56 protein-coding genes (1 of these 56 running past the window's edge) are annotated in these 54865 nt (G+C 71.3%); 23 read left to right on the top strand and 33 right to left on the bottom strand.

What is annotated here, in order from left to right:
• Window positions 1–17, top strand: partial view of an alpha/beta hydrolase-fold protein gene (locus tag ACIA5C_RS41055; RefSeq protein ID WP_396065222.1) — the 3' portion only. It extends 1189 nt beyond the left edge of the window; only the last 17 of its 1206 coding nucleotides appear in the window; its start codon lies beyond the left edge, outside the window; the stop codon is at window positions 15–17.
• 200 nt (window positions 18–217) lie between these two features.
• Here ACIA5C_RS41055 and ACIA5C_RS41050 read toward each other — a convergent pair whose 3' ends face one another.
• Together ACIA5C_RS41050 and ACIA5C_RS41045 are read right to left on the bottom strand one after the other, a co-directional pair.
• A complete protein-coding gene (locus tag ACIA5C_RS41050) occupies window positions 218–1129 on the bottom strand; it encodes a hypothetical protein (protein ID WP_396065220.1) in 912 nt (303 codons plus the stop codon).
• A 46-nt stretch (window positions 1130–1175) separates the two neighbouring features.
• Window positions 1176–2135 carry a sulfotransferase family protein gene (locus ACIA5C_RS41045; RefSeq protein ID WP_396065218.1) on the bottom strand — a complete coding sequence of 320 codons (960 nt, stop codon included), beginning with the start codon at window positions 2133–2135 and terminating at the stop codon, window positions 1176–1178.
• Window positions 2136–2224: 89 nt separating this feature from the next.
• Between ACIA5C_RS41045 and ACIA5C_RS41040 the strand changes: the two genes are divergently transcribed.
• A complete protein-coding gene (locus ACIA5C_RS41040) occupies window positions 2225–2536 on the top strand; it encodes an ASCH domain-containing protein (RefSeq protein WP_396065216.1) in 312 nt (103 codons plus the stop codon).
• A gap of 25 nt (window positions 2537–2561) precedes the next feature.
• Here the strand turns inward: ACIA5C_RS41040 and ACIA5C_RS41035 are convergent, their stop codons facing one another.
• From ACIA5C_RS41035 to ACIA5C_RS40995, 9 genes are all read right to left on the bottom strand, one after another.
• Entirely contained in the window at window positions 2562–3989 is a 1428-nt protein-coding gene (locus ACIA5C_RS41035) for a serine hydrolase domain-containing protein (protein ID WP_396065214.1), read from the bottom strand.
• Between the two features lie 70 nt (window positions 3990–4059).
• On the bottom strand, window positions 4060–5256 hold the full coding sequence (locus ACIA5C_RS41030) for a hypothetical protein (protein WP_396065212.1): 1197 nt from the start codon (window positions 5254–5256) through the stop codon (window positions 4060–4062).
• A gap of 538 nt (window positions 5257–5794) precedes the next feature.
• Entirely contained in the window at window positions 5795–6595 is an 801-nt protein-coding gene (locus tag ACIA5C_RS41025) for a hypothetical protein (protein WP_396065210.1), read from the bottom strand.
• Complete coding sequence (locus ACIA5C_RS41020) at window positions 6592–8655, bottom strand: hypothetical protein (RefSeq protein ID WP_396065208.1); 2064 nt, start codon at window positions 8653–8655, stop codon at window positions 6592–6594. Before ACIA5C_RS41020 ends, ACIA5C_RS41025 begins: the two co-directional genes overlap by 4 nt.
• Before the next feature lie 92 nt (window positions 8656–8747).
• The gene (locus ACIA5C_RS41015; protein WP_396065206.1) at window positions 8748–10016 is read right to left on the bottom strand and encodes a glycosyltransferase; all 1269 of its coding nucleotides are present in this window, start codon (window positions 10014–10016) and stop codon (window positions 8748–8750) included.
• Window positions 10013–10981 carry a glycosyltransferase family 2 protein gene (locus ACIA5C_RS41010; RefSeq protein ID WP_396065204.1) on the bottom strand — a complete coding sequence of 323 codons (969 nt, stop codon included), beginning with the start codon at window positions 10979–10981 and terminating at the stop codon, window positions 10013–10015. The genes ACIA5C_RS41015 and ACIA5C_RS41010 overlap by 4 nt, the downstream gene beginning before the upstream one ends.
• Before the next feature lie 26 nt (window positions 10982–11007).
• Complete coding sequence (locus ACIA5C_RS41005; RefSeq protein WP_396065202.1) at window positions 11008–11916, bottom strand: glycosyltransferase family 2 protein; 909 nt, start codon at window positions 11914–11916, stop codon at window positions 11008–11010.
• Between the two features lie 705 nt (window positions 11917–12621).
• On the bottom strand, window positions 12622–13638 hold the full coding sequence (locus tag ACIA5C_RS41000) for a glycoside hydrolase family 26 protein (RefSeq protein WP_396065200.1): 1017 nt from the start codon (window positions 13636–13638) through the stop codon (window positions 12622–12624).
• A 26-nt stretch (window positions 13639–13664) separates the two neighbouring features.
• Complete coding sequence (locus ACIA5C_RS40995) at window positions 13665–14474, bottom strand: polysaccharide deacetylase family protein (RefSeq protein ID WP_396065198.1); 810 nt, start codon at window positions 14472–14474, stop codon at window positions 13665–13667.
• 113 nt (window positions 14475–14587) lie between these two features.
• On the opposite strand from ACIA5C_RS40995, the gene ACIA5C_RS40990 reads away from it, so the two are divergent.
• From ACIA5C_RS40990 to ACIA5C_RS40975, 4 genes are all read left to right on the top strand, one after another.
• Complete coding sequence (locus ACIA5C_RS40990) at window positions 14588–14827, top strand: hypothetical protein (RefSeq protein ID WP_396065196.1); 240 nt, start codon at window positions 14588–14590, stop codon at window positions 14825–14827.
• 65 nt (window positions 14828–14892) lie between these two features.
• Window positions 14893–15561, top strand: a complete 669-nt coding sequence (locus ACIA5C_RS40985; protein WP_396065194.1) for a hypothetical protein — start codon at window positions 14893–14895, stop codon at window positions 15559–15561.
• A 252-nt stretch (window positions 15562–15813) separates the two neighbouring features.
• Window positions 15814–16482 carry a nucleoside/nucleotide kinase family protein gene (locus ACIA5C_RS40980; protein WP_396065192.1) on the top strand — a complete coding sequence of 223 codons (669 nt, stop codon included), beginning with the start codon at window positions 15814–15816 and terminating at the stop codon, window positions 16480–16482.
• Window positions 16483–16498: 16 nt separating this feature from the next.
• Entirely contained in the window at window positions 16499–17674 is a 1176-nt protein-coding gene (locus ACIA5C_RS40975) for a metallophosphoesterase (RefSeq protein ID WP_396065190.1), read from the top strand.
• Here the strand turns inward: ACIA5C_RS40975 and ACIA5C_RS40970 are convergent.
• A complete protein-coding gene (locus ACIA5C_RS40970) occupies window positions 17643–18326 on the bottom strand; it encodes a uridine kinase (RefSeq protein WP_396065188.1) in 684 nt (227 codons plus the stop codon). The two genes, ACIA5C_RS40975 and ACIA5C_RS40970, sit on opposite strands and share 32 nt — an antisense overlap.
• 74 nt (window positions 18327–18400) lie before the next feature.
• Here ACIA5C_RS40970 and ACIA5C_RS40965 point away from each other — a divergent pair, with 74 nt between their 5' ends.
• A complete protein-coding gene (locus ACIA5C_RS40965; RefSeq protein ID WP_396065186.1) occupies window positions 18401–18658 on the top strand; it encodes a hypothetical protein in 258 nt (85 codons plus the stop codon).
• Here the strand turns inward: ACIA5C_RS40965 and ACIA5C_RS40960 are convergent.
• Both ACIA5C_RS40960 and ACIA5C_RS40955 read right to left on the bottom strand, forming a co-directional pair.
• Window positions 18636–19040 carry a MarR family winged helix-turn-helix transcriptional regulator gene (locus tag ACIA5C_RS40960; RefSeq protein ID WP_396065184.1) on the bottom strand — a complete coding sequence of 135 codons (405 nt, stop codon included), beginning with the start codon at window positions 19038–19040 and terminating at the stop codon, window positions 18636–18638. The genes ACIA5C_RS40965 and ACIA5C_RS40960 overlap by 23 nt on opposite strands.
• Complete coding sequence (locus ACIA5C_RS40955) at window positions 19037–19405, bottom strand: hypothetical protein (protein ID WP_396065182.1); 369 nt, start codon at window positions 19403–19405, stop codon at window positions 19037–19039. Before ACIA5C_RS40955 ends, ACIA5C_RS40960 begins: the two co-directional genes overlap by 4 nt.
• 81 nt (window positions 19406–19486) lie before the next feature.
• Between ACIA5C_RS40955 and ACIA5C_RS40950 the strand changes: the two genes are divergently transcribed.
• Window positions 19487–20806: a hypothetical protein gene (locus tag ACIA5C_RS40950; RefSeq protein WP_396065180.1), complete on the top strand. Its 1320-nt coding sequence runs from the start codon at window positions 19487–19489 to the stop codon at window positions 20804–20806.
• The gene (locus tag ACIA5C_RS40945) at window positions 20775–21311 is read left to right on the top strand and encodes a DUF6882 domain-containing protein (protein WP_396065178.1); all 537 of its coding nucleotides are present in this window, start codon (window positions 20775–20777) and stop codon (window positions 21309–21311) included. The genes ACIA5C_RS40950 and ACIA5C_RS40945 overlap by 32 nt, the downstream gene beginning before the upstream one ends.
• Here ACIA5C_RS40945 and ACIA5C_RS40940 read toward each other — a convergent pair.
• Window positions 21308–22435 (bottom strand): FAD-dependent oxidoreductase, encoded by a 1128-nt coding sequence (locus tag ACIA5C_RS40940; RefSeq protein ID WP_396065176.1) that lies wholly within the window; start codon window positions 22433–22435, stop codon window positions 21308–21310. The two genes, ACIA5C_RS40945 and ACIA5C_RS40940, sit on opposite strands and share 4 nt — an antisense overlap.
• A gap of 195 nt (window positions 22436–22630) precedes the next feature.
• Between ACIA5C_RS40940 and ACIA5C_RS40935 the strand changes: the two genes are divergently transcribed.
• Entirely contained in the window at window positions 22631–26116 is a 3486-nt protein-coding gene (locus tag ACIA5C_RS40935; protein ID WP_396065174.1) for an ATP-binding cassette domain-containing protein, read from the top strand.
• Between the two features lie 38 nt (window positions 26117–26154).
• On the opposite strand, the gene ACIA5C_RS40930 is transcribed toward ACIA5C_RS40935, so the two are convergent.
• The gene (locus tag ACIA5C_RS40930; RefSeq protein ID WP_396065172.1) at window positions 26155–26364 is read right to left on the bottom strand and encodes a dodecin; all 210 of its coding nucleotides are present in this window, start codon (window positions 26362–26364) and stop codon (window positions 26155–26157) included.
• 74 nt (window positions 26365–26438) lie between these two features.
• On the opposite strand from ACIA5C_RS40930, the gene ACIA5C_RS40925 reads away from it, so the two are divergent.
• The 3 genes from ACIA5C_RS40925 (at window position 26439) to ACIA5C_RS40915 (ending at window position 30186) form a co-directional block, all read left to right on the top strand.
• Window positions 26439–27869, top strand: coding sequence for an MFS transporter (locus tag ACIA5C_RS40925; RefSeq protein ID WP_396065170.1), 1431 nt, complete (start codon window positions 26439–26441; stop codon window positions 27867–27869).
• A gap of 90 nt (window positions 27870–27959) precedes the next feature.
• Window positions 27960–28622: a TetR/AcrR family transcriptional regulator gene (locus ACIA5C_RS40920; protein ID WP_396065168.1), complete on the top strand. Its 663-nt coding sequence runs from the start codon at window positions 27960–27962 to the stop codon at window positions 28620–28622.
• A 136-nt stretch (window positions 28623–28758) separates the two neighbouring features.
• Window positions 28759–30186, top strand: a complete 1428-nt coding sequence (locus ACIA5C_RS40915) for an FAD-dependent monooxygenase (RefSeq protein ID WP_396065166.1) — start codon at window positions 28759–28761, stop codon at window positions 30184–30186.
• On the opposite strand, the gene ACIA5C_RS40910 is transcribed toward ACIA5C_RS40915, so the two are convergent.
• Complete coding sequence (locus ACIA5C_RS40910) at window positions 30166–30996, bottom strand: sigma-70 family RNA polymerase sigma factor (RefSeq protein ID WP_396065164.1); 831 nt, start codon at window positions 30994–30996, stop codon at window positions 30166–30168. The two genes, ACIA5C_RS40915 and ACIA5C_RS40910, sit on opposite strands and share 21 nt — an antisense overlap.
• A gap of 184 nt (window positions 30997–31180) precedes the next feature.
• Between ACIA5C_RS40910 and ACIA5C_RS40905 the strand changes: the two genes are divergently transcribed.
• The gene (locus ACIA5C_RS40905; RefSeq protein WP_396065162.1) at window positions 31181–31639 is read left to right on the top strand and encodes a carboxymuconolactone decarboxylase family protein; all 459 of its coding nucleotides are present in this window, start codon (window positions 31181–31183) and stop codon (window positions 31637–31639) included.
• Here the strand turns inward: ACIA5C_RS40905 and ACIA5C_RS40900 are convergent.
• The 3 genes from ACIA5C_RS40900 to ACIA5C_RS40890 form a co-directional block, all read right to left on the bottom strand.
• The gene (locus ACIA5C_RS40900) at window positions 31608–32513 is read right to left on the bottom strand and encodes a S1C family serine protease (protein WP_396065160.1); all 906 of its coding nucleotides are present in this window, start codon (window positions 32511–32513) and stop codon (window positions 31608–31610) included. The genes ACIA5C_RS40905 and ACIA5C_RS40900 overlap by 32 nt on opposite strands.
• A gap of 101 nt (window positions 32514–32614) precedes the next feature.
• Entirely contained in the window at window positions 32615–33265 is a 651-nt protein-coding gene (locus ACIA5C_RS40895; protein ID WP_396065158.1) for a hypothetical protein, read from the bottom strand.
• Window positions 33266–33329: 64 nt separating this feature from the next.
• The gene (locus tag ACIA5C_RS40890) at window positions 33330–33935 is read right to left on the bottom strand and encodes a class I SAM-dependent methyltransferase (protein ID WP_396065156.1); all 606 of its coding nucleotides are present in this window, start codon (window positions 33933–33935) and stop codon (window positions 33330–33332) included.
• Between the two features lie 152 nt (window positions 33936–34087).
• Between ACIA5C_RS40890 and ACIA5C_RS40885 the strand changes: the two genes are divergently transcribed.
• Window positions 34088–34732 (top strand): GNAT family N-acetyltransferase, encoded by a 645-nt coding sequence (locus ACIA5C_RS40885; RefSeq protein ID WP_396065154.1) that lies wholly within the window; start codon window positions 34088–34090, stop codon window positions 34730–34732.
• On the opposite strand, the gene ACIA5C_RS40880 is transcribed toward ACIA5C_RS40885, so the two are convergent.
• The 12 genes from ACIA5C_RS40880 to paaN form a co-directional block, all read right to left on the bottom strand.
• Window positions 34733–35443, bottom strand: a complete 711-nt coding sequence (locus ACIA5C_RS40880) for a TIGR03089 family protein (RefSeq protein ID WP_396065152.1) — start codon at window positions 35441–35443, stop codon at window positions 34733–34735. It abuts the gene before it with no gap.
• Window positions 35444–35462: 19 nt separating this feature from the next.
• A complete protein-coding gene (locus ACIA5C_RS40875; RefSeq protein WP_396065150.1) occupies window positions 35463–35798 on the bottom strand; it encodes a peptidoglycan-binding protein in 336 nt (111 codons plus the stop codon).
• A 53-nt stretch (window positions 35799–35851) separates the two neighbouring features.
• Window positions 35852–36325: a DUF732 domain-containing protein gene (locus tag ACIA5C_RS40870; protein WP_396065148.1), complete on the bottom strand. Its 474-nt coding sequence runs from the start codon at window positions 36323–36325 to the stop codon at window positions 35852–35854.
• 200 nt (window positions 36326–36525) lie between these two features.
• Window positions 36526–37572 (bottom strand): 1,2-phenylacetyl-CoA epoxidase subunit PaaE, encoded by a 1047-nt coding sequence (gene paaE, locus ACIA5C_RS40865; RefSeq protein ID WP_396065146.1) that lies wholly within the window; start codon window positions 37570–37572, stop codon window positions 36526–36528.
• Between the two features lies 1 nt (window position 37573).
• Complete coding sequence (gene paaD / locus ACIA5C_RS40860; protein ID WP_396065268.1) at window positions 37574–38065, bottom strand: 1,2-phenylacetyl-CoA epoxidase subunit PaaD; 492 nt, start codon at window positions 38063–38065, stop codon at window positions 37574–37576.
• Complete coding sequence (paaC, locus tag ACIA5C_RS40855; RefSeq protein ID WP_396065144.1) at window positions 38059–38931, bottom strand: 1,2-phenylacetyl-CoA epoxidase subunit PaaC; 873 nt, start codon at window positions 38929–38931, stop codon at window positions 38059–38061. The genes paaD and paaC overlap by 7 nt, the downstream gene beginning before the upstream one ends.
• 7 nt (window positions 38932–38938) lie before the next feature.
• A complete protein-coding gene (gene paaB / locus ACIA5C_RS40850; RefSeq protein ID WP_396065142.1) occupies window positions 38939–39235 on the bottom strand; it encodes a 1,2-phenylacetyl-CoA epoxidase subunit PaaB in 297 nt (98 codons plus the stop codon).
• On the bottom strand, window positions 39232–40173 hold the full coding sequence (gene paaA, locus ACIA5C_RS40845; RefSeq protein ID WP_396065140.1) for a 1,2-phenylacetyl-CoA epoxidase subunit PaaA: 942 nt from the start codon (window positions 40171–40173) through the stop codon (window positions 39232–39234). Before paaA ends, paaB begins: the two co-directional genes overlap by 4 nt.
• Window positions 40170–41021: a 3-hydroxyacyl-CoA dehydrogenase family protein gene (locus ACIA5C_RS40840; protein ID WP_396065138.1), complete on the bottom strand. Its 852-nt coding sequence runs from the start codon at window positions 41019–41021 to the stop codon at window positions 40170–40172. Before ACIA5C_RS40840 ends, paaA begins: the two co-directional genes overlap by 4 nt.
• A gap of 860 nt (window positions 41022–41881) precedes the next feature.
• Entirely contained in the window at window positions 41882–42616 is a 735-nt protein-coding gene (locus ACIA5C_RS40835) for an enoyl-CoA hydratase/isomerase family protein (protein ID WP_396065136.1), read from the bottom strand.
• On the bottom strand, window positions 42613–43815 hold the full coding sequence (locus tag ACIA5C_RS40830; RefSeq protein ID WP_396065133.1) for a thiolase family protein: 1203 nt from the start codon (window positions 43813–43815) through the stop codon (window positions 42613–42615). The genes ACIA5C_RS40835 and ACIA5C_RS40830 overlap by 4 nt, the downstream gene beginning before the upstream one ends.
• Window positions 43808–45499: a phenylacetic acid degradation protein PaaN gene (paaN, locus tag ACIA5C_RS40825; RefSeq protein WP_396065130.1), complete on the bottom strand. Its 1692-nt coding sequence runs from the start codon at window positions 45497–45499 to the stop codon at window positions 43808–43810. Before paaN ends, ACIA5C_RS40830 begins: the two co-directional genes overlap by 8 nt.
• Window positions 45500–45603: 104 nt before the next feature.
• Here paaN and paaI point away from each other — a divergent pair, with 104 nt between their 5' ends.
• From paaI to ACIA5C_RS40805, 4 genes are read left to right on the top strand one after another with little or no spacing between them, the layout of a single operon-like run.
• Entirely contained in the window at window positions 45604–45984 is a 381-nt protein-coding gene (gene paaI, locus ACIA5C_RS40820) for a hydroxyphenylacetyl-CoA thioesterase PaaI (protein WP_396065266.1), read from the top strand.
• On the top strand, window positions 45981–46568 hold the full coding sequence (locus ACIA5C_RS40815; protein WP_396065128.1) for a TetR/AcrR family transcriptional regulator: 588 nt from the start codon (window positions 45981–45983) through the stop codon (window positions 46566–46568). The genes paaI and ACIA5C_RS40815 overlap by 4 nt, the downstream gene beginning before the upstream one ends.
• A 14-nt stretch (window positions 46569–46582) precedes the next feature.
• Window positions 46583–47887 (top strand): phenylacetate--CoA ligase PaaK, encoded by a 1305-nt coding sequence (paaK, locus tag ACIA5C_RS40810; RefSeq protein ID WP_396065124.1) that lies wholly within the window; start codon window positions 46583–46585, stop codon window positions 47885–47887.
• Window positions 47888–47920: 33 nt separating this feature from the next.
• The gene (locus ACIA5C_RS40805; RefSeq protein ID WP_396065121.1) at window positions 47921–49156 is read left to right on the top strand and encodes a glycoside hydrolase family 3 N-terminal domain-containing protein; all 1236 of its coding nucleotides are present in this window, start codon (window positions 47921–47923) and stop codon (window positions 49154–49156) included.
• A 168-nt stretch (window positions 49157–49324) separates the two neighbouring features.
• On the opposite strand, the gene ACIA5C_RS40800 is transcribed toward ACIA5C_RS40805, so the two are convergent.
• A complete protein-coding gene (locus tag ACIA5C_RS40800) occupies window positions 49325–50320 on the bottom strand; it encodes a LacI family DNA-binding transcriptional regulator (protein WP_396065118.1) in 996 nt (331 codons plus the stop codon).
• An 84-nt stretch (window positions 50321–50404) separates the two neighbouring features.
• On the opposite strand from ACIA5C_RS40800, the gene ACIA5C_RS40795 reads away from it, so the two are divergent.
• From ACIA5C_RS40795 to ACIA5C_RS40780, 4 genes are all read left to right on the top strand, one after another.
• Window positions 50405–51574, top strand: a complete 1170-nt coding sequence (locus tag ACIA5C_RS40795) for a Gfo/Idh/MocA family protein (protein ID WP_396065115.1) — start codon at window positions 50405–50407, stop codon at window positions 51572–51574.
• Between the two features lie 10 nt (window positions 51575–51584).
• On the top strand, window positions 51585–52586 hold the full coding sequence (locus tag ACIA5C_RS40790) for a sugar phosphate isomerase/epimerase family protein (protein WP_396065113.1): 1002 nt from the start codon (window positions 51585–51587) through the stop codon (window positions 52584–52586).
• A gap of 387 nt (window positions 52587–52973) precedes the next feature.
• Window positions 52974–53657, top strand: a complete 684-nt coding sequence (locus ACIA5C_RS40785) for a hypothetical protein (protein ID WP_396065110.1) — start codon at window positions 52974–52976, stop codon at window positions 53655–53657.
• Between the two features lie 9 nt (window positions 53658–53666).
• Entirely contained in the window at window positions 53667–54206 is a 540-nt protein-coding gene (locus ACIA5C_RS40780) for a DUF488 family protein (protein WP_396065107.1), read from the top strand.
• Window positions 54207–54865 lie beyond the last annotated feature (659 nt).

Here is a 54865-nt window from a genome sequence, read left to right as displayed (position 1 = left end):
CCGTCCTCGGCCGGTAGTGGCTACGGTCGGTGACGTTCACGCAAACACAAGTGGCGAGACCCGTCCTTGTGAGACCGGCCCCGCCACCCCATTGCCGCCGTTTACCGCGGTCAGACGTCACGTTAAAGCACGAAGCCGCCGCCCGGCCGCCCGGCCCGGCCGGGCGTGACAACGCTCTCAGCCATCGACACGTTCCGCAATCGACGGCTACCTGCTGTCACGCCGGCTCGCTGCGCAGGTCGTGGGCGCCGTCCTGCCGGGTTGCCTCGTAGTAGATCCGTCCCGACCCGTCCGGCATCGTGACGACACTCAGGTAGCGCAGGCCGTTCGGGGCGTGCGGGCTGCCCAGCGGCTCGCGCTCCTCGGCGGTCAGCGGGCCGAAGCTGCCGTCGGACCGGCGGCGGCCGCGGGCCACCCCGGTACGCTCCTCCCAGTTCTCCCCCGCCGTCGCCCGCCCGTCGTAGGCGACCGTGATCTCGTCGCCGTCGACCTGCACCGACGACACCCGGACGCCGCGCGCGTCCCACGTACCGGGACGCGGGGTGAGCGCCGTGCCCCGCCACGTCCAGTGCACGCCGTCCGGGCTGGTGGCATATTCGGTGGTCATCCGGTCGGCGTCGGCCCACCGCTCGAGCGGGTGCACCGACGCCCAGAGGTGCCAGCCGTACGCGTCGTGGTGCAGCACCGGGTCCTTCACCCCGGCCGCCTCGTCGCCGGCCAGCACGGTCCGCGGCTCGGCGCCGGCCAGCCCTTCCGGGGTGTCCGCCTCGAGCAGGTCGACCCGCCAGTGCTTGGTGCCGGGGGTGGCCGCGCTGACGTAGAGCCGCCACTTCCCGGCCGGCGTGCGGACGATCGCCGGCCGCTCCAGCGACTCGGCCCCGAACCGGTCCTTGGTCACCTCGGCCACCGGCGTGAAGTTCAGCCCGTCGGCCGAGCGGGCCACCACGTTCGAGATCCCGCGGCCCTCGCCGATCGGCAGCCGCAGGCGGTACGCCAGGTAGACGAACCCGTCGGCGGCGACCGCGCTCGGCGCGCCCGACCAGGCGCCGGGCTCACCGCTCGGCGGTTCGACCACCACGGTCGAGTCGTCCCAGCGGGGCAACGGCAGGGTGGTGATCTCGGTGGTCAAAACGGCTCCCCTTCGACGACGGCTGGGCGGAAGATTACCCCGATGTCTACCGGGTCAGTGGGGATTGACGCGCCGGGGCGGGCAGGTGGCGGTCGACCGACCGCCAATCGTCGTACCTCTCGCCGGTGACCTGCTCCAGCCGGTCGATGTCGTCGGTGAACTGTGGCAGGAGCGCTTCGCGCTCCTCCGGCGTGGTGACCGGGCGCGGCCCTTCCTTGCGGTGCAGGAGCGTCAGGAGCGGCCCGCGGGCCGCCAGCCGCAGCGGTACGGGTAACCGGTGCCCGAACCGTCCGCCCGACCGCAGCAGGGCCCGCAGCACCTGGTTGACCTGGTTGTGCTCGACGACGTGCCGGTTGACGTTCTCCCTCGGGATCGATGTGAGCAGCCCGGTCTCGACCCCGAGGAAGGCGCAGACCCGGTCGAGGGTGGCGGCGGGCGCGTCCTTGAGGTCGCGGTAGCGCAGCAGCAGGACCTGCTCGCGCGGGAAGTGCCGGTAGAGGTGTTCGATCTGGCGGCCGTACTGCCCGAGCCCCACGTACTGCCAGAACTGCGCCCAGCCGGCTTCGACGCGTCCCGGCTCGGCACGGCAGGCGGCGAGGAAGTCGGCTTCCGGTTCGAGCCCCGCGTTCCAGAGGTGGGTCCAGTTGGAGTGCGCCCGGTCGACCGGGTCGCGCAGCAGCAGGATCAGGCGCGCGTCGGGGATCAGCGCCTTGATCCGCCCGTGCGACGCGAGGTCGTGCAGGTAGAACGGCGTCGCCTCGCCGGTTTTCGTGCCGGCCGGCGCCGCCTCGAACAGCCGCTCGTAGTCCGTACGCCGCCACACGTGCTCCTGGTAGGTCTGCACGTCGCCGGGCCCGCCGCCGGCCGGCGGCCGCCCGTCCGAGAGGAAGAACTTGGGCTCCTTGACCGCCGGCAGGAACAGCCGGGGGTGCGCGGTCAGCGCCGCGTGCAGGGCGGTGGTCCCGGCCTTGGGCACGCCGGCGATCAGGAAGTCGGGAAGCGTCATGGGTTTTCCCCCTGCCGTGCTCGGATTGGAATCGAGCCTACAGGTTTAGTAGTTTTTCGCGACTCGCCGGATGGTGGCAGACTCGGTGCGTGCAGCGACTGAGGTTCCGGCCCACCCATCTTCCCGCCGTCCGCGGCGGCACCAAGCGGGTGACCATGCGGTTCCGCGACCCGGTGGAGGTCGGACCGGCCCTGCTGGTGTTCGAGTTCGACGACGAGGTCGCCATCCCCGGCCGCATCACCTCGACCGTGGCCAAGCCAGTTGCCGGCGTCACCGACGAGGAGGCCCGCGAGGACGGCTTCGCGAGCGCGGCCGACGTGCTGCCCCGCCTCCGCGACTATTACCCGGCCCTCCAGCCCACCGACGAGATCGTGATCGTCCGCTTCTCACTCGCAGCGTGATGTGGGCATCACCCGCCGACCGGCCCTATGCGACGTCGGGCCGTGTCATCAGCGGCGACCGCAGATGCACCGTCAGATCGGGGCTGGTCAGCGGCACGGTGTTCCACGTCGCCACGGCTGTCCCGGCGGCGGCGGCGACCACCAGCCGGACCCGGTGCGGGCCGGTGATGACGTAAAGGTCGGCGACGAACGTGTCGCCCTGCCATGCGCCGGCCGCGACGACCGGACGGCCGAGCGACGAACTTTCCCGCCATTCGCCGTGGCCCGCCTCGACGGTCAGCGACGACCCCAACCGCAGGAGCCATCCCCCGCCGGCGGGTTCGACCGACACCATGGTGCCGTCGGGCAGAGGCGAATCCCCGGCCGAGGCGTCGACTCTCGCCTCGGCGATGCGCTCCGGGGCGGCCGCGCCCGGCACCGGCGGCAGCGACAGCCGCCGCAGCCGGTCGGCGAGGATCTCGTCGTCCCGGGTGCTTTCCCCATGATCCAGCCCGGGCAGCAGGCACTCCCAGATCGCGTCGAACATCGGCTGTCCGTCGATCATGGCGGCGGTCACGGCGATCACGAGGTCATGCTCGGGGACGACCACACACAGCTGGCCGTTGTTGCCCTGACCGAAGTAGCCGTGGCGCGACATCCAGAACTGATATCCGGACCCGCAGAGCCATTCGGTGCCCCCGCCGACCTCCGCGGGCCGGGTCTCGATGTGCCGGCTGGTAGCGAGCCGCACCCAGTCGCGCGCAACGAGTTGCCGGTCTCCCCACCGGCCTTCGCGCCGTAACAACTCGCCGAAGGCGGCGACGGCCTCGGTCGTGAGATGCAGCCCGTGGAATCCGAAGGCGGCACCGCTCGCCACCCGGTCCCACTCGGCGTGGTCCACGCCCATCGGCTCGAACAGGCGCTCGTCGAGCAGCTCCGGCAGGCCCCGGCCGGTCACCCGTTCCACCATCCGGGCCAGCAGGAACGTGGTCGCGTTGTCGTAGGTGTGCCGGGTTCCCTCCGGGTCGGCGAACGGCACGCGCAGGAAGCCCTTCACCAGGTCGCCCGGTTCGAGCTGCCAGGCCTCGGTGAGGCTGTCCGTCCGATGCCCGCTCGTCATCGACAGCAGGTGGTGAACGGTGACGCGGCGTCCCTGCTCGGAGATGCCGGCCGGAACGTGCTCGGGCAGCACGTCCACCACCCGGTCGTCCAGCGACAGCAGCCCGTCGGCGATCGCGAGCCCCACCGCGACCGAGGTGAACGACTTGGTCAGCGAGTAGAGAAGGTGCGGGCGCCCGGCCGAGTACGGCGCCCACCAGCCCTCGGCCACGACATGGCCATGGCGCACGATCATGATGGAGTGACACTCGACCGATTGCGCTTCGAGCCGGTCCAGCAGCGCGGCAACCGCGCGGGACGACACCCCCGAGGCGAACGGTGCCGACCGCGGCAGAAGAGCGCGCCGGAAAGACATCCGGGCACCCTAGCAAGGCCGCCCGCCGGCCCGCCTCTCGCGGCGGGCCGGCGGCCGCAGGCCGACCTGGTTACAGCTCGGGCCCGATGACCGTGCCGTCGTCGAACTTGTTGCCGGTCCACTCGTTGCCGGTGCGGTTCTTGTCGAAGCCGGTGATCGGCCCGTACGTGCCGCACTTGCCGTCGGAGCCCTTCTGCCACACGTTGTTGATGAACTTGATGTAGGTGGCGTTGGTCGGGTCGCCGGAGAACTCCTTCTTCCCGGTCGCTCCGCCGTACGCGCAGTAGCCGGTCCCGCTCGGGTTGGCCATGAACAGGTTGTCGGAGATCGTGTTGTGCGTGATCGGCGCGAAGTCCGGATAACCCGTCATGTCGGCCGAGCAGCCGATTTCGGAGTCGGTGAGCGCCGTCCAGTCGCACTGCATGGTGTTGTGGGTGATCGTCGAGTGCTGCTCGACCCGGATCGCCGAGGCGTGCTGGGTCGCGAGCAGCGCCGTGCCGTGGATCCACGAGTCTTCGACGGTGCAGTTGAGCCGGCAGTAGATGCCGCGGTTGCCGCCCTTGATCTCGGTGCGCAGCACGGTGAAGTTGTCGGACCCGATGCACTGGCAGGCGGCCCGGGCGCCGTTGATGACCTCGGAGTCCTCGACGCGGAAGCTGCTCTTGGTGCCCTCGCCGCCGTTGATCTCACCGTTGATGCGGGAGCGCTTGATCACCACGTCGGTGGCCTTGATCGACAGGTCGCAGTTGACGATCTTGGAGTCGATCACCGTGCCGTTGGTGATGATCGAGCAGGACCCGGTGTACTTGCTCAACTCCACGCCGTCCGGCACGCCGGTGTTGCTCGCGTTCGGGAAGGCGCCGTTCGACGGTCCCGACGGCGGCTTCGCGGCCGTGGACCGGGACGGCTTCGGTGACGGGCTCGAGGTCGTGGGGGCCGGCGACGGCGTCCCGCCGCCCTGGGCCGCGCCCACGACGAACGTCTGCTTCACGCCGAGGTTCTTCCACACGCCGTCGTTGCCCATGTAGGCGACCGAGATCGTGTACGTACCGGGCTTGCTGAACGAGCGCTTGGCCGTGTACTCCTGCTGCGCCGTGCCGATCGTGACGTTCTCGGAGCGCGGGAAGTCGAAGATGTTCCCGGCCTGGTCGCGAACCGCGATGACCAGGTAGCGGACGTTCGTCCTGCGTTCGGCGACCAGTTTGGCGCCGGCGGTCACGGTCTCGTTCGTCTTGGCCTGGGCCAGGTCGACGCCCAGCGCCTGCACGGTGATCGGTGAGGCGACCTTGTAAACGATCGGCCGCTGTGTCGAACCGTTGGCAACATTTGCCCCCAGAAACGCCAGAATGGCGGCGACCGGTATGAGAGCGAAGAACCATTTTCGCCGCGAATGGCGAGCGTGCCGGCCTCCGGGGCCGGTCGGGTCTGCGTGATCGACGATGGGTGCGTCTTGGTGGGGTTCCGGTTGACGACGAAGGGAGCGCAACGTCGATCTACCTTCCATGCTCGGTGGGTCGATGCTCGGCAGCTCACCTCTTGCGGTGATCGAGATCCCAGCTCAGGGCATGTCTGGGTTCCTGCTGTCGAGCATGACGGTCGGCAGCGACCATAGCCACGCGAGGACGGCCGGTGGCCGATAATTAAGGTGCACCTAAGGAAGAATTGGGCGAGGTCACAGACTGTCCGTGCTATACATCGTCAATTAGTGCATATCCCTAATTGCCTGCCCGCTCAGGCGAGACTCGACATTACCTTGGTATTTCATCCGCCAAGATAAATGTTTGGCAACGGCGAGATCGAATATGTCAGCCGGTCGCTGCACTCGCCACGATGACCGTGCGCAGAGGGCTCGTCCCGCCCGCCCGATAGAGCGCCAGCGTGAGCCGCTCGTCGCCGGGCAGACGCAGGGTCGACGTCCACAGGCCGCGCTCGTCCGCGGTGACCGCGGTGCGGGTGTTCCGCGTGACCGAGGTGACCTGCAGGGCGTAGGCGTCCGGTCCGCCGGCCAGCCCGGTGGCGTTGACCTGGATGCTGCGGTCGCCGCTCGCGTCGGCGGCACCCGGTGGCACCACGGACAGGGTGGTGACCGTGACCTGGTGGGTCCGGATCGAGGTGGCCAGCGACAGCCAGCCCGCGCCCGCCAGCATCGCGACCGCCAGCACGGCCGGCACGAGCTGCCTGAGAAGCCGGCGCCGCCGATTGATGAGCTCCGACGCCGGGATGCTCGGCGCCGAGCCGGCGGAGCCGGATCCCGGACGGTCAGCCGGCACCCGCGGGGTGATGGCCAGGACGGCGGCCAGGGCGGCCAGTGTCACCCCGGCACTCACCGCGAGCCAGGTGACGCGGTGCAGGGGCGCGCGCACCACCCAGGCCAGGAGCCCGCCCAGGATCAGCGTGCCCAGGCTGAGCGCGGGAACCAGCATCAGCCGCTCGATGGTCACCAGGCGACCGGGACGGCGGAACAGCAGGGCGGTCAGGGCCAGACCGGGCAGCACCAGGCCGAGCGGCAGGCCGCCGGCGACCATCAGCACCCGGATGCCGCTCACGACGGCGGCGCCGGCCACCAGGGTGGCACCGGCCAGGGCGTACGCGGTGTGCCGCCTCACCGGCCACCGACCCGGTAGATGCGGATCCTGCCGTTGTCGTAGAGCCGGGACCACTGCGGCAGGTCGTCGAACTTGCCCAGCTGCTGCGCGGTGAGCGGCCGGGCGATGCGGCCCGCGTCCGGATCGTTGTCGAAGTACTGCGAGTTGGCCGGCAACTGCTCGCCCAGGCGGGTGTCCACCACCAGGTAACTCAAGGCCAGGGTGCCGACCAGGTCCTGGTCGGCGTCCGACCACTGCTCGGCGTAGAACAGGGGACCGACGCCCCGCACCGGGTCCTGCCGGCCGTAGGTCGAGGCCAGCGCGATCGCGGTCAGGTCGCCGCCGGTCCGCTGGCCCGGGCCGAGCATGTCGCGCTCCCAGTCGGCGGCGTCCAGGCCGTAGCGGTCGACCGAGCGCTCGAAGCCGTCGGCCAGGTAGGGGCCGGGCAGGAGCTGGGCGGCCGGCGGCCAGCCGCCGACCCGGGCGCCGGCCATCAGCACCGTGATGACGACAGCACCGGCCGCCACCCGCAGCATGCGGCTCCGGCGGCCGGAGGGGCGCATCTTCCTGGACGGCACCAGGCGGACGTTCCGGACCAGCGCGGTCGCGGCGACGATCGACATCGGCACGTACGTGAAAGTGGAGAGCCGGCCCGCGACCTCGGGACCGTTCGAGCCGAGGAAGCGCACGCCGTTCCCCGCGAAGAAGACCGCGGAACCGGCGAGTGCCGCCCACTGCCAGGGGTCGCGCTCCCGGCGGGCGATCGTGTCCCGGGCGACCGCCAGGTACAGGCCCAGCAGGAACAGCAGTCCGAGCGCCTGGAGGCCCAGCTCCCAGAGCGGGACCGCGGCGGCGGCTCCGGCCGGCTGCTGCCGGCCGGAGAAGAACTGCGAGGCGGCGTGCCGCACCTGGTCGAGAGGGGCCTGAAGGTACGAGATGACGTCGTGCGCGACGACCAGGACCCAGACCGCGACGACGACCGCGGCACCGGCCGGGACGATCAGCGTCCGCCACGGGCGCGGCCTGGTCGTGCCCACCTCGGCCAGCCCGATCAGCAGCAACGTCAGCACGAGTGCGCCGGCCGTGACGTGGTGGCAGACCGTGGTGAGGACGGTGCCGGCGATGGCCAGCGCGCCGAACTGCCGGCCGTGCCCGGCCGAGAACCGCCGGGCCGCCCAGACGGTCAGCATCAGGAAGATCAGGGCGCCGGTCTGGTAGAGGTACATCGAGTTGAAGAACAGGTAGTGCAGCGAGGTCGCATAGACCACGCAGGCCACGCCCGCGATGGCCGCGGACCGGCTCGACCGCAGGACGGCCGCGTAGAGCGCGGCGACCAGGCCGAGGTGGCACGTGCCGGCGACGATGAACCCGGCCGCGGTGACCGGCAGCCCGGTCAGCTGTGAGATCGCGGCGCCCATCTCGGCCAGCCCCGGGAAGTGGACGGCCGGGGGCAGGGCCAGGTTGGGCCGGAAGAGGGTGCCCTGCTCGTTGATGATGGTGGTCGCCAGCCAGTGTTGAAGCTCGTCCGGGAAGCGGAACTGGTCCGGGCTGTAGAACCACTTCAACAAGTACTGGTTGACCGCCAGCCCCAGCACCAGCACGAACGACTCGGCGATCCCGGCCAGCCGTCGCATGAGCAGCCTCGTCACGACCGGGGTGAAGACGACGATCTGGCCGGCCCAGTAGGCGGCGAGCGCCAGGCGGTTCTGCTCGCGGCCGCCCGCATAGCCGAGGGCCACCAGCAGCACCCCGAAGCTGGACAGGGCGAGAATCCAGGGTGCCTGCCCGAGTCCGGACGAGCGTGCGGCGGTCGTCGCCTCCGCAGGCCCGGCCTCCGCAGGCACAGCCTCCGCAGCCAGTGCCTCCGCCTCGGCGTGGGTGGCGGCCGTCGCCGACCTGGGCGGCGCCTCCGGTTCGACGTCGGATTCGGGAAGGGTGATCGTTTCGAGGGCGGCCTTGCGGCGTACCGGATCGGCGGCCGCACCCGCGGCCGCCAGCCGGACCCGCTTCCCGCCCGGCAGGCCCTTGGCGGGCGGAGGCGGGTCGGCGCCGGCCGGGTCGGAGGCGTGCTCATCCGCCATCGGTCGCTCGGCCCTCCACCGCACCCGTTCTCGGAAACCTCTTCGCTAGAAGAATGCCCGGTCCGAACCGGGTTTTTCCGGGGAACGCGGGATCAGCGCCGCTTGGCGGCGCGGCGGCCGCGGAAGTACGCGCGGGGGCCGGCCAGCATGCCGCGACGGTTGGCCGCGAGCAGGTCACGGGGGAAGTCGTCCTGCAGGGTGGCCGTGCGGGCGGTGTCCTTGCCGGTCAGGTCGCGCAGGGCACCCGGCACCAGCTTGAGCAGGCCGCAGAACACGCCCGGCCGGGCCATCAGCAGGCTGGTGTACGCGGCGACCAGCCCGGTCCCGTAGCCGACCATCTGCTTCCGCAGACCGGCCAGGTCACGCCGGTGGTAGTGGTGGGTGACCGCGCTGGGCTGGTAGACGATCTTGCCGCCCGCGAGCAGGACCTGGGTGAAGGCGAGCGTGTCCTCGGAGCCCATGGCCGGCGTGCCGGCGCCGAGCGCGGTGTCGAACATGCCGATCCGCTCGATCACGCCCGGCCGGAACGTCATGTTGGCGCCGGTGCCGAAGGGCGGCAGCGGGTAGAGCGGGCTCTGAATGTGCGCGGTCGCGGGCGAGAACACGGCGGGCGTGAAACCGCGGCCCTTGCTGTGACCGCCGAACTGCTCGAACCACAACTGGGCCTGGGTCTCGAGCTCGGCCGGCACGATGACGCCGGAGACGACGTCGGCGTCCGGGTGCTCGGCGAGGGCGCGGGCCACCTCGGCCAGCCAGTGCGGGTCGGCGACCTCGTCGTCGTCGATCCAGGCCAGGATCTGGCCCGGTGCCGCCCGAACCGCGGTGTTGCGGGCGAACGACAGGCCGGCCCGCGGCTCGATCAGGTAGTCGACCGGGCCGCGGCGGGCCGCCGAGTGGACGACCTCGGCCGTCGCCGTGGTCTCGGGCGCGTTGTCGACGACCAGAATGCGGAAGCCGGGGTACTGCTGGGCGATCAGGCTGTCCAGGCAGCGGGCGAGCGCGCCCGGCCGCTCCCGGGTGCAGATCACCACGGTGATGTGCGGGGCGGTCGCGAGCACCGCGCGGCGCCGGGCCAGGAACTCCGGCTCCTGCTCGACGGCGATGCCGTCGGCGGAGACCGGGCGGTGCAACTCGTTCCCGATCGCCACCGCCAGGTCGGCGGGGGTCAGGCCGCTTTCCGGTACGTCGGTCAGCACGGCGCCCAGCGGCTGAGTGAACTGGCGTACGAGGATCCACGCCTTCCGTACCCGCCGGCCGTCCGCACCGACCGCCGGCACGGCCGGCAGGGGCTCGGAGAGGTCCAGATCGAGCACCACGGCGGGCAGCTCGTAGGCGGGCATGGTCGTGATGTCGATCGTCATCGGGCGATCCCCAGCTTCTGCGCGCGACGGGCGTGGAGGGTCTCGACGGCTCCGCCGTAGGCGGCCGCGGCAACACCGGCGACGACGCCGCCGGCCTGGAGGGCGTGGCCGGCGCCGCGCCCGGCGAGGGCGGCGCCCAGGTTGCGGACGACCGCCTTGGGCAGCGACCACAGGTAGGCCCGCTCGGTGCCGAGCGAGTCGGCGCGCAGCGAGTCGGTCGCGCTGTCCAGCGACGCCATCTGCACCTTGCCGCGACCCTCGGCGTAGCAGCGGCGCAGGAAGAAGCCGAAGGTGGAACGCTTGGCCGGCACCTCGTGGCGGATCACGGCGTCCGGCACGAACATCCAGTGGCCGCCGTCGAGGGCGCTCATCCGCAGGCAGAGCTCGGTGTCCTCGGGGCGGTTCTGGTCGCCGAGCTTGCCGAAACCGACCCGGAAACCGCCGACCGCCATGAAGACGTCCCGGCGCACGATCATGCTGGCCGACCAGACGTTGCGGATCGGGGCGGTGCGGGTGGGCATCCCGGCGTACGTGCCGCCGACCGCCCACAGGAATTCCTCCGGCATCCAGCGTGGGCGGGCCTGCTCCCAGTCCGGGCTGATGCCGCCGCCGGTGCCGACGACCTTCGGGTCGGCGAACGGGCGGACCAGGTGGTCGAGCCAGTGCGGGTCGGCGATCGTGTCGTCGTCGAGGAACGCGATCAGCGAGGTGCTGGCGCTGAACGCGCCGGTGTTGCGGTTGCCGGACACGCCCTGGGCGTACGCGTTCTCGAGCACCGTCACGCCGGCCAGGTCCCGCCGGATGCGGCGGTAGAGCTTCGGGTTGTGGTCGACCACGACGATGATGCCGGCCGGGGTGCGGGTCTGCGAGCGGGCCGAGGCGATGGTCCGCACGAGCGAGTCCCAGCGGTCCTCGGAGTGGGTCGGGATGACGATGGTGGCGGCGAGGCGGGGGGTGGTTTCCACGGGAGCACTCCTGTTTCGGGGGTTCTTCAGTCCTCGACGCGGGTGGGGACCGGCTTGACGTCGTGGCGGGCGGCGCTGAACCGGATCGAGCCGTTGAGGTGGGGGACCGTCTCGGCGGCGGCCGGGATCATCGGGGTGACGACCGGCCGCGCGAGCGGGCTGCGGGTGCGGCGGCGCATCCGGCCGTACTCGCTGAAGATGGTCCGCAGCACCCGGAAGCCGTCCCGGAAGGTGTTGAGGTTGCTCTCGCCGTGGATCCGCTCGTGCTCGATGCTGCCGACCTCGCCGACCCGCATGCCCTCGGCGGCCGCCCGGATGTTGATCATCGTCTCGATCTCGAAGCCGTCGCCCCAGAGCTTGCTGCCGTCGGCCGGCCGCGGCTCGTCGATCGCGGGCAGGTCGAGCATCGGGACCACGCTGCGCCAGAAGGCGTTGTAGCCGTAGCAGAGGTCGGTGAAGCGGGTCCCGAACAGGACGTTCACCACCAGGTTGAGGCCGTCGTTGCCGACCTTGCGCAGCGGGGTGATGTCGTGGCTGTGGCCGCCCTTGTCGAAGCGGGAACCCTTGACGAAGTCGGCGCCGGCGATCAGCTTCTCGACGAACAGCGGGATCTCGGCCGGGTCGGTCGAGCCGTCCGCGTCGATCATCACGATGATGTCGCTCGTGCAGGCCGCGAATCCGCAGGCCAGCGCGTTGCCCTTGCCGGTACGGGTCTGGGTCACCACGACCACGTCGGGCCGCAGCTCGCGGGCGACCGCCACGGTGCGGTCGAGCGAACCGCCGTCGACCAGAATCACCTCGGCGATGCCGGCCGGCAGCTTGGCGAAGACGTGCGGCAGATTCCGCTCCTCGTTGAGGGCCGGAATCACGACACTCACGCTCGGTGACGACTTGCCGTTACGGTACGTGTTGCTGGCGGAGGTCGAGTGGGCCATGTCGGGTCCCCTTCCGGGCTCGGCAAGGCGACGTCGTCGGCATTTTCCGGGGGCAGAATCGCCGGTCGCTCGCTTCTGGCACCAATTTAGCCCGACATTACGTAGCGTCAACCGCCGAAGGATTCGGCGGCAGGTTCGGTTCCGTGGGTGCAGCGAGTAACGCTCTGACCTGCGTCAATAGATGTTGTTTACTAAAAGTAACAACCATCCCATGGTTACCTTGAGTAATGGACACCGGGCACATCGGGTACTTCGGCGGCCTCCGAGCCCGACGCCTGCCTGTTCGCCGATCGAGCGGCGTTACCGGGCAAAAAATAAATGTCGGAAAAACCTGGGCGAGTCGGTCCCCCGAACGTCGACATCACGGACCGTGATAGCGACCGTGTCGGACGGTAGCGTGCTGCGGGACGGCCGCCGGCATGTATATGGTGTCGGCCGCCGGATCCACCGGCCCGGTCCCGTAGCTTTCGGGCCGCCTTACCGTTGGTGAGACGATGAGCGCTGAGGAAACAGTCTGTGTCTGCGGGCACCCGCACCGGGCCCACGAACACCACCGCCGGGGCACCGAGTGCACCTTGTGCGGCCCGGGAGCGTGCCCCCGCTTCCGGCGCGCCGCCTGGTGGCGCCGCCTGACCCCCGGCCGCTGACTTCCGGCCGCTGACCCCCGGCCGCTGACGCTCCCGGCCCGGAAGGCCGACGTCCGGCCTAGCCGGCGAAGCGGGCGCTGGAGGCCATTGCCTTGTAGGCCGCCAGCGAGTCGGTGTTGGCGTCGATGCGCCAGTTGTAGGGCGCGTCCTTGTGGGTGTCGGTGTCGAACCAGGCGACCGCGCCGATTGCCGGCCTCGCTGCCACGTAGGCGCTGAACTTGCGGATGAAGTCGCCCTTCGTGACGCCGCCGAAGTCGGCCGCGGCGATCTCGGTGATGAAGACCGGCTTGCGGGTCGCGTACGCGCTGTAGAGCGGGTCGTACAACGTCTGCGGGGACTCGTGGCCCAAGTTGTAGCCACTCAGGCCGACCCAGTCCACATAGCTGTCGCCCGGATAGTAGGACTGGAAGCGGTTGGTGGCCGCCGGCGGGCGGTTGTTCCAGTTGATGCTCCACACCCAGGCCACGTTGCGGGCGTTCTGCTGGGTGAACATGCGGTGCAGGTAGCGCCAGCAGTCGACGTACCCCTGGGGGTCGTTGTCGTTGTTGGGGCCGCCCCACGGGTACCAGTTGCCGTTCATCTCCCAGGCCCAGCGCAGGAAGACCGGTTGTTTCAGGCGGGCCAGGTTGCGGGCCGCCGCCTTGATGATGGAGTCGGAGTGGCCGCCGAGGATGGTCTGGTAGGGGACGCCTCGCCACGAGATCAGCGGGATCGTGCCGGCCGGGAGGTCGAGGCTGCTCGGCAGGTGGTCGCCGAAGCCGTAGAACAGGTGGATGATTTTCTCGCCGCGGCCCAGCTGGCGGCGGCGCAGGGCCATCGCCCGGTCGAACGTCATGCCGGCGAGGTCGAGGTAGGCGCCGAGCATGACCCGGCCGGCCTTGAACGCGACCGGGCCGCCCCAGCCCGGCCTGCCCACCGGCGTGGGCTCGGGCGAGGCCGACGGCGACAATGGCGGCGACGGTGACGCGGGCGACGAGGGCGCGGGCGGGGAGTGCCGGGGGAACCGGTGCATCCCGACCGCCACGCCGGAGACCGCGGCGGCCGCCGCACCACCGAGCAGGACCCGCCGCGTCATCGAGCTTTTTTCGCGGTGGGCGGGCGTCACGTGAGGTTCCACCCGGCGATGCGGGCCAGCCGGCGGGCGATCCGCCACCCGGGTTGCGCGACCCGCTTGAGCCGCGGCACGAGACCGCTCTCCCCCGCGGCGCACAGGGCCACCAGATCGGCACCGCTGTGGGAGGGCAGTGGCTGCAACCGCGGGACCGCGAACCGGGGTTCGAAAGCCGTGTGCAACCGGCGCCCCACCTCGGTCGCGTTGTCGTGGCCGGCCCAGGCGACCACCCCGCGCACCCGGCGCCCGTGGTATCCGTGCGGGTAGGCGAACGACCGGACCGGATGCCGCAGGTGCTGTTCGAGCCGATCCCGGGCGACGACGATCTCGTCCCGCAACTGGCGGCCCGGCAGCACGTCGAGCGGGTGGTGGATCAGCCCGTGGTTGCCGATCTCAACTCCGGCGGCGGCCACCGCGGACAGCTCGTCCCAGGTCAGCATCGGCCCGAAGTCGGACGCCCGGCGGCCCAGCCAACCGGCGCTGCCGCCCAGGTGACCGACCGAGGCGTAGAGCGTGGCCCGGGCACCGGCCTTCTCCAGCGCGGGCACACCGGCGGTCAGGAAGTCGCGGTATCCGTCGTCGAAGGTGAGCGCGACCAGAGGGTCGGTGACACCCGCGTCGCGCAGGTCGAGGGCCTCGCTCAAGCCGACCAGGCGGTAGCCGGCGTCGGTCAGCGCGGAAAGGTGCTCGTCGAGCCGCCGGGGCGGCACCGCGAGGTCGCGCAGGGGCCCGGCCGTCGCGGACACCGAGTGGTACATCAGCGCCGGAAGGGTCCAGGCCGGTGCCGGTGGCAGCGTCACTTCACCCACGCTAGGCGCGGGGCCGGGCCCGGCGCAGGGCTCTGCCGAAAGTAGTAGACGACTCCCACCGCAGCGGGAGGTGGTGCCGGTTGCCGGGCGCAAGGCTGTACGCCATGACGATCGATCGGCTGCGCCTCGCCGAGGCGGCCACCGAGGCGGCCCTCGTGTTCGGGGCGGTCATCGTGCCGGCCGCCGCCCGGTTGATGGATCCGGGGCTGCTGGTCATCCTCGGCGCGACCGCGGTGATGCTCACCTCTGGTGTTTATGCGTTACACGCCGTAACCTTCGACTGCTTCCGGCTCACTGGTCAGCGCGCCGAACGGATTTTTGCATCTACGAAGGGTGAGGACTGAACCGTAGGATCGCGCGGGCCGTACCCCCGGGCGACGACCTGCCGCTTCACCCCCGGGGGCGCGAGATGTTCCGACTCATTCAACTGCATACCGAGAACGGTGTACCCCGCATCGGTGTCGACCCGGACGGCTACGTGAGCGCGCGTACGGCTCTCGCCCGCTATCGCAGCGCCCCCGCCGCGTACTTCGGGGTCGGCCGCTTCGACCACGAGGGCACTCTCGCCGAGATCATCCTCGACCGGCTGTGCGGACCGCTGGGCGACTGCCCGCGGGCCGCCTCGGTGGTACACGCCCGCACCTACCAACGGCTCTGCGAGACCTGCGCGTACGGGCTGGACGTGCTGACCGTCCCGCAGCTGGCCCAGCTCCTCGGCATCGCCTGCCGCCTCGCCCCGGTTCTCGCCCGCTCGGGACGGCACGCCGCGCTCGAGGAGGCCTCGCCGTCCGGCAACCGGATCGCCCGCGAGTTCCCGGGCCGGGTCACCGACGCGATCTGGCGGCTCGAGCTGTGCCTGGAGCTGGCGCGTACGCCGAGCGCGGTCAACGGACTCCTCATCGGGGTGGGCGCGCTGACCCACCGCGACGTGCTCGACCTGTACCCGGTGCTGCGTACGCTCGCCGAAGAGCTTCCGGAAGAGGTACGCGAGGAGTTGTCCCGAGCCACAACCCGGCCTCTCTCCCCTGCCGGGGTGGCCGGGTTGCGGCTCGGGCTGTCAACGGAGCACGCACCGTAGGACGCTGCCCTGGCCGGCGGCGACGCTCGGCCCCGTCCGGCACGGACCGCGACCGCCCCGCCCGGCCTCGGCGACGAAAAGCTCGCCGTGCGGGGGGTCCACGAAGGCCAGCCCTCGTGGACCCCCCTCGGTCTGCTGGTTCGACTTGCACGCTCGCCCCGGCGGTACCGGATGCCCATGGCCCGAACGGTCCGAGGACCGGCGGAGTCCTCGATCCGACCACGGACGGGTGAGCGCCGGTACCGTTCCGGCATGAGCCACACGTTCGACGCCCTGCTGGACCGGGCCCGGGCCCTGGTGTCCGACGGCCGGCGGGCCGTCCTTGGCATCGCCGGTGCCCCGGCGGCCGGCAAGACCACGCTGGCCGAGGAGTTGCTGGCCGCCCTGGGCCGGACGCCGCCGCCCGGCCTGCCCGCCGGCGAGTGGGTCGCGCACGTGCCGATGGACGGCTTCCACCTGGCCGATGTGGAACTGGACCGGCTCGGGCTCCGCGACCGCAAGGGCGCGCCCGAGACCTTCGATCATCTCGGCTACGCCGCGCTCCTGCGCCGGTTCCACGAGGACCGTGACGACGTCGTCTACGCTCCCGGGTTCGAGCGGGTCATCGAGCAGCCGATCGCCGGTTCGATCCCGGTCTTCCGAAGTGCCCGCCTGCTCATCTCGGAAGGCAACTACCTGCTGCTGTGGGAGTCGCTCCGCCCGCTGCTCACCGAGGTCTGGTACGCCGACCTCGACCCCGAGTCCCGCCGGCGCCGCCTGATCGACCGGCACATGCGTTTCGGCAAGCCGGAGCCGGACGCCGTCTCCTGGGCGACCGGCACCGACGAACGCAATGCCATGCTGATCGCCGCGACCCGGCCCGCCGCCGACCTGATCGTCGGGGCGGACCTGCTGCACCGCATCGGCAGTGCGCCCGGCTGAGTGGCATGCTTCAGCTGTGTCAGTGGAGGTAGAGGCTCAGCCCCGTCGCCGCCGGTCGCGTGCCGCCCGGTTCGGCCTGATCGTGACGGCCGTCGTCATCCTGCTCTTCGGCGTGCCCTGGGCGACGCTGATCTGGTCGGGCAACGCCTGGCCACGCGCGGTCTTCGTGCTCGGCACGGTGGTGTTCGCCCTGGCCGCGGCGTCGTTCCCGGTGCTGATGTTCGCCGGGCACGGGCGCGGCCTCGACTGGGCGTCGCGCATCGCCGACACCACCCTCGGCGTGGTCTGGGTGCTGTTCGTCTGGTCGATCCTCGGCCAGGTGCTCGGCCTGATCCTGCTGGCGGCCGGCGTCGGCGGGCCCGGACGCGCCCGCACGGTCACCGTCGTGGTCGCGGTGATCGCCGTGGTCCTGCTCGTCTGGGGATACACCGAAGCGATGCGGGTGCCGCGGGTGCGGCGCATCGACGTGACCGTTCCCCGCCTGGGCCGGGGCCTGGACGGCCTGCGTCTGGTGCTCCTGACCGACACCCACTACGGGCCGATCAACCGGGAGCGCTGGTCCCGCGGCGTCACCGAGGTCGTCAACTCGCTCGACGCCGACGTGGTCGCCCACACCGGCGACATCGCGGACGGTGAGGTCGCCCAGCGCCGGGAGATGGCGGCGCCGCTGGGTGATGTCCGCGCGTCGATGGCCCGCGTCTACGTGACCGGCAACCACGAATACTTCTCGGGCGCCCAGCGCTGGGTCGAGCACATGGCCGCACTGGGCTGGGAGGCCCTGCACAACCGGCACGTCGAGGTGTCGCGCGGCGGCGACCGCCTGGTCATCGCGGGCGTCGACGACCGCACCGCGGCCGGCTCGGGCGTGCCCGGCCACCACGCCGACCACGAGGCCGCGCTGGAGGGCGCCGACCCGGCCCTGCCGATCCTGCTGCTCGCCCACCAGCCCCACCAGGTCGACGGCGCGGTTGCCCACGGCGTCGACCTGCAGATCTCCGGACACACCCACGGCGGCCAGATGTGGCCGTTCCACTACCTGGTCCGCATCGACCAGCCGGTGCTGCAGGGCCTGAGCCGCCACTCGGAGCGCACCCAGCTCTACACGAGCCGCGGCACCGGCTTCTGGGGACCGCCGTTCCGGGTCTTCGCCCCGAGCGAGATCACCCTGCTGACCCTGCACGCGGGTTCGTAGCGACGACGACTTCGGTTTCCGCGTCGTGCGGCACCGCGTCGGTGCCGACGACGAAGTCCGCCCGCTCCCACGGCCGGTCACCGAGCAGGAACGGCACCTCCTCCGCCTCCCACTCGTCCCAGTTGCGGGCCAGGTCGTCCGCGGGCCGCCCCTCGGCCAGGTCCCGCCGCAGCCCGCGGCGCCGCGCCGCGCGGAGGTCGGACTGCACCCAGACCACGACGTCGACCAGACCGGCCAGGCTCCGGCGCCCGGCACCGACCCCCTCGACGATCACCGTCTCCCCGGGCACCACGTCGAGGTGACTGTCCGGCCCGTCCCGCCCGGGAGGCGCGTCCCGGTCCCAGCCCGGCGGCCGGTAGTGCACCGGCCGCCCGGCCCGCAACGGCGCGAGCACCCCGTCGGCCATCAGGTCGTCCCAGCCGAACCGCGAGTGCCCCCAGGCGACGTGGTCGGAGTGCACGACGGCCGCCTCCAACACCCGCCCGAGCCGCCCGGCGAGCGCCGTCTTACCGCTGCCGCCACGCCCGTCGACCGCGATCAGCCGAGGCCTGCCGTGCGGCGTCCCGGCCCGGTCGGCGAGCGCCCGGGCGAACACCGCGATGGGCTCGACCCGCCAGGGACCAGCCGCCGGCTCCCCCGGCCCGAGTTCCATGGGCCCGCTCTACCCACCGAACGCCCCGGTCACACCCCGGGGCGGCGGATCGGGCGTGGGGATAGCCTTCGGGCGTGGAGGAACGGGAGGCACTGCGGGCCCGGCTGGTGGAGGTTGCGCTGGCCGATGACTGGGATCCGGCCGGTGCGGTCGGGCTTGTCGACTTCGCCGTGCGGCGGTGGCTGAGCTTCGAACGCCGGAAGCCCGGGGGCCGGACCCGGGAGCAGGATCTGCTGCGCGGTCTCAAGGAGCAGTTCGGCGACGACGTCTACATCGAGCCCGGCTGGCTCGAGCACGTCAGTGAGCGGTTCACCGCTCACGGGAGCGGCTGAGCAGGCGGCGCAGCGCGCGCTCGAACTCGGCCCGTTCCGCGCCGGTCCAGTCGGTGGTGAGGGAGGCGAAGACCTCGTCCTGCCAGCGGTGGGCGTCCGCCACCAGCCGGGAACCGGCCGAGGTGACCGTGACGGTGCGCCGGCGGGCGTCCAATGGGGACGGGTGGGTGCCCAGGTAGCCCTCGTCGACCGCGTGGGTGACCATGCGGGAGGCGCCCGACTGGTCGAGGCCCAGTTCGGCCGCGATGTCGTTGACCGTCACCTCGGGCCGGGAGCGCAGGGCGTGGACCGTTTCGGTGACCATCACGTCCCGGCCGTGGGAGGAGCCGCCGCGGCGGGACCAGTGGCGGACGAACTCGAACAGGGTGCGGCCGGCGGTCACGACTGCTCGGTGGCGGCCAGCGCGGCATAGAGGCCGGCGAACGACAAGGCGGCGGGCAGGTCGGGGAAGCGGAGCGCCGCCGAGATCCGGTCGCCGGAGAGCGACAGCCGGAAGACGGTCGCTACCGGTGTCCAGGATGGACTCGACGGCCAGCGCGCCTCCTGCGATGCCACCACGACCCGGCCGCTGACCGGGTGGAGGGCGAGCACCCGCAGCGCGATGCCCGATCGGGTCACCCAGTCGGCGAACTGGGCCGGGGTCAGGGACGCGGCACCCCGGGGGCCGTTGACGACGACCGGGTCGGTGACGGCCGCCGGTGAGAGTGACTCGTGCCAGTCGAGAACTGTCCGCTCCGCGCTGCTCATCCCCGAATCATATGCGCATCGCATACGTTCCGGTGAGAACGGGTCTGGCTGACCGGAGCCGCCAATGCGATGATCTTCGCCATGTCAGGGGTCTCGGGCGAGATCGACGTCGTGTTCCTCGGCGCCGTGGCAGAGCTGCTCGACGCCGCGGGCGTGCGCTACGAGCAGCGCGGCGCACCGGTCCGCCGCCGGGAGCGGCCCAAGCTGGGACTGTGGGTCACGCTTCCGGGCGAGGGGGCGTACGCGGTCGTGACCGTGACCGGCCTGGTGCCGCATCAGGAGGAGCCGGGCTGGCGCCGCGCCCGGTTCCCGCACGACAGTGACCCGACCGCGGGTTTCGAGGTGGCCTTCCACGAGCGCCCGTTCCGCACCCGCGGCCACCCGTTCTCGGCCGCCGCCGAACGCCGCCTCGGCGTACGCCCCGAGGATGCCGTGGCCACCGTCCGCGAATGGCTGCGCTGGCAGGACGACTGGTCGGTGCCGGTCGGTGCGCCCGACGAGGCGACCCGGGCGAGAAGACTGGCCCGGCTCGCGAAGGCCCGGACCACCAGCCGAGACCTTCCGCTCGACCTCGACCTCGACCCGGTCCTGCTCGCCTGGCTCGACCGCGACCAGGGCAACACGGCGCGGCGGCTGATCGACGAGCTCTTCCTGCCCGGCATCCGCTGGCGTTTCCCCCGCGACCTCACCGGTGACCTCAAGAGCCGCGCGACGGTCCTGCTGCACGAGTGTTCCCCGCCGACACACCCGCTGCGTAAAGGGATCTGGCTTGCGGTCGAGGGTCCGGCGCCGCGGGCGGCGCCGCGCCTGACCGTACGCCTGGTGCAAGCCTCAAGCCTTCGCGCGCAACACCGCTGGGACATGATCCCGGAGTACTGGTGTGCCGGTGGCCGCGACCTGGACACGCTCTGGGGCGTACGCCCGGGCACCGGCCGCGCGCTCATCGCCGGGGCCACCGATGCGCTGCTCGCCGGTCGCCCGCTGGAGGCGCTCGCGATGTGCGGGATCGGCGTCGATCCGCGCGCCGGGCGGCTGCTGGCCGGCCGGCCCGACAACTTCCAGCTCCGCGAGTGGACCGACCGCTGGGTGACCAACGCGGCCGGTGTGCTGAGCCGGTCGGCGCCCTGGCGCTGGCACGACGCCGTCGCCCCCGGACGGCGTCCCCGGCGGCTCGAGTCGCTGGGCGGCTACCACACGAGTCGCCGTCCCGGCCTGTTCCTCCTCCACCGAAAGGGCAGTCCCTACCTGACTTTCGACCAGAGTGCGTCCTGTTTGGTTACTCCCCGGACCGAATGGGAACGCGATCCCGACTACGACCTCGTGCGTCTCGGACTCATCGAGCGCGCCCACATCCCCCTAGGATTTCCAGATGCGATTTCTTCGTCGGGCGGGGCGCGCTGAACAGGCGTCCACGGACCTGAGCACGCTGCTGCTTCAGGGCGAAGACATGATCGGGCAGCTCGCGGAGGCACACCTTTCCTGGGGTCTCGGTTCGTCCCAGCGCTGGGAGCTGGACCAGACCAACTGCCTCCTCACGTGGTATTTCCCGGACCGGACGGCGAGCGCCCAGGCCCAGATCATCGGCACCTGGCTGCCGGCGTCGAAGTCGTGGCTGTGGGCGTGGGCCAACAACTCGATCCCGCCCGAGCTGGCCCGCGACTCGCGAGCGGTGCGCGACTGGGCCGAGGAACACGGCCACCCGTCGCTGACCGTGCCCCGGGTCGAGGCGGACAAGGAGAAGGCGGCCACGATGGCCGCCCTGGCCGTACGCATCACCGGCGCGACCGGCTTCTACCGCGGCAACGGCGCGTCGGACGCCGACCCGGTCCCGGTCTTCATCTTCGGCCCGGTCACCATCGTCGCGGGCAACGGCCGCATGTCGGTGTTCGAGATCGAGGTCAGCTAGCCGCGGCGGCGGGCGGCCTCGACCGCCGCGAAGCCGTAGTCGCGCAGGCTCCGCTCGTACGCCGCAATCGCCGGGACCACCTCGGGTCCGGCGCCGGAAAGCGCCGCCGTGAGGTTCGCGGCGTCCATCAGGGCGATGTTGGCGCCCGAACCGCCGGCCGGGCTCATCGCGTGGATCGCGTCGCCGAGCAGGGTGACCCGGCTCGGCAGCCACGCCGGGATGCGCACCGAACTGCGCACCCGCACGAGGAACGTCTCGTCGGTGGTCGCCGCGCCGAGCAGGGCGCGCACGTCGCGGTGCCAGAACCGGGTCTTCCGCCGGGCGACCGCGTGCAGCCCGGCCGGGCCGAGGCCGTCGAGCGGCGGGAACCGGTCGAGCCGTGCGGACAGGCCCCACATCAGGTAGTCGGCGGCCGGCCGGAGCCCGAACTCGGCCGGCGGCTGCCGGAACTCGACCAGCCCGGTCGCGAGTCCGACGTGACCGCCGACGATGGCGACGAAGCCGTCCCGCAGGGCCGGCGGCAGGTGCGCCCGCACCGCGTCGTCGAGAGGGGTCTTTCCGTAGATGACCCGCGTTCCGGTGTCCTCGACCGGTGCCGACGGCACCAGCGCGCGGCGGACCGCCGAGTGCACGCCGTCCGCGCCGACCAGCACGTCGGCGCGGAAAGTGCCGCCGTCCGCGAGCCGCACGGTCACGCCGTCGGCGCCGGCCTCGAACCCGGTGACCTCGCTGTCGTAACTGATCGCGTCGTCGAGGCCGCGGCTGAGGATCTCGCGCAGGGTCCCGCGGTCGACCGAGGTGCTGAACGCGGCCGGGTCGCCCTGGGTGCGGTGCCGCACCCGCAGCCGCCTGGACAGCACCGAGAACGCGTGCCCGGGCTGCCCGGCCGTGGCCAGGACGAGCTCGAACAGGCCGGGCGGCAGGCAGGCCTCGAGCGCCTGCCCGGCCCGGGTGTCGATGTGCAGGCGATAACCCTGCGGCCGACCGGCCGACCGCTCGAAGACCCTGACCTCGATGCCGGCCCGCCGCAGGCCCTGGGCCAGGCACAGCCCGCCCAGCCCGCCGCCGGCCACCGCCACCCGGAGCCCGGCCGATGCGGGCGCCCGGGTGACATCACTCGACATAACCCGCATTTTGGCAGGGCGACGCGAACCCCAGCTCCGGTCGGGCGATCCAAATCGGACGATCATCCGGAAGATCTTTCATCGGCGCCAGGGTGACACACGTGATATATCGCGTCGAGGTAATTCCGTTGAAGGTATTCCGGTCGCCAAGCAGGATGGAAAGACCGCCACCGAAACGATCAAAGGACTCCGCTGATGCGCCTGCTCCGCGACCTCTGGGCCACGTCGAGGCGTCGCACCCTCGGAGCGGCGATCCTGATCATTCTCGGCGCGGCCGGGTCGGCGGGCGCTCTCGCCCTGGCCGGCGCGGTGCTCGTCGACCGTTCGGTGACGCTGTTCGCCGTGCTCGCGGCCGCCCTGGTCGCCTCGGTGCTCAGCGACGTCTTCGTCGGCCTGGTCGCGGCCGGGCTGACCGCCGACTGGGCCGCCCGGGTGCGTCGCGGCCTCAACCGGGTCGCCTTCGGCCAGGCCCTGCCGGCCCTGGAAAACACGCCGGTCGGCGAGTTGCTCGACCGCATCGACAGCGACGTCTACCAGGTCGGTTCCGAGCTGCGCGGCAGCGGCGTGCGGATCATGCAGTCGTTCGCGGTCGCGCTGTTCTCGATCCTCACCGCGTTCGTGGTCTGGTGGCCGGCCGGCATCGCGATGCTGGTCGTCTGCTGGCTGCTCTACCTGACCTTGAACAAACCGATCCAGCGCATCTCCCCGCTGCGGATCGCCGAGGAGGAGTCCTGGTCCGACCTGGCGGCCGTGATGGAGGAGTCGATACACGGCCAGGACGACGTGCGGACGAGCCTGGCCGCGCCGTACGTCCGGCGGGTCTTCGCCCAGCGGGCGCAAGAGGTTCTCCGCCGCGGGCGCAGGGTCTGGCGCACCTCGTCGCGGGTCACCATGGGCGCCGGGTCGATCACCCGCGCGCTCATCGCCGTGCTGGTCGTCGGTGGCGCGTGGGCCCTGGTCACGGGCCACATCGACGGTGCCCGGCTGACCGCGGTCTGGCTGCTCGGGCTCGGCTTCGGCGGCACGCTCGAGCACGTCACCCGCATGGTGCCCGAGCTGCAGAACGCGCTCGGCGCCTGGAGCCGGGTGCAGCTCCTGCTGGACGTTCCGCAGGAGCCGACCGAGGGCGTCGACCCGGTCGAGGGCGACCTCGAGCTGCGGGGCCTGACGTTCCGGTACGGCGAGTCCGACAGCAACCGGCCGGCGGCCCTGCGCGACGTCAGCCTGACCTTCGCGCGCGGCCGGTCGTACGCGTTGATCGGCCGCACCGGCTCCGGCAAGTCGACGCTGGCCAAGGTGCTGACCCGCTCGGTCGACGTGCCGCGCGGCACGGTGTTCCTGGGCGGCACCGACATCAACGACATCGCGGTCGAGGGCCTGCGCCGGTGGACGGCGATCGTCCCCCAGCGCACCGAGATCCTGGCCGGCACGCTGGCCGAGAACATCGCGCTGTTCGATGCCGGGCTGCTGCCCCGGGCGTCCGACGCGGTCGAGGAACTGGGGCTGACACCGTGGGTGGCGAGCCTGCCCGACGGCATCGACACCAAGCTCGGCGAGAACGGCTACAAGCTCTCGGCCGGGCAGGAACAGCTGGTCGCGTTCGCCCGCATCCTGGTACGCCAGCCGCAGGTGGTGATCCTCGACGAGGCCACCGCCCGGATGGACCCGGTCACCGAGTCGTGGGTGCAGCGCGCCACCGACCGCCTGCTCATCGGCCGCATCGGCGTGATCGTGGCGCACCGGCTGTCCTCGGTGCAGCGCTGCGACGAGGTGGTCGTGCTGGCCGACGGCCAGGTGCTCGAGGCCGGCCCGCTGCGCGAGTCGCGCCGGTTCGCCGAGCTCATGGCCAGCAGCAACCTGCCCGTGCCGGCCCCCGCCACGGGCGGGGGCAGCGCGGTGCTGGTCGAGGAGGGCGACTGGGACACCGCCGCCCAGGTCGAGCTGAATGCCGAGTCGCTGGCCAACACGCTGCCCCCGGTCGAACCCCCGCCGCTGCCGCCCGAGCCGCGCACCCGCACGCTGCGCGAGATCGTACGGCTGGCGACCAACGACCCGCGCTACGGCCTGGCCGCGGTCGGCCTGTTCATCCTGCTGGTGCTGTTCGGGCTCGACGGGGCGATCCTGCCGCTGCTCTGGGCCGACGTGGTCGACGGGGTCGGCAGCCCGATCGTCCCGGCGGCGGTGATCGGCGGCGCGCTGCTGCTGATGATCCCGACGCTCTACTACACGGGAGCCTGGTTCCCGGAGTGGTGGGTCCGGCAGATGCTGCGGATCAGCCTGCGCCTGGTGCACGGGCAGATCGGGCCCCGGCGGATCAGCAAATACACCCCGGCCGAGGTCGTCGCCCAGGGCGGCGACACCGAGCGGGTGGTCATGCTGGCCGACAACGTGATCGACAACGTCACCAGCCTGATCATGATCGTGGCGATGACGCTGGCCTCGACCTCGTTCGTGCCGGCGCTGCTGTTCATCGCCACGATGGTCCTGTCGGGTCTGGCCGCGACGCTGTTCGGGCCGCGCCTGGAGAAGGCGGCCCGGCGCACGGTCCTGGCCCGGGCGGCGTTCGCGACCGCGCTGGTCTCGTCGCTGTCGGCGGCGCGCACGGTCAAACTGGCCGGCGCGACCGGGCCGGTCCTCGACCACCTGGCCCGGCTCGACGCGGTCCGCAGCGACCGCCAGCGCCGGGAGATCTCGATCCAGGTGTGGGCCCGCTCCACCCCGTCGATCGCGAGCGGCCTGCTGCCGATCCTGGCCTGGTCGCTCTACCTGGGCGGTCACCTCACGTCGGCGGCGACGCTTATCGCGGTGGCCACGCTCGGGTCGGCCCGGTGGTTCGCGTGGACGACGGCGTCGCTGGTCTCCCAGCTGCCGTCGGCCCGGGTGTGGACCACGCGGACCGTGGCGATGACCGGCGTGACCGAATACTCGTCGCCGGTCGCGGGCGTCGACCTGACCGAGGGCACCGCCCCGGCACCCCCGACCGCACCACGTAACCCGCTCGAGGAGCTGGAACTCCACTCGTTCAGCGCCGTGCACGAGAACGGCACGGTCGGCGTGCAGGACGTCGACCTCACCGTCTCGCGCGGCGAGCTCGTGCTCGTGCTCGGCCCGGTCGGCAGCGGCAAGTCGTCGCTGCTGCGGGCGCTCGCGGGCATCGTGCACCACACGGGCGAGCTGCGGTGGAACGGCCGGCCGGTCGACGAACCCGAGGTCTTCCTGCGGCCCAACCAGGTCGGCTACGTGGCGCAGCTCCCCCGGGTGCTGTCGGGCACGGTCGCCGACAACATCCAGCTCGGCCACGAGATCGACGCCGCCGACGCGGTCTCCACGGCCCAGCTGGAACACGACCTGGCGGCGGCCGGCGGCGGCCTGCAACTGCTGATCGGCCACAAGGGCACCCGGTTGTCCGGCGGCCAGCTCCAGCGGCTGGCCCTGGCCCGGGCGCTCGCCCCGCGCACCGAGCTGCTGATCGCCGACGACGTCTCCTCGGCCCTGGACGTGACCACGGAGCTCGACCTGTGGCGGGCCCTGCGCGCGCACGGGGTCACGGTGGTCGGCTCGACGTCCAAGCGGGCGGCGCTCGCCCAGGCCGACCGGGTGGTCGTGCTGATCGCCGGCCGGGTCGAGGATCAGGGCACCTGGCGCGACCTGCAAGACCGGTGGGGGCACCTGGCCGGCTGACCCCGCTGCGCAGCGGTTTCCCGCTGCGCAGCGGTGGATCAGTCTTCCACCCGGAAGCCCAGCTTCAGCCTCACCTGGTAGTAGGCCACGTCGCCGTCGACGACCTGGCCACGGACCTCCTGGGTCTCGAACCACTCGATGTTGCGGACGGTCTCGGCGGCCTTGGTGACCGCGGTGCGGATCGCGTCGTCGACACTGGTCGGGCTGCTGCCGACGACCTCGGTGAGCCGGTACACGTGGTTGGACATCCCAACAGGCTGTCACAGATCGGGCGGCTAGGCGGTCCTCGCTGGCGATGACATCTCGGCGACCAGGGGGACACATGACCGGACTGCGCTATCGCAGCCGAGCGGGCCGGTGGGTGCTGGCCGCCACCGTCGGCGGCTCGGTGATCGCCTCGATCGACGCCACGGTGGTGAGCATCGCGCTGCCGTCCATCGGACGCGAGTTCGGCACCGGACTGGCGACGCTGCAGTGGGTGGTCACCGCGTACACGCTGACCCTGGCCGGGCTCCTCCTGGTGGCGGGCGCCCTGGGCGACCGCTACGGCCGCCGCCGGGTTTTCACCATCGGTGTCGCCTGGTTCGCGGTGGCGTCCGTGCTGTGCGCGGTCGCACCCACCGCGGGCACCCTGGTCGCGGCCCGGGCGCTGCAGGGCGTCGGGGCGGCCCTGCTCACCCCGGGCAGCCTCGCGATCATCGAGGCCGCGTTCGTGCCGGACGACCGCAGCCGGGCGATCGGCGCCTGGTCCGGGCTCAGCGGCGTGGCCGGCGCCATCGGCCCGTTCCTCGGCGGCTGGCTCATCCAGGCCGGCTCCTGGCGACTTATCTTCGCGATCAACCTGCCGATCGCCGCCGCCGTGATCGCCATCGCCCGCCGGCACGTCCCCGAGTCCCGCGAGCCCGGCGCGGCGGGCCGGATCGACCTGGCCGGCGGGGTGCTGGTCACGCTGGGGCTGGTCGCTCTCACGTACGGCCTCATCGACGGCCCGGCGTTCGTGATCGTGGGTGCGCTGCTGCTGGCCGGGTTCGTCGGCTGGGAACGCCACGCCCGTACGCCGATGCTGCCCCTGCACCTGTTCGCGTCGCGGCAGTTCAGCGGCACCAACCTGGTGACGTTCGTCGTCTATGGAGCCCTCGGCGGCGCGCTGTTCCTCCTACCCATCGAGTTGCAGCAGGTATCGGGCTACACGCCGCTGCAGGCGGGCATCTCGCTGCTGCCGATCACCGTGCTGATGCTCGCGCTGTCGGCCCGCTCGGGCGAGCTGGCCGCCCGCATCGGCCCGCGGCTGCAGATGACCGCCGGGCCGGTGCTGGCCGGGGCGGGGCTCGCCCTGTTCACCCTGATCGGGCCGGGCGGCAGCTATCTCACCTCGGTGCTGCCGGCGGTGACGTTGCTCGGGCTCGGGCTGGCGGTCACGGTGGCGCCGCTGACCGCGACGGTGCTCGGGGCGGTCCCGGCCTCGCATGCGGGCGTGGCGTGGGCGGTCAACAACGACGTGGCCCGGGCGGCGTCGCTGATCGCGGTGGCGGTGCTGCCCGCGGCGGCGGGCATCACCGGCGCGGCCTATTTGGACCCGGGCGATTTCCAGCCCGGTTTCCAGCGTGCGGCGCTCATCTGCGGGGCGGCTTGCGTGCTGGCCGGGGTGGTCAGCGCCGCGACGATCCGCAACGACCACCGGCCCGACCGAACCGGACCGCCGCTCCGGGCGGGCGCCGGCGCCGGCCACCTGGGGACGCCACCGCGGGACTGAGACCGGCGTCGGCCGGGGGCTGAGACGCGGCTGAGAAAAGTGCGGGGCACGCATCTTTGCGGAGCCCGCAGGTTTTGCTAGGGTTCTCGCATGGGGCTCCGGGAACGCAAGAAGGCGGAGACCCGCGCCGCGCTGGCGTGGGCGGCGGTGCGGCTGATCGTGGAGCGCGGCTACGACAAGGTGCTCGTCGAAGACATCGCCGAAGAGGCCGGTGTCTCGCCGCGCACGTTCAACAACTACTTCTCCAGCAAGGCGGCCGCCGTCGCCTCCCGGCACCTCGACCGGAGCCTGCGAATGGCCGAGGGGCTGCGGGCGCGGCCGGCCGGTGAAGACCTCTGGACGGCGATCACCGAGGCGGTGGTCGCCGAGATGAACCCGGGGCCGGAGGTGACGTCCCAGCCGCGGCCCGATCGGGAGACGTGGGGTCCCGGCCTGCAGCAGATGATGGCCACGCCGGCGATCCAGGCCGAGACGCTGCGGGCGGCGGCGATCGCGGAGCAGGAACTCGCGAGGGCGGTCGGCGAGCGGGTCGGCCTCGATCCGGTCGACGACATGTACCCGGGACTGGTCGCGGCGACGGTGACCGCGGCGTTCAACGTGGCGAGCCAGCGCTATGCCTCGCTGCGCTTCTCCGGGCCGGGCGACCCCGACCGGTCGATCCGTGAGTTGCTGGTCGACGCGCTGTCTCAGGTAGCGGCGGGGCTGCCGCCGCCTGTGGACAACGGCAAGAAGTTGTCGGACCCGGGCGCTTGACTCGGCCCCACCCAGAGCAGGGGTGGGGGGCGGCTTGGGGGCCGTCGACGACAAAAAACGGCTAGAGCGATCCAATTCAGCGACCCGATTTGCTATTGGGGCGCGGCCACGTCGCGTACAAAAGAAGGGCTTTGAAATGTTTGATGTCATCATTTCCGGAGCGGGACCGAATGGCCTCATGCTCGCCTGCGAATTGGCGCTCGGCGGCATTCGGCCATTGGTCATCGAGAAATTGACGGCGCCGTCCACCGAGCAGCGGGCCAACGGCATGGTCGGCCAGGTCATTCGCATGTTGCACCGCCGCGGCCTGCTGGAACGCCTGACCGGCGACTCGAAACCGCCCGACCCGGCGGCCGAGTTCATGTTCGCCGCTTTCCCTCTGCGGCTGAACGATGTGCCCGGCAACCCGGTCTACACGGTGCTCGCTCCACAACAGAAAATCGAAGCCATGCTGGGCGAGCGGGCCCGCGAACTCGGCGTCGAGGTCCGCCGCGGGCACGAGGTCACGGGCGCCGTGCAGAAGGACGACCACGTCGAGGTCGAACTGGACGGCAACCAAACCGTCGAAACGCAATTCCTGATCGGCGCGGATGGCGGGAAAAGCATCATTCGCAAGCTCGCCGGCATCGATTTCCCGGGCCTGACCAATGATGAGACCGTGTCCCGGGTATTCGACGTGAACGTTCCCCGGAAGTTGCTGGACAAGCATGGGCTGAACGTTCCCGGTTACGGATTCATCCCGGCGTTCCTGCACCATCGCAACGAACGGGGCCTGGTTTCCTTCGCCCCGTTCCCGGACGGCCGCAAGATGATCGCGGTGAGCACGCGGGACATTCCGGAACCGGACGCGCCCTATACGTTCGAGGAATTCCGGGAGGCCCTCAACTATGTGCTCGGCACGGACCTGCCGATCAGCGAACCGGAAACTCCGAGAATGAAACGTCGCCTGAGCGGTGGCAACACCCGGCTGGCGTCGACCTATCGTGCCGGACGCATTCTCCTGGTCGGCGATGCCGCCCACGTGCATTCGGCGATCGGCGGGCCCGGGCTCAATCTCGGCCTGCAGGATGCGGTCAACCTGGGCTGGAAATTGGCGGCGACCATCAAGGGGACGGCGCCGGAATGGCTGCTCGACACCTACGAGTCGGAGCGCCGGCCGGTCGCCGAGCGGGTCATCATGCAGACGAAGGCGCAGTCGGTGCTGATCGGGCCCGGCCCCGAGGTCACCGCGCTGCGCACCCTGTTCGGCGAGTTGCTCGAGGAGCCAGCGGTGCGTGGCCGGATCGCCCGGCTGATCTCCGGCGCCGAGGTCCGCTACGAGGTGGGCGACCAGCACCCCCGGTCGGGCTATTTCGCGCCGGGCGACGTGCCGATGCACGACGGCCGCCCGGTGTTGATCGACCCGACGGGCCGGCTCGCCCGGATCGGCGAGGCCTGGCCCGGGGTGAGAATCCTGAAAGCCGGCGAACTGCCGGCGATGCTCATCCGCCCGGACGGCTATGTCGCCTGGGCGGGCGACAACGACCGGGGTCTCAAAGACGCCCTAAAGCGCTGGTTCCGATAGCACCTCGACGGCAAAGCCGGCGATCGATTCGCCCAGCACCGCCTCCATTCCGGCGATTCGGCCGTCCCGCTGGTCGACCAGGAGCAAAATCCACGGCTCGCCGGACGCATTCAGGACCGCAACCCCCAGCATCCCGTCGATAAGCGCGGGCCGGGCCGCCTGCGCCCGGCCCGCGAAGAACCGAGCCACGTCGGACGCTCCGGCGATCTGCTGCGCGGTCCCGTTCACGCCCCGGAACCGCACGTCCGGATCGAGCAGCGTCAGAAGTGTCTCGACCTCTCCGCCCCGGGCGGCCCGCAGAAAGGCGTCGACCAGTTCCCGCGAGGCACCGACGCTCGGCGGGGAAGAACCCCGGACCCGCCGGCGAGCACGGCTCGCCATCTGCCGGGCCGCGTCCGGACTACGCCCGACAATGGGCGCGATCTCGTCGAACGACACCCCGAAAAGGTCGTGCAGCACGAACGCGAGCCGCTCGGTCGGGCTCAGAGTTTCCAGTACGACGATCAGCGCAAGCCCGACCGAGTGGGCCATTTCGGCTTCCTGCTCGGGACCGGGGACGGTCGGGGCGGCCGCCTCGGCGAACACCTCGCGCCGAGACGTACGCGATCGCAGCATGTCGAGGCACACGCGCCCGACGACGGTGGTGAGCCAGGCCTCGAGGTTGTCGATGCCGTCGGAGCCGGCGCGATCGAGGCGCAGCCAGGCCTCCTGCACCGCGTCCTCGGCTTCGGCCGCCGACCCCAGCATCCGGTAGGCCACGGCACGCAGTCGCGGCCGGCGAAGCTCGAACTCGGAAGCCAGCCCGTCCATCCCAGGTCCCCTCTTTTCGGCTTAGTTGTGACCGGGGCCACAACCGTCACATCCGCGCGACGCCATCCGTCCACTGATCAGACGGAGACAGATCAGACCGAACACACGATCAGACGCAACACAGATCAGACGGAGCGGAGCGGACCGATGTGACCGCTCCAGCCAACATGAGGAAGAAGGAATCATGGGACAGGCACGGATCACCGACCCGGAAGCGAACCCTCCGGAGCTGCGCCAGGCGATCAACATGATCTACAAGGCGGCTCACTCGGCCGGGGTCGAGCCGGCCACGCTGGAGCTCGTACACCTGCGGGCCAGCCAGATCAACGGCTGCGCGCCGTGCGTCGACTCGGGCGCCAAGGCGATGCGCAAGAACGGGGAGACCGACGAGCGGCTGTTCACGGTCGCGGTGTGGCGGGAGACGCCCTACTTCACCGAGCCCGAGCGGGCCGCGCTCGCCCTCTCGGAATATGCGACTCGGCTCGCCGACCAGCCGGACCCGGTGCCGGACGAGGTCTGGAACGAGGCGGCCAAGCACTTCGACCAGAAGCAGCTGGCGGCGATCGTGCTGTGGATCGCGACGACCAACTTCTTCAACCGGCTCAACGCGGCTACGAGGACGCAGGCGCCGCAGAACTGGTGAGAAGGGTCTTGAGCACGCTGGTCACCGTGTCGGCCGGGATCGCGAACCCGACCCCGATGCTGCCGCTCGACTGCTCACTGGCTGTCGCGATCGCCACGTTGATGCCGATCACGTGACCGGAGGAGTCGACCAGCGCGCCACCCGAGTTGCCCTCGTTGATCGCGGCGTCGGTCTGGAACAGCCCGGTCAGCTTCTCGCTGCCGGTGTCGACGCTGCGGTCAAGGGCCGACACGATGCCCGACGTGACCGTGTTCTCCAGGCCGAGCGGCGCGCCGAAGGCCAGCACGGTGTCACCGACGGCGACGCTGCTGTTCGTACCGAACGTGACCGGCGTCAGACCGGTCAGGCCGGTCGCCTGCACCAGGGCCAGGTCATGCGTGGTGTCGGTGGCGACGACCTTGGCCGGCACGGTCCTACCGCTCGACAGCCGCACACTCACCGTGCCCTGCGAGTCGATCACGTGGTTGTTGGTGAGGATGAGCCCGTCCGAGCGGACGACCACGCCGGAGCCGAGCGACGTCTGGTTGTCGCCGTCGACCGTCACGGTCACGATGCTGGGCTGCACGTTCTTCACGATGGCGGCGAGGTCGGTGGTGCCGGTCGCGGTGCTGATCGGCGTCGTGGCGACGGCCGACGACGTGCTCGCGGCGCTCGGATGGCCGATCAGGTAGTGGTCGGCGAAGACGCCGCCGGCGGTGCCACCGCCGCCGATCAACGCGAGGATCGCGGCACTTCCGGCCAGGCGGCGCGGCCAGTGCCGGTCGTTCGGTTGCGCTTGCGAGGCGTACGGCGGTGAAGGAGGTGGCGGCGGCGACACGAAGTCGTGGTCGTCGCCGGGTTCGGGACGGGTGGGGCGGGTCATCAGGTCGCTCATCGCGGCGCCTCGCTCTCGTGGCTGGTAAGCCAACACTGGCGCGCCTCGTTGTCCCGAAGCAGTGAGCGGTCTGTGAGTCCCCTGAGCGCAGCGGCGCGCGATCAGGGGCGGCGAGCGACCGTCCGGGTGCCCGACTCGGTGATCTCGTGGTGCTCCTCGGAGCCGCTCACGATGCGCGACCAGCTCGACGCGAGCAGCCGCCCACCCGGCTCGAGACGCAGGTGGAAACCGCCGTACATGCCGGGGACCGGGAACCACAGCTCGGGCCGTTGGAGCTCCAGCAGCACCTCGAGCTCGGGCAGCCGCAGCTCGGGCGCGATCCCGAACTCCTGCATCCGCTGGCGGATCAGCTCGTGGAATTGCTTCTGCAACGTCTCCAGCACGTCGGCCGGGACGTCGATGCGGCGCGGCGGCTCCAGCGCGGCCAGCAGATGCTCATGTCCGCGCCGGCGGGCCACGTCGACCGGACGCTCGCCGGTCGACGTGCGCAGCGCCCGCCAGGCGCCGGCCGCGATCAGACGGTTGGCGATCTCCGGGACGACACCGCTGTCGGCCGCGCGGTGCAGCGGCGCGAACCAGGACGGCTCATCCGGGCGGGACGAGTTGACGAAGTGCGGATGCTGGCGGATGAGGTCGAAAACGGCCCACCAGTCGTACGCCTGAGCGGCCAGCGCAAGGTCGATGCGAGCACCGTTCGCCCAGCCGGGCACGGTCGCCCGCCGGGTGACTCCGTCCCAACTCTGCACCGCCATCGCGACGCAGCCTAAACGCCAGATCGGAACCGATGCCGAACGGGTACCCCCGGCGAGGCCGGGCTCAGGAGGCGGCGCGCTGCGCCAGCACGAAGATCTGGCTCTCGGGCGGACCGTCGAGCGGCGTGAAGTCGACGGTCTCGATGCTCTCGACGGTGAAACCGTGGGCCTCGACGACCGCGGCCAGGTCGGGTTCCAGATAGCCCGAGACGGTCACCGGCACGCCGAGAAACTCGAACGGCAGATTGTCACCGTCGAAGTTGACCATGCCGATGCCGAGGTAGCCGCCGGGCCTGACCCAGCCGGCCGCCTTGGCCAGCACCCGTTCGATGTCGGCCTTGCCGAGCATGAGCAGCGAGAAGAACGCGGTCGCCGCGTCGAACCGCCCGAAGTCGTCGGGCAGGTCCTTGAAGTCGGCGTGCACGAACTCAGCCGCCGGAACCTGCTCGCGGGCCAGCCTGAGCATGCCCTCGGAGATGTCGACACCGACCACCCGGTGATCGGACTCGGTCAGAATCTTCGCCGTCGGCACCCCGGTGCCGCAGCCCAGGTCGAGCACCGACGTGCCGGCCGGAAGCAGGGCACCGATCCGCTCGACGAGGGCGGCCTGGAACGGGTTGTTGCTGTGTTCGCCCTGATACTTCTCGGCGAGCTGGTCGAATACCTCCATGCGCGGCACGCTACCGACCGCACCCGGCCACCCACACCGAGAGATCGTCCTGAGTAGACGACTGATCATCTGGTTGACTGAGCCGATCGGACCGGCTAAGACCGCGGGCAAAGTGGGGTGCGGCGGCCCGGCGGGTTGGCTACGGTCCGACCGTGGCGCACACCTATCCCCCGCTGAACGTCGAAGTTCGCACACCCCGCCTGACGCTGGCCGGCGCGTCCGACGAACTGCTGGAACGGCTCGTACCGCTGGTGCGGGCGGGGATCGTCGACGCCGAGCCGTGGCCGTTGGACGACCCGCACTCGTTCTACGCCGACAGCCCCGAACGCGAATGGCGATGGCTGCGCGGCATCTGGGGCGGCCGCTCGCGCGTGAGCCCGGATTCGTGGCGGCTCTACTTCGTGGTGCTCGTCGACGGCGAACCGGTCGGCATGCAGGACCTCATCGGGCGCGATTTCACCCGATTCGGTACGGTGACCAGCTTCTCGTGGCTGGCCCCCGGCCGCCGCGGGCAGGGACTCGGCAAGGAAATGCGGGCGGCGATCCTGCACCTGGCCTTCGCCGGTCTGGGCGCACGCGAAGCCGGCAGCGACGCCTTCGTCGACAACGAAGCGTCCAACCGCATCTCCCGCGGCCTGGGCTACGAACCGAACGGCACCGACTGGGACACCCGCCGCGGCGAGGCCGCGCGGATCCAGCAGTGGCGGCTCACCCGCGACGCGTGGGAACGGGCCCGCCGGGACGACATCGAACTGTCCGGCGTCAAGGAGTGCCGGCCGGCCCTGGGCCTCGACTGATCAGGCGAAGACGTGGGTCACGCGCTCGGCGGACATCCGCGAGTCGAGGCGCGCGCGGTCCAGGTTGGCGCACAGGACGATCGACGCGCCCACCGACAGCGGCGCCAGCAGCCAGATCAGCGGATGCTCCGAGGCGGCCGCGTCGACCAGCACCCGGTCGCCCCGGCGGATACCCCGCGTCGAGGCCACGTCGGCCGCGATCGCGCCGTACTCCCCGTACGTCTCGCCGCCGACCGTCGCCCGCCCGAGCGGGTCGACCTGGGCCGGCGGCGGCGGGGACCCGAGCCACGGCCGCACCGCATCCTCGAAGTCGTCGTATCCGGGGGGCGTCGGCGACGCCGAACCGAGCCGCACGGCGAACTGGTAGGCCGCCGCGGGCACGTCGTCGAGCCAGTTGCCGATGCGGTGCTGCCGCACGAAACTGACGTCGACCATGTCACCCGCCGGGGTGAGCCCGGCCGTCGACCACCCGCGGAACGACACCTCGACCCCGGTCGCCCAGCAGCCGAGCAGGATCACCGCGGTCTGCCAGTGCGGCGGCAGCAACACGGCCGCCTGGCGCCCCGGGCCCTGCCGGCATCCGCCCACCAGCAGCGCCGACGTGGCCGCCGACCAGCGGCCCACCTCGGCCGCCGACAACCCGACCCGCTCACCCGTCGCATCGTCGTAGTACGTGATCAGGTCGTCCACGCCGACCGGAGCAACCGTCATAGCGGCCAACCCTAAACGGTCAGGCCGCCAGGTCGAGACGGTGCAACTCGCGGGCTTTCTTCGCGTACCGGGAAAGCAGATGGACCGTCCTCGGTCCGGCGATGCCGTCGGTCCGCAGACCGGTGCGGGCCTGAAAGGCCCGCACCCCGTCGACAAGGTCGGCGCCGGACGGCAGCCCCAGGTCTTCGAGCAGGCGACGCACCACGGACGGCTCGGCCGCCGGCGGCATTGCGGTCCAGCCGATCAAACCGCCGACGGCGGTGCCGACCACGCTGAGCACTCCTCGTGCGGACATCTTGGCCTCCTGCTGGTGATGGGGTATCTCCAGCATCGGGCGGCCGAGAATGTCCGACATCCGACCGAAGGCTCGACTCCGGCCCCCGGCCTCCGCCTTTCGGCCGACTCCCGTCAGGTCCGGCAGAGATTGTCTTTGGCCAGCCCGACCAGCATCCGGGCATCAGCCGGCGTCACTCCCTGCTCGACGACCCCACCGGCCGCAGCGGTCGCGCTCCGGCCCCCTTTCAGCGCGTCGCAGGCCTGCTCGCCGAGGTCCTCCACCTCCTCGTCCCTTCGGTCGAGGGCGACTTCCGGCAACCTTTGCTGCACGGCCGCCACGAACCGATCAAGGGCGGCACCACCGATCACGGCCGGGTCAGCCTTCGCCGCCGGCTTCTTCTTCGGCGCCGGCTTCTCCGGCACCGCCGCCTGCGGCGCCGGCGATTCGGCGGCCAGGGCAGGTTCGCCGCTTGCGGCTTCCCGCGGTACGCCGGTAGCAGCAGCCGCAGGCGCAACCACGGTCTCGGTTCTCGGCTCATGACCGCAGCCGGCAAGCCCGACAAGCAGGCCTAAGGCGGCAACGGTAGCAATACGGGCGAAAGGCACACGCCGACCCTAGGCTGCAACAACCGCCCCCAACCTTGCCGCGCCCACCCCCGGGTGATGACCGAACCCGCGCGGGTGAACACGCTCCCCACCGGCCGCCGCCGCGCATCCCCGCCGGCGCCCTTGGCTGCCCGCACCCCTTCGGAGCGCCGCCCGCAGCGCCGCCACGCACTGCCCGCGTCGGGGCCGCGGCCGGTCGCTCAGTCGTCGAAGGTGACGGTCACCCGGTCGGAGATCGGCGTGGACTGGCAGGTCAGGACGAAGCCCGCCGCCAACTCGCTCGGCTCCAGCGCGAAATTCCGCCGCATCGTCACCTCACCCTCGACCAGCCGGGCCCGGCACGTGCCGCAGACGCCCCCCTTGCACGCGAACGGCAGGTCCGGCCGCGACCGCTGCGCCCCTTCCAGCACCGTCGCCCCCTCGGGGACGGTCACGACGGTGGACCGGCCGTCGAGCACCACGGTGACCTCGCTGCCCGGCCCGGCCGGCGCATCTTCCGAGCGGACCGGCTCGGGCGGCGCCTCGTCGACCCAGAACAGCTCCCGGTGGATCCGCTCGGGCGGCACGCCGGCCTCGCTCAGCACCTCGGTCGCGTCGGTGACCATGCCGAACGGCCCGCACAGCCACCAGTGCTCGACGCCGGCGACGTCGAGCAGCAGCGGCAGCAGGGTGCGCAGTTTGTCCGCGTCGAGCCGACCGCTGAGCAGGTCGACCTCGCGGGCCTCCCGGGACAGCAGATGCACCAGTTCCAGCCGCGACGGGTGGGCGTCCTTCAAATCGGCCAGCTCGTCGGCGAACATCACCGTCTCGGCGCGCCGGTTGCCGTACAGGATGCTGACCTGCGCTTTCGCATTGCGCAACAGCGACGCCGCGATGGAGAGCAGCGGGGTGATCCCGGAGCCCGCCGCGATCATCACGTGCCGCCCGCCCGCCTCAAGGTCGGGCGTGAACGTGCCCGACGGCGGCGCCACCTCGACCCGGTCGCCGGCCCGCACCTCGTTGACCAGCCAGCCGGACACCAGCCCGCCGGGCACCTCGCGGACGCCGATCCGCGGCCGCGCCCCGGCCGGCGCGCAGATCGAATAGGACCGCCGCTCGTCGGCTTTCCGCACGGTCAGCGACTGCCCCGGCCGAAAGTCGAACACTGCCGCCAACTCGTCCGGCACGTCGAACGTGACCGCGACCGCGTCGCCGCACAACCTCTCGACCGCGGCGACCCGCAGCTCGTGGAACCCGCGCACCGCCACCTCAGATCTCCTTCACGTGCTCGAACGGTTCCCGGCACTCGGGGCAGCGCCGAAGCTCACGGCAGGCGGTCGCGCTGAACGCGGCGATCCGCTCGGTCTCGCGATGCCCGCAGTGGGGGCAGACCACGATCTCCGCCCGGGCGCCCAGCATCAGCGGGATCGGCCCGCTCGCCCGGCGCGGCGCCGGCCCGGGCGGCGAGATGCCCGCCGCGGCGAGCTTCGCCCGCCCGGCCTCCGAGATCCAGTCGCTGCTCCAGGCCGGGGCGAGGACCGTACGCACGTGGGCCCGCACAAACCCGGCCGTGTGCAGCGCCCCCACGATGTCGTCGCGGATCGTCTCCATGGCCGGGCACCCCGAGTACGTCGGCGTGATCGTCACGACCACGCCCTCCTCGTCCTCCCGGACGTCCCGCACGATCCCGAGGTCGCCGAGCGTCAGCATCGGCAGTTCCGGGTCGGTGACCGTGCCCACCACGTCGGCCGCGCTCACCAGGTGCTCCCCGGCAGACCCCGCGCGAGCCCCTGCATCTCCTCGAGGATCGCGACCAGCTCTTTCCCGTGCACGCCGTCGCGCCCGCCCGGAGCGCCGCCACCGAGGACCGGGTGCTGCAGCGTGGCCGCCGCCAGGACCTGATCGACGACGGCCTCGAACTCGGCCTTCGGCTCGCGCGGGTCGACCGCGACACCGACCGCGGCCAGGCGTGACTCGATCTCGTGCGGCTCGAAAAGCCCGGCCGTCAACGGCCAGACCGCCTCGAGCCCGGCCTGCATCCGGTCGTGCGACAGTTCGGTGCCGTCGCCGAGGCGGACGACCCACTGGGCCGCGTACTCGCGGTGGTAGGTCACCTCCTTCACGCCCTTGGCCGCGATCGCCGCCAGCACCGGGTCCTGCGATCCCGCGAGCCGGTCGAACAGCGCCAGCTTCCACGTCGAGAAGATCAGCAACCGGGCCACGAGCTGCGCGAAGTCGGCGTCCTCCCACTCGGCCAGCGCAACGTGCCGGAACTCGCCCGGGTCGCGCAGGTAGGCCAGCGCGTCCTCGCCTCGCCCGGCCCCTTCGACCTCGCCGGCCCGGGTGAACAGCAGCCGCGCCTGCCCGAGGAGGTCGAGCGCGATGTTGGCGATCGCCAGCTCGTCCTCCAGCTCGGGCGCGCGGGTCACCCACTGCTGCAGCCGATGCGACATGATCAGCGCGTCGTCGCCGAGCATCAAGCAGTACGTCACCAGGTCGCCCCGGTCCACATCGGAAGGCACTTCGGTCGGCACCCCGGCCATCGGGTCGGAGAACCCCGTCCCGTACGCCCAGCGCGCATCGTCGTCGTGATCGGTCAGCGCTTCGTACGCGTCGTCGAAGGACATGGCCGCCTCAGATGTGCGGAACGGAGTCGGGGATGGAGTAGTACGTCGGGTGGCGGTACATCTTGTCGCCGCTCGGCGCGAAGAACGCGTCCTTGTCGTCCGGCCCGGACGACACCACGTCGTCGGAGCGCACGACCCAGATGCTCACGCCCTCGTTGCGCCGCGTGTACAGGTCGCGGGCGTGGTGCAGCGCCATCTGGTGGTCGGCCGCTCGCAGGGAGCCGACGTGCACGTGGTTGAGTCCCCGCTTGGCCCGCACGAACACTTCGAACAGCGGCCACTCGTGCTTGATCTCGTCGCTCATCGGTGAGCTCCTTCCCGCTGTTTGCGCGCGTGCGCGGCGGCGGCCTCGCGCACCCAGGCTCCCTCGTCGTCGGCGCGCTTGCGGTGCGCGATCCGTTCCCGGTTCAGCGGCCCGCTGCCGGCGACGACCTTCTTGAACTCGACCCAGTCGATCTCACCGAAGTCGTAGTGCTCCCGCTCGGCGTTCCACCTCAGCGCCGAGTCGGGCAGGCTCACACCGAGCCCCTCGGCCTGCGGCACGCTCATGTCGACGAACCGCTGCCGCAGGTCGTCGTTGCTGTGCCGCTTGATCCGCCAGGCCATCGACTGCGCGCTGTTCGGCGAGTCGGCGTCGGGCGGCCCGAACATCATCAGCGACGGCCACCACCAGCGGTTGACCGCGTCCTGCACCATGTCGCGCTGCTCGTCGCTGCCGCGCATCATGGTCATCAGCAGCTCGTAGCCCTGCCGCTGATGGAAGGACTCCTCCTTGCAGATGCGGATCATCGCCCGCGCGTACGGCCCGTAGGAGCTGCGGCACAGCGGCACCTGGTTGCAGATCGCGGCGCCGTCGACCAGCCAGCCGATCACGCCGACGTCGGCGAACGAGAGCGTCGGGTAGTTGAAGATCGAGGAGTATTTCTGCCGTCCTTCGATCAGCCGCCGGGTGAGGTCACCCCGGTCGACGCCGAGCGTCTCGGCCGCCGAGTACAGGTAGAGCCCGTGCCCGGCCTCGTCCTGCACCTTGGCGAGCAGGATCGCCTTGCGGCGCAGCGAGGGCGCCCGGGTGATCCAGGCCCCTTCCGGCTGCATGCCGATGATCTCGGAGTGCGCGTGCTGCGCGATCTGCCGGATCATCGTCTTGCGGTAGCCGTCCGGCATCCAGTCGCGCGGCTCGACCCGCTGGTCCTTCTCGATCGTCTCGGCGAACGTGCGCTCGCCGGTCGCGAGGTCGGTCATGACGCCTCCCAGGTGAAGAACCCGATACCGGTCTTGCGGCCCAGCTCACCGCGGGCCACCTTGTCGCGCAGCAGCCGCGGCGGTGCGAACCGTTCCCCCAGCTCACGATGCAGGTGCTCGGCGATCGCGAGCCGCACGTCGAGGCCGACCAGGTCGGTGGAGCGCAGCGGACCCATCGGGTGCCGATAGCCCAGCTCCATCGCACGGTCGATCGCCGCGGCGTCGGCCACGCCCTCTTCCAGCATGCGGATCGCCTCCAGCCCGAGCAGCACGCCGAGGCGGCTGGTCGCAAACCCCGGCGAGTCACGGACAACAACTTCCGTCTTACCCAGCCCGGCGACCCACGCACGCGCCGCTTCGCGCGCGCTTCCGTCCGTACGCGGCCCGACGACGATCTCGACCAGCGCGCTGGCCGGCACCGGGTTGAAAAAATGCATGCCCAGGAACCGCTCGGGCCTCTGCAACCCCTCGGCCAGGCCGGCGACCGAAAGTGAACTGGTGTTGGTCGCCAGCACCGTCCCCTCACCGACCGACCGCTCGGCCGCGGCCAGCACCCGCACCTTCAGCGCCGCATCTTCCGGCACCGCCTCGACCACAAGGTCGGCGTCGGCCGGCAGCCCGCTGACATCGTCGATCAGCACAAGCCGCTCGAGCACGGCGTCCGGCGACTCGCTCAGCTTGCCCTTCTCCCCGGCCCGCAACAGCCCCATGGCAACCCGGTCCCGCGACGCGATCGCAGCCGCCCGATCCTGCTCGACCAGGCACACCACCGCCCCGGCAACGGCGAACACCTGCGCAATCCCGGCCCCCATCCGCCCACCACCAACCACCCCGACAATCTTGGGCACAGCCGACGCCCCCGACGCCGCCGAGGCCGCCGAGGCCGTTGAGGCCGCCGACGCAGGCGAGGACGCCGACGCAGGCGACGCAGGCGAGGACGCCGACCCAGCTGAGGCCGCCGGCTTCGCCGCATCGACCGACTCAGAGCCCGCCACAGAATCAGCCGGCCCGGTCGATGCAGCCGGCTCCGACCTATCAGGGGTGCTGGACACGCCGGCAGCAAACGGCGTGGCCAACCCAGCCGGCCCGCCACTACCCGCTCTGCCAGACCCCGCCGGGCCGACCCCCGCAACAGATGCGGAAAGCCCGGCGGACCCAACCGGCTCCGCATCACCCGACGCGCGGCCAGACCCTGTCGGCACGACCCCCTCGCCGGACGCAGACACGATGGCCGACCTAGCCAACTCCACACGGCCGGAGGCGCCGCCTGACCCCCTTGGCACGACACCCGCACCAGACGCAGGCAGGACGGTCGGCCCAATGAGCTCCAGACCACCGGAGGCGCCGCCAGACCCCCTCGGCACGACCGCCGCACCAGACGCAGACAGGACCGCCGACCCGGGCTCCACACCACCAGAGGCGCCGCCAGACCCGCCCGCAACGACCAGCGACTCAACCGCCTCGGCACCAGCGGACGCGCTGCCCCACCCGGGCGCCACGGCCCCCGCCAAAACAGACGCGATGGCCGGCCCAGCCGGCTCCGGCCCACCGGGCGTGCCACCGGACCAGGCCGACGCGGGCGCGGGAGACCCGGCCGTGGCCGAGCTTCTTGCCGGAGTTGCCAGCGCATCGGCCGCAGCCGCCAAGGTTGGAAGCGCTCCGACAAGCGGGGTGAGTGCTGCAGGAACCGGCGGGGTCGGGAATGTCGTCACTGGCGGCCTCCGGAGAGGAATGTGTCCATGCGGGTGCGCTTGTCGTCGGACTCGAAGAGGATGGCCTGGGCCAGGTCGTCGGTCAGGGGGTGGCCGCCCGGCGCGTCGGTGACCAGCTTGGTCAGGCGCAGGGCGAGCGGGCCCGATCGGGCCATGCGGTCGAGCAGCGCGTGCGCCCGCTTGAGGAGCTCGTCGGCCGGGGCCACCTCGGCGACCAGGCCGAGCCGGTGCGCCTCCTCGGCGTCGAGGCGGCGGCCGGCCAGCAACACCTGTTTGGCGACCGAGGCGCCGACCAGGTCGCGCAGCCGCCAGGTCGCGCCGGCCGCGGCCAGGATGCCCAGGCCGGGCTCGGGGTTGCCGAAGACGGCGGCCGGCGACGCCAGCCGGATGTCGCACGCGTAGGTCAGCTCCGCGCCGCCGCCGAGCGCATAACCGTCCACTGCGGCCACCGTCGGCAGCGGCAGCCGGGCGATGCGGTCGAACAGGCGGCTGTTGATGCCCTGCAACGCCTGGTCGCGGCCGCGCTCCCGCAATTCGCCGATGTCGGCCCCGGCCGCGAACGTGCCGCCGGCCCCGGTGATCAGCAGCAACCGCGGCTGCTGCTCCACGGCCGCACACACCTCGTGCAGCTCGCGCACCATGGCCGCATTGATCGCGTTGCGGGCCTCCGGACGCCGCAGCGTGACGACCACCCGGTCGTCGGTTTCCTCAACCACGAGCGTGCCGGTCACGGGCGTTCCAAAAGCATGGCGACGCCCTGGCCGGCGCCGACGCAGAGGGTGGCGAGGCCGCGGCGGGCGGACTCGCGTTCCATGCGGCCGAGCAGGGTGACGGTGATGCGGGCGCCGGAGCAGCCGAGCGGGTGGCCCAGGGCGATGGCGCCGCCGTCGGCGTTGACCCGGCCGTCGTCGAGCTTCAGGCGGCGGATGACGGCCAGAGACTGTACGGCGAAGGCCTCGTTGAGCTCGACCGCGTCGAGGTCGCCGACACTCCAGCCGGCGCGGGCCAGCGCCTTCTCGGTGGCGGGGACCGGGCCGAGGCCCATGAGGTGGGGTGGCACGCCGGCGCTGGCCGAGGTGACGATGCGGGCGCGCGGGGTCAGCCCGTAGCGCTCCACGGCCTCGCCGCTGGCCACGATCAAGGCGGCCGCGCCGTCGGAGAGCGGCGACGAGGAAGCGGCCGTGACGACACCGCCGGGGCGGAAGACCGGCTTCAGACCGGCCAGCTTTTCCAGGGTTGAGCCTCGGCGGGGGATCTCGTCGGCGGTCGTTTCGCCGACCCCGACGATCTCGGGAGCGAAGCGGCCGGCGTCGATCGCGGCGATCGCCCGCTGGTGGCTGCGCAGCGCGAACGCGTCGCTCTCCTCGCGGGTGATGCCGTCGAGGGTGGCGACCTCTTCGGCGGTCTCGCCCATGCTGAGCGTGACCCGGCGGTCGTCCGGGGTGTGGCCGGCGGTCCGGTCGTGCTCCTTGAACCGGGGGTTGGTGAAGCGCCAGCCGAGTGACGTGTCGACGACCTCGCCGGGGCGGGCCCACGGCGTGCCGGGCTTCTGCATCACCCAGGGCGCGCGGGTCATCGACTCGACGCCACCGGCCACGACCAGGTCGGCCTCCCCCACCCGTACGGCGCTTGCCGCCGAGGCGATCGCGGTCAGGCCGCTCGCGCACAGGCGGTTGACCGTGTAGCCCGGGACAGTGTCGGGCAGGCCGGCCAGGAGCACGGCCATGCGGGCGACGTTGCGGTTGTCTTCACCGGCCTGGTTGGCGGCGCCGAGCACCACCTCGTCGATCGCGTCGCCGGGCACACCGGCCCGGGCGACGGCCTCGCGGACGACCAGCGCCGCGAGGTCGTCGGGGCGCACGCCGGCGAGCGCTCCGCCGTACTTCCCCTGCGGGGTGCGGACGCCACCGACGAGGAACGCCTCAGGCATGTGATTGACCAGCCGGGACGTGGTGGCGCGACTGCAGGGTGAAGAAGCGGCCGGAGACGAAGTAGTCGTCGGTGAGCGAGGCGGTGGCGGCCGGGTTGGCCCCGGTGCCGTGAAGGTCGCTGAAGGCCGCCGTCTGGTTGACGAAGACGCCGCCGTTGAGATTTTCCGAGAGGTGGACGCCCGCGTCGAGGGCGGCCTCGCGGGCGGCCTCGATCACCTCGGGCGAGGACGAGTAGACCGCGGCGGTCAGGGCGCCGTGCGCACGCACGGTCTCCACGAAGATCCGCAGGCTGTCGTCGGTCGACGCCGTCTCGATGAGGAACGAGACCGGGCCGAACCACTCACGCGTATAGGTCTTGTCGTCGGCCGCGTCGAGACGCACGACGACCGGGGTGCGGATGGTCGCGCCGGGCCACTGCTCGTCGGCGACCTCGGCCGACGGGTGCACCACGGTGGCCGACGTGCCGGCCTCGGCGAGGCGGCTCAGCACGCCGTCGTTGACGATCGCCCCGAGGGTGCCGGCCGCCCGTTTCGGGTCGCCGAGCAGCTTGTCGAGGGCCGTGGCGAGGTCGGCGCCGAACTCCTCGACGCTGCGGTGCCCGGCGTCGGTCTCGATGCCGCCCGACGGGATCATCAGGTTTTGCGGGGTCGTGCACATCTGGCCGCTGTAGAGCGAGAGCGAGAAGGCCAGGTTGCGCAGCATGCCCTTGTAGTCGTCGGTCGAGTCGACGATGACCGTGTTGAGCCCCGACTTCTCGGTGTAGACCACGGCCTGGCGCGCGTTGGCCTCCAGCCAGTTGCCGAACTCGCTGGAGCCGGTGAAGTCGACGATGCGCACGTCGGGGTGGGTGGCCAGGGTGGCCGCGATGCCATCGCCGGGCTCCTCGACCGCGAGCGTGACCACGTCGGGGTTGAGCCCGGCCTCGGTCAGCACCTCGCGGGCGATCTGGACGGTGATGGCGAGCGGCAGGATCGCGCCCGGGTGCGGCTTGACGATCACGGGGTTGCCGGTGACCAGGCTGGCGAACAGGCCGGGGTAGCTGTTCCAGGTGGGGAACGTGGTGCACCCGATGACCAGGCCGACGCCCCGGCCGACGACCGTGCTGGTCTTGGCCAGGCTCAGCGGGTCGGTGCCGCGCTGCGGCTTGGCCCAGTCGGCCTTGCCGGGCAGACGGGTGGCGGCGGCGAACGCGTAGGCGACCGCTTCGAGCGCGCGATCCTGAGCGTGCGCGCCACCGGCCTGGAACGCCATGACGAAGGCCTGACCACTCGTGTGCTGCACGGCATGGGCCATCTCGTAGATGCGGCCGTTGATGCGCTTGATGATCTCGACCGCCACGCCGGCGCGGCCCTCGGGACCGACGGCGCGCCAGCCGGGAGTGGCGGCGCGGGCGGCCGCGACCAGCGCGAGCGGGTCGGCCCTGGGGTAGCTGACGCCGAGCTCGAGGCCGAACGGCGAGCGCTCGGTCGACACCGTGCCGGAGGCGCCCGGCACGTCGATCGGGAACGTCTTGCCGAGCAGCGCGGTGAACGCCTGCTCGCCGGCGGGCGCCGCCTCCTCGCCGTAGACCGACTTGCTCGGCGACTCGGGGAAGGCGGACCAGTAGTCACGGTCGGCGGCGGCCTGCGTCGCGCGATCGATGAGCTCGCGATGCGTCTGGAACAACTCGGCGGGGGTTGTCATCTGCGCTCCATTGCGGTTGGCTGTCTTCATTATCTACCGTCCGTTCGGTCGGTAATCAACCCCGGGGAGGAAGCGTGGCACGCTTCATCGGCTCGGCGCACGCGATGTTCGACCGGGACACCGCGTCCAGGTCGCTCGGCATCGAGCTGCTCGAGGCCGGGGACGGGCAGGCCACCGTGCGGATGCGGGTGACCGCCGAGATGGTCAACGGACACGGGATGACGCATGGTGGGTTCGTCTTCCTCCTCGCCGACACCGCGTTCGCGTGCGCCTGCAACAGCCATGGCCCGGTGACGGTAGCGGCCGGGGCCGACATCTCCTTCCTGGCAGCGACGCGCGAGGGCGACCTGCTCACCGCGTACGCGCAGGAAAGAGCGACCAAAGGTCGCAGCGGGATCTATGACGTGACCGTGACCTGCGATGGCGACGTAGTCGCCGAGTTCCGTGGGCGGAGCCGGCAGCTCGCGGTGGAAAAGAAGCCATGAGCGCCCCCCGCAGACGCGGCCGGCCCGGTCATGACCAGGATGCCGTCCTCAACGCGGCCGTGCGGCTGTTCAACGAGCACGGTTATGACGCCACGAGCATGTTCGACATCGCCGAGTCCCTCGGCATCACGAAATCGAGCGTCTACCACCACATCAACGGCAAAGAGCACTTGCTGCAGATGGCGGTGGATCGGGCGCTGGACGGGCTTTTCGAGGCGGCCGAAGATGTGAAGTCCCTCGGCGGGCCGGCGATCGAGAGGCTCGAGCAGCTGATGCGGCGCAGCGTGCTCGTGCTCGACGAACGCTTCGAGTTCGTCACCCTGCTGCTGCGCGTGCGTGGCAACACGGCCGTCGAGCAGCATGCGGTCGCCCGGCGGCGGGTCTTCGACGGGATCGTCACCGATCTCGTCAAGCAGGCCCAGGCCGAGGGCTCGGTGCGCCCCGACGTCGATCCGGCGACCGCCGCCCGCCTCCTGTTCGGCATGGTCAACTCGCTCACCGAGTGGTACCGCCCGCGTCGCGGCAGCGCGCAGGCCATGGCCGACGCGGTCGCCACGATCGCTTTTGAAGGACTGCGCGTGTAGTTAAGGAGTCACCCATGCACAACCGGGTCCCCCGGCCGGAAGATCTGGAACCGATCGAGCGTGCCTCGATCGACGAGCTGCGCGCGCTCCAGCTGGAGCGGCTGCGCTGGTCGCTGCGGCACGCCTACGACAACGTCGCGCCCTACCGCAAGTTGTTCGACGAGCAGCAGGTGCACCCCGACGACCTGCGCGAACTCGGCGATCTGGCCAAGTTCCCGTTCACCGACAAGGCGGTGCTGCGGGGCAACTACCCGTTCGGCATGTTCGCGGTGCCGCGCGAGCAGATCGCGCGGGTGCACGCCTCGTCCGGCACCACCGGGCGCCCGACCGTGGTCGGATACACCCGCGACGACCTGAAGACCTGGGCCCGCCTGATGGCCCGCTCGATCCGTGCCTCGGGTGGCCGGCCGGGTGATCGGGTGCACGTCGCCTACGGTTACGGGCTGTTCACCGGCGGGCTGGGCGCACACTACGGCGCCGAGGAGCTCGGGTGCACGGTCATACCCGTGTCGGGCGGCATGACCGAGCGGCAGGTGATGCTGATACGCGACTTCGAGCCCGAGATCATCATGGTCACGCCGAGTTACATGCTGGCGATCGTCGACGAGATGGAACGCCAGGGCGCCGATCCGCGGGCGACGTCGCTGCAGGTCGGCATCTTCGGCGCCGAACCCTGGACGCAGGATCTGCGCACCGAGATCGAGACGCGGCTCGACATGCACGCGCTCGACATCTACGGCCTGTCCGAGGTGATGGGCCCGGGCGTGGCCAACGAGTGCATCGAGACGAAGGACGGCCTGCACATCTGGGAGGACCACTTCTACCCGGAGATCATCGACCCGGCGACCGGCGAGGTGCTGCCGGACGGCGAGATCGGCGAGCTGGTCTTCACCTCACTGACCAAGCAGGCGATGCCGGTCGTACGCTATCGCACTCGCGACCTCACCCGGCTGCTGCCCGGCACCGCGCGTCCGATGCGGCGCATCGAGAAGATCACCGGCCGCAGCGACGACATGATCATCCTGCGCGGGGTCAATCTCTTCCCGACCCAGATCGAGGAGCTGATCCTGCGCACTCCGGCCCTCGCGCCGCATTTCCAGTGCGTGCTCAGCCGCGACGGGCGTCTCGACGCGCTCACGGTCAAGGTCGAGCGCCGCTCCGGCATCGACCCCGAGGGGGCCGAGGCGGCGGGCCACGATCTGGCCACTGCGATCAAGAACAACATCGGAGTTTCCGTACGCGTGGAGGTTATACAACCCGACGGTGTCGAGCGGTCGATGGGCAAGATGCGCCGAATAGTCGACCTCCGCCGGTCGTAGACCGGGTGCGCCGACCCAGTAGCGTGTGCCCCGATGACGATCCGGACGGCAGTTGACAAATGGCGATGGTGGATCGGCGGCGCCCTGGTGGTGATCGTGGCGGCGGCCCTCGGTGTCTCGCGGATCGGCGGCAGCAGCGACGATCCGAAGCCGGTTGCGGCCCCGGCATCGAGCGCTGTCTCTACCAGCTCAGTGCCGTCTCCGTCGGCACCGCCGCCGTCGTCGGCCGCGCCACCGGCCGACTGTGTCACGCAGACGGTCGACGCGATGTCGCTGTTCGAAAGAGCCGGTCAGGCGCTGATGATCGGCACCGCGGTCGACGCCCCGAGCGGCCTCGGCGACACCGTCGCGCGCTACCACCTGGGCGGCGTCTTCCTGCACGGCCGCAGCACCGAAGCGGCGTCGCAGCTGAGCTCCGGTATCGCCGGCCTGCAGAAACGGGCCAAGGTCCCGCTGCTGATCTCGCTGGATCAGGAGGGCGGCCAGGTGCAGACCCTCAAGGGAACCGACTTCCCGCGCCTGCCGTCCGCGCTCAAGCTGGGCGGCGAGTCGACCGGCACGATCCGCGACACCACCGCCGACAGCGCCCACCGGCTGGCCGACATCGGCGTCACGATCGACCTCGCGCCGGTCGCCGACACGGTCCCGGCCGGTCTGGGCGACGGCAACCCGCCGATCGGCGGCTTCGACCGGCAGTTCGGTTCCGATCCGAAGAAGGTCGCGGCCTCGATCCGTACGGTCGTGCGCGCGTCTCAGGACGCCGGCGTGATGACCGTTCTCAAACACTTCCCGGGCCTGGGCCGCGTGCACGCCAACACCGACGTCTCGTCCAAGGCGGTCGATTCCACCGCGGACGACAACGACCCATATCTGCAGCCCTTCGCGGCGGGCATCGAGGCGGGATCGGCGGGCGTAATGATCTCCTCGGCGTCCTATCCGCGCCTCGACTCCAAGAACGTCGCCGCCTTCTCGTCGAAGATCATCACCGGCTTGCTGCGCGGCAAACTCGGCTTCCAGGGCCTGGTCCTGTCGGACGACCTGGGCGCCGCGGTCGCGGTCGCCGGCACGCCGGCGGGTCAGAGAGCCGTACGCTTCGTGGCCGCCGGCGGCGACGTAGTCCTCTCGATCAAACCGTCGGACGCCGCACCGATGGCCGACGCACTGATGGCGAAGGCGCAGCACGACCCCGCCTTCAAACAGCGCCTGACCGACGCCGCCACCCACGTGCTGCGGGCCAAGGAAAAAGTCGGCATCCTGCGCTGCGGCTGAACCTGCCGGGCTGCTAAACCTGCCGGTTCGCCAGACCTGCCCGGGGCGCCGAGCCTGCCCGGGGCGCCGGGTTGCCACCCGGGCCAGGCGATCGACGGCGCCGCGCGATCCGCAGAAAGTAAGCATCAGGCGGGAGCGGCCGATCCAGTGCTCTGCGGATCGCCCTAGCTAGACGACCGGGGGCGGGGCGGTGGAGCCGCGGACTACCAGGTGGGGCACCAGCACGATCTCTTCGCGGGTGGTGCGGCCGCCGTCCAGGCGGGTGACCGCGGCGAGCACGGCCTGCCGCGCCTGGGACGGGGCATCCTGGTTGACCGAGGTCAGGTCGATGTGGGCCAGCCGGGCGAGCGTGGAATCGTCGTACCCGATAACCGAAACGGCCTTGGGCACCTCGATGCCGGACCGTAGAAACGCATCCATCAGCCCGACCGCAAGGCGGTCGTTGGAGGCCATGACGGCCGTAGGCCGGTCGTCGGCCGACGCCAGCCGCCGCCCGGCACGGATGCCGCCGGCCTCGGTGTGGTCGCCCCGCAGCACCTGCGGTTCGAGACCGGCGCGGCGCATCCCCCGTCGATAACCCCGGCGCCGCGCGTTGGCCACCTCGCCGGACCCGCCGTCGACGAACGCGATCCGCCGGTGACCGAGACCGATCAGATGATCGAGGGCGGCGTCGACGCCGACGTCGTCGGCCGAGCGGACCGCGTCGACCGCCGCCCGGCCGGCGGTGCGACCGACCACAATGCACGGTGCCTGGGTGGCCAGGGCGTCGAGACGTTCCTCGGACGCGTCGGTGCCGAGCAGTATCAGCGCCTCGCAGCGGAAGTCGAGCAGGGTCTCGATCGCGCGGTCCTCGTCGCGGTCGCGGGTGAGCGTGGCCAGTACGACCTCATAGCCCTTGCTGCTCGCCTCGACGTGGATCTCCTCGACCAGCTCGGCGTGGAACGGGTTGAGCACGTCGAGCATCACGCCGAGCAGGTGACGGCGGCGGCGGGCGAGCAGGCTGGCCGTACGGTCGGGACGATAGCCCAGCTCAGCCGCGGCGGCCAGCACCTTTTCGCGGGTCTCGGTGCTCGGGCCCGGCACCCCGCGCAGCACGAGCGACACGGAGGCGGTCGAGACGCCGACCCGGGCGGCCACGTCCTCCAGACGCGGTCGTTGATCCACGTCGCCACCCCCTTGACATCAATCGAGATCGACTTGGATAGTACAGGGACTTAAAGCGCTTTAAGGCGTTTGGAGGTTCACCTCATGACTCACTCCCCGATCGGCGTAGCGGTCATCGGCGCCGGCATGGTCGGCCGCGCCCACGCCAACGCCTACCGCAACGCCTCCACCGTCTTCTCCCTCGACCGACAGGCCCCTCGCCTGGTCGCCATCGCCGATCTTCATGAGCCGTTCGCGGCCGACGCCGCCGCGCGCTACGGTTTCGAGCGCGCCGAGACCGACTGGCGCGCGGTGATCGAAGCGCCCGACATCGACGCGGTCAGCGTGGCGGTCGCCAACAACCTGCACCGCGAGATCGTCGAGGCGGCGCTGGCGGCCGGCAAGCACGTGCTCTGCGAAAAACCGCTCGCCCCGAGCGTCACCGACGCCCAGTCCATGGTCGACGCGGCCGCCGCCGCGCCCGGACAGGTCAATGCGGTCGGCTTCACCTTCCGCCGCTCCCCCGCGATCAACGCGATCAGGCAGCAGGTCGAGTCGGCACTCGGTCCGGTGCGCAGCTTCGTCGGCGACTACTGGTGCGACTACGGGTGTGACCCGCAGCGGCCGATGAGCTGGCGCTATCAGGGCGGTCCCGGCTCGGGGGTGCTGGCCGACATCGGCAGCCACCTGGTCGACCTGGCCGAGTTCTTCTGCGGCGAGACCACGGGCGTGCAGGGCGCGGCGATGGCGACCCTGGTCGAGGACCGTCCGCGCGCGCTCGGCGTGGCGATGGGCCACGCCGGCGGAGTGGAGCTCAGCGAGGAGCGCCTACCGGTCGAAAACGAGGACGTCTGCACCTTCACGACCAGCTATGCGAACGGCGCGCTGGGCACCTTCTCGCTGTCCCGGGTGGCCTACGGGCACGCCAACACGCTCAAGTTCACGGTCTTCTGCGAGCGCGGCACGGCCTCGTTCGAGATGACCCGCCCGGCCGAGTTCACCATCGTGGACGGCACCGCGCCGATCGAGACCACGGGAGTCCGCACCGTCTTCGTCGGCCCCTGGCATCCCTATGTCGCCCAGGGCATCCCGATGGACTTCCCGACCGTCGGCCACGGGCAGAACGACTTCTTCGTCTATCAGGCGCGGGCGTTCCTCGACCAGATCGCCGGCACCTCTTCCCTGCCGCTGTGCCCCGACATGGCCCACGGCCTGCACAACCTGCGCGTCCTCGAGGCGGTCGTGTCCGCCACCGACAAGCCCGTCCTGCTCTGAGGAGTCGTTCATGAAACTCGGCGCGTACACCGCCTGTCTGCACCACCGCTCCCTCGACGAGACGCTGAAGATCCTCGGCGAGCTCGGCCTGACGAGCGCCGAGATCAACACGGGTGGCTTCATCGCCGCACCGCACATCCCGATCGACGACATCCTGGCCGGCAGCGGAGCCCGGGAAGACTACCTGGGCCGATTCGCCCAGGCCGGCATCACGCTGACCGGCCTCAACGTCAACGGCAACCCGCTCAACCCCGACCCGCTGGTCGGCCCGAAGCACGCCGACGACCTGCGCCGCACCATCGAAGTCGCGGCTCTGCTCGGGGTCAAGCGCGTGGTCACCATGTCGGGCCTGCCTGGCGGCCACCCCGGCGCCACGGCCGCCAACTGGGTGGTCAACCCGTGGGACAGCCAGTGGCTCGACGTCCTCGACCACCAGTGGAACGAGGTGGCGGTCCCGTTCTGGAAGGACATCCAGGCCCGGGCGGCCGCCGCCGACGTCAAGGTCTGCATCGAGATGCACCCGCACAACCTGGTGTTCAACCCGCCCACGCTGCAGCGTCTGGTCGAGCAGACCAACGCTACCCACGTCGGCGCCGAGATGGATCCCAGCCATCTGTTCTGGCAGGGCATCGACCCCGTCGCGGCGATCGAACACCTGGGCGACCTGGTCTTCCACGCCGCCGCCAAGGACACCCGCATCAACGAGGACAACGTGCGCCTCTTCGGGGTGCTCGACGATCGGTTCACTCGGACGCCGGCCTCACAAAACCCCGTCAACCTGGGCGGCCACAACACGCTCAACCAGTGGCCCGACCGCCCGTCCTGGCAGTTCGTGGCCGTCGGCCGCGGGCATGGCGACGAGTTCTGGGTGCCGTTCCTGCAGGCGCTCCACGCGGTCGACGCCGAGATGGCGGTCAACATCGAGCACGAGGACACGGAACTCGACCAGATCGAGGGCCTGCGGTTCGCGGCCCAGCAGCTGATCGCAGCGGGAGAGAAGGCAGGCGTGTGAGCGGCGTCCGGCGGGGCGCGCTGTCCGCGGCGAACATCGCCAAGGTCGTCAGCGCGGCCAACCCGGGACGGTTCCCTGCGTCCGCCGGCCGCGTCTTCGCCCTGACCGGCTGACATTTCCTGGCCGTCCTCGGCGACCCGCGCGGACAGCGGCGTTCGCCGCTGCGACCGGCATCGAGCCGGCCTTTGCCTGGTACGCGTCGATGCAGGCGACTGTGGCCGGTCTCGCCGGGCGGCCGCATAGTTCCGTGGTGGGCGGGAGCTGCCTCGTGTCATCGTGAAAGCGGAACCCTACGGGTGCGGAACCTTCGTCGGACGATCGCTCGAGTACGACGGCGGGAGCGCCTCCCAGGATCGAGCATCAGTCGGCGCAAGGAGGTGAGGGACGATGACGCTGGTGAAGGACTTCCGGCCGAGCGTGAACGGTCTTCACTTCGACAATCACTGGCCGCCCCGCACCCCGGCGTACGTGTTCAAGGTTCCGATCCTGGGTGGCGTGCCTGTCGGCGATGCAGGCGGTGGGTTGTGCGGCGGCATGGCGTTCACGGTCGCCGACCTGTACATCGCGGGCCTGCCGCCGCCCGCCCGGACCGACGTGCCCGCCGCCGGCACGCCTCTGTTCCAATACATCGCCTCTCGCCTGCTGGCCAGCTTCTCCATCCCTTCCGGGGTGCTGAGGTACTACTACTGGGCCAACACCCACGACCACGACACCCGTGTGCGGTCCGGGCTCGCTCGCAGGACGATCCGGGACCAGATCCCCCGGATCATCGCCAGCATCGACCGGAACCAGCTCGCTTCGCTCGGCCTGGTCACGGTGCGGTCGCGCAACCCGGGCGCTCTCGGCCGCTGCCATCAGGTGCTGGTGTACGGGTACGAACGCGCCGGCTCGTGGCTGACGTTCCGGGTCTACGACCCGAACCAGCACGACGACGACACCGTCACGATCAGCCTGGACACCGCTGATATCGGCCGGAGCATGCCGATCACCTCCACTGTCCGTTGCGACCCGATCCGTGGCTTCTTCTCCGTCGACTACCGCTACACGGATCCCTCGGCCATAGCCGGGTAGGGTCGCCCGGTGCGCGTTTGTACGGTGGGCCACGGCGCCCGCCCGATCGAGACGTTCCTCGCGACCGTTGGCGAGGCCCGGGTGGACACGCTGGTCGACGTACGCCGGTTCCCCGGATCGCGGCGCCACCCGCAGTTCGGCCGCGACGCCCTGGAGGCGGCCGTGCAAGGGGCCGGCCCCAAGTACGTCTGGCAAGGCGAAATCCTTGGCGGCCGGCGGCAGGGACACCCGGGCTCCCGGCACACCGCGCTGCGCAACGCGTCGTTCGCCGCCTACGCCGACCACATGGATACCCCCGAGTTCCGCGCCGCGGTCGACGACCTGATCACCACGGCGGCGACGGAACTGCAGGCCGTCATGTGCGCCGAAACCCTGTGGTGGCACTGCCACCGCATGCTGATCGCCGACGCCCTGGTCCTGCGCGGCGCGACGGTCGACCACCTGCTGGAGCCCGGCGTCCGGCAGCCCCACCGCCTGACCACCGGAGTCCGCCCGGACGACGCCGGCTGGCCCGTCTACGACGCCCAGCCCGCGCTCCCCGGCCTCTGACCGCCCCTAACCCGAAGACCAGGCCGCCAAAGGCCGGGCCGCAGCAACACCGGACCGCTGCAACACCGGACCGCTGCAACACCGGACCGCTGCAACACCGGACGACAACCAGACCTGACCGCAACAACGCGGGCCGCAACAAGACGGGACCGCAGCCCAACCACGCTGCAGCAAGACCGGACCGCAGCCCGACCATGCAGCAAGACCGGGCCGCAGCCAAGCCACGCTGCAGCAAGATGGGGCGGTAACCGAATCGGGCCGCAGCCCAACCACGCCGCAGCAAGACCAGGCCGTAACCAGACCGGATCGCAACAAGCCCAGCCGCAACAACGAGGCCGAAATAATGCCGGGCGCAAATGCAAAACCGACCGGAACAAGATCGGCTCACAACAAGACCAGCCCTACATAAACCGACCCGAACGGGACCCGGCATCAGCGCAAACCTGAGCCAGGCTCTGAAGAAGCGCGGCGTGGCCCGGTGTGTTCTTCGACGTCTGCGACGAGCTGAATGGCGACCCGAAGCCGGCGCCCGCGTTGTCTACCAGCACGTCCCCCCGCCGACCCGGTCGATGACCTGCCGGCCAAGCGCGGCCGGGTCGCGGCGAGGCAGCCGGGCCGCGGCGAGGCAGCCGGGCCGCGGCGAGGCAGCCGGGCCGCGG

Source organism: Actinoplanes sp. NPDC051343, from assembly GCF_044455125.1.
GTDB lineage: Bacteria > Actinomycetota > Actinomycetes > Mycobacteriales > Micromonosporaceae > Actinoplanes.
This window is presented reverse-complemented; position numbering and strand designations above follow the sequence as displayed.

Excerpts from the sequence above, each read along its gene's own strand:
- ACIA5C_RS40880 (WP_396065152.1), bottom strand. The coding sequence starts at position 35,443 with ATGACGGTTGCTCCGGTCGGCGTGGACGACCTGATCACGTACTACGAC.
- ACIA5C_RS40935 (WP_396065174.1), top strand. The coding sequence starts at position 22,631 with ATGCGCCTGCTCCGCGACCTCTGGGCCACGTCGAGGCGTCGCACCCTC.
- paaB (WP_396065142.1), bottom strand. The coding sequence starts at position 39,235 with ATGAGCGACGAGATCAAGCACGAGTGGCCGCTGTTCGAAGTGTTCGTG.
- ACIA5C_RS41000 (WP_396065200.1), bottom strand. The coding sequence starts at position 13,638 with ATGACGCGGCGGGTCCTGCTCGGTGGTGCGGCGGCCGCCGCGGTCTCC.
- ACIA5C_RS40790 (WP_396065113.1), top strand. The coding sequence starts at position 51,585 with ATGAAACTCGGCGCGTACACCGCCTGTCTGCACCACCGCTCCCTCGAC.
- ACIA5C_RS40910 (WP_396065164.1), bottom strand. The coding sequence starts at position 30,996 with ATGGACGGGCTGGCTTCCGAGTTCGAGCTTCGCCGGCCGCGACTGCGT.
- ACIA5C_RS40920 (WP_396065168.1), top strand. The coding sequence starts at position 27,960 with ATGGGGCTCCGGGAACGCAAGAAGGCGGAGACCCGCGCCGCGCTGGCG.
- ACIA5C_RS40815 (WP_396065128.1), top strand. The coding sequence starts at position 45,981 with ATGAGCGCCCCCCGCAGACGCGGCCGGCCCGGTCATGACCAGGATGCC.
- ACIA5C_RS41020 (WP_396065208.1), bottom strand. The coding sequence starts at position 8,655 with ATGGCGGATGAGCACGCCTCCGACCCGGCCGGCGCCGACCCGCCTCCG.
- ACIA5C_RS40915 (WP_396065166.1), top strand. The coding sequence starts at position 28,759 with ATGTTTGATGTCATCATTTCCGGAGCGGGACCGAATGGCCTCATGCTC.
- ACIA5C_RS40890 (WP_396065156.1), bottom strand. The coding sequence starts at position 33,935 with ATGGAGGTATTCGACCAGCTCGCCGAGAAGTATCAGGGCGAACACAGC.
- ACIA5C_RS40985 (WP_396065194.1), top strand. The coding sequence starts at position 14,893 with ATGTTCCGACTCATTCAACTGCATACCGAGAACGGTGTACCCCGCATC.
- ACIA5C_RS40895 (WP_396065158.1), bottom strand. The coding sequence starts at position 33,265 with ATGGCGGTGCAGAGTTGGGACGGAGTCACCCGGCGGGCGACCGTGCCC.
- paaN (WP_396065130.1), bottom strand. The coding sequence starts at position 45,499 with ATGACAACCCCCGCCGAGTTGTTCCAGACGCATCGCGAGCTCATCGAT.
- paaC (WP_396065144.1), bottom strand. The coding sequence starts at position 38,931 with ATGTCCTTCGACGACGCGTACGAAGCGCTGACCGATCACGACGACGAT.
- ACIA5C_RS40900 (WP_396065160.1), bottom strand. The coding sequence starts at position 32,513 with ATGAGCGACCTGATGACCCGCCCCACCCGTCCCGAACCCGGCGACGAC.
- paaK (WP_396065124.1), top strand. The coding sequence starts at position 46,583 with ATGCACAACCGGGTCCCCCGGCCGGAAGATCTGGAACCGATCGAGCGT.
- ACIA5C_RS41035 (WP_396065214.1), bottom strand. The coding sequence starts at position 3,989 with ATGTCTTTCCGGCGCGCTCTTCTGCCGCGGTCGGCACCGTTCGCCTCG.
- ACIA5C_RS40970 (WP_396065188.1), bottom strand. The coding sequence starts at position 18,326 with ATGGAACTCGGGCCGGGGGAGCCGGCGGCTGGTCCCTGGCGGGTCGAG.
- ACIA5C_RS40930 (WP_396065172.1), bottom strand. The coding sequence starts at position 26,364 with ATGTCCAACCACGTGTACCGGCTCACCGAGGTCGTCGGCAGCAGCCCG.
- ACIA5C_RS40990 (WP_396065196.1), top strand. The coding sequence starts at position 14,588 with ATGACGATCGATCGGCTGCGCCTCGCCGAGGCGGCCACCGAGGCGGCC.
- ACIA5C_RS40955 (WP_396065182.1), bottom strand. The coding sequence starts at position 19,405 with ATGAGCAGCGCGGAGCGGACAGTTCTCGACTGGCACGAGTCACTCTCA.
- ACIA5C_RS40950 (WP_396065180.1), top strand. The coding sequence starts at position 19,487 with ATGTCAGGGGTCTCGGGCGAGATCGACGTCGTGTTCCTCGGCGCCGTG.
- ACIA5C_RS40805 (WP_396065121.1), top strand. The coding sequence starts at position 47,921 with ATGACGATCCGGACGGCAGTTGACAAATGGCGATGGTGGATCGGCGGC.
- ACIA5C_RS40925 (WP_396065170.1), top strand. The coding sequence starts at position 26,439 with ATGACCGGACTGCGCTATCGCAGCCGAGCGGGCCGGTGGGTGCTGGCC.
- ACIA5C_RS40980 (WP_396065192.1), top strand. The coding sequence starts at position 15,814 with ATGAGCCACACGTTCGACGCCCTGCTGGACCGGGCCCGGGCCCTGGTG.
- ACIA5C_RS40940 (WP_396065176.1), bottom strand. The coding sequence starts at position 22,435 with ATGTCGAGTGATGTCACCCGGGCGCCCGCATCGGCCGGGCTCCGGGTG.
- paaA (WP_396065140.1), bottom strand. The coding sequence starts at position 40,173 with ATGACCGACCTCGCGACCGGCGAGCGCACGTTCGCCGAGACGATCGAG.
- ACIA5C_RS41045 (WP_396065218.1), bottom strand. The coding sequence starts at position 2,135 with ATGACGCTTCCCGACTTCCTGATCGCCGGCGTGCCCAAGGCCGGGACC.
- ACIA5C_RS40795 (WP_396065115.1), top strand. The coding sequence starts at position 50,405 with ATGACTCACTCCCCGATCGGCGTAGCGGTCATCGGCGCCGGCATGGTC.
- paaI (WP_396065266.1), top strand. The coding sequence starts at position 45,604 with ATGTTCGACCGGGACACCGCGTCCAGGTCGCTCGGCATCGAGCTGCTC.
- ACIA5C_RS40785 (WP_396065110.1), top strand. The coding sequence starts at position 52,974 with ATGACGCTGGTGAAGGACTTCCGGCCGAGCGTGAACGGTCTTCACTTC.
- ACIA5C_RS40905 (WP_396065162.1), top strand. The coding sequence starts at position 31,181 with ATGGGACAGGCACGGATCACCGACCCGGAAGCGAACCCTCCGGAGCTG.
- ACIA5C_RS40945 (WP_396065178.1), top strand. The coding sequence starts at position 20,775 with ATGCGATTTCTTCGTCGGGCGGGGCGCGCTGAACAGGCGTCCACGGAC.
- ACIA5C_RS41015 (WP_396065206.1), bottom strand. The coding sequence starts at position 10,016 with ATGACGATCGACATCACGACCATGCCCGCCTACGAGCTGCCCGCCGTG.
- ACIA5C_RS40830 (WP_396065133.1), bottom strand. The coding sequence starts at position 43,815 with ATGCCTGAGGCGTTCCTCGTCGGTGGCGTCCGCACCCCGCAGGGGAAG.
- ACIA5C_RS40875 (WP_396065150.1), bottom strand. The coding sequence starts at position 35,798 with ATGTCGGACATTCTCGGCCGCCCGATGCTGGAGATACCCCATCACCAG.
- ACIA5C_RS41005 (WP_396065202.1), bottom strand. The coding sequence starts at position 11,916 with ATGGCCCACTCGACCTCCGCCAGCAACACGTACCGTAACGGCAAGTCG.